General features: G+C 64.1%; 45 protein-coding genes and 1 tRNA gene (2 of these 46 only partly in view). 26 read left to right on the forward strand and 20 right to left on the reverse strand.

The genetic code is table 11. From position 1 onward, the window contains the following. Positions 1-323, reverse strand: partial view of an aldose epimerase gene (locus P3T18_RS25250; protein WP_429302692.1) — the start only. It extends 586 nt beyond the left edge of the window; 323 of the gene's 909 nt are visible here — the first part of the coding sequence; it begins with the start codon at positions 321-323; the stop codon falls past the left edge of the window. Positions 324-459: 136 nt separating this feature from the next. Between P3T18_RS25250 and P3T18_RS25255 the strand changes: the two genes are divergently transcribed. From P3T18_RS25255 to P3T18_RS25265, 3 genes are all read left to right on the forward strand, one after another. Further along, positions 460-624: a hypothetical protein gene (locus P3T18_RS25255; protein ID WP_429302693.1), complete on the forward strand. Its 165-nt coding sequence runs from the start codon at positions 460-462 to the stop codon at positions 622-624. Between the two features lie 273 nt (positions 625-897). Then, entirely contained in the window at positions 898-1,728 is an 831-nt protein-coding gene (locus tag P3T18_RS25260; RefSeq protein ID WP_429302694.1) for an undecaprenyl-diphosphate phosphatase, read from the forward strand. Between the two features lie 310 nt (positions 1,729-2,038). Next, positions 2,039-2,112 (forward strand) — tRNA-Arg (locus P3T18_RS25265). A gap of 109 nt (positions 2,113-2,221) precedes the next feature. Here P3T18_RS25265 and P3T18_RS25270 read toward each other — a convergent pair. After that, the gene (locus P3T18_RS25270; protein ID WP_429302695.1) at positions 2,222-2,605 is read right to left on the reverse strand and encodes a DUF427 domain-containing protein; all 384 of its coding nucleotides are present in this window, start codon (positions 2,603-2,605) and stop codon (positions 2,222-2,224) included. 261 nt (positions 2,606-2,866) lie between these two features. Further along, entirely contained in the window at positions 2,867-4,450 is a 1,584-nt protein-coding gene (locus P3T18_RS25275) for an acid phosphatase (RefSeq protein WP_429302696.1), read from the reverse strand. Positions 4,451-4,805: 355 nt separating this feature from the next. Between P3T18_RS25275 and P3T18_RS25280 the strand changes: the two genes are divergently transcribed. Beyond that, positions 4,806-6,083, forward strand: coding sequence for a cytochrome-c peroxidase (locus P3T18_RS25280; RefSeq protein WP_429302983.1), 1,278 nt, complete (start codon positions 4,806-4,808; stop codon positions 6,081-6,083). Between the two features lie 15 nt (positions 6,084-6,098). On the opposite strand, the gene P3T18_RS25285 is transcribed toward P3T18_RS25280, so the two are convergent. Then, positions 6,099-6,338 carry a hypothetical protein gene (locus P3T18_RS25285; protein WP_429302697.1) on the reverse strand — a complete coding sequence of 80 codons (240 nt, stop codon included), beginning with the start codon at positions 6,336-6,338 and terminating at the stop codon, positions 6,099-6,101. 274 nt (positions 6,339-6,612) lie between these two features. Here P3T18_RS25285 and P3T18_RS25290 point away from each other — a divergent pair, with 274 nt between their 5' ends. Next, positions 6,613-7,002 (forward strand): RT0821/Lpp0805 family surface protein, encoded by a 390-nt coding sequence (locus P3T18_RS25290; RefSeq protein ID WP_429302698.1) that lies wholly within the window; start codon positions 6,613-6,615, stop codon positions 7,000-7,002. An 82-nt stretch (positions 7,003-7,084) separates the two neighbouring features. Next, positions 7,085-7,534 carry an NUDIX hydrolase gene (locus tag P3T18_RS25295; protein WP_429302984.1) on the forward strand — a complete coding sequence of 150 codons (450 nt, stop codon included), beginning with the start codon at positions 7,085-7,087 and terminating at the stop codon, positions 7,532-7,534. A gap of 8 nt (positions 7,535-7,542) precedes the next feature. Here the strand turns inward: P3T18_RS25295 and P3T18_RS25300 are convergent, their stop codons facing one another. Beyond that, positions 7,543-8,448: a transporter substrate-binding domain-containing protein gene (locus P3T18_RS25300; RefSeq protein ID WP_429302699.1), complete on the reverse strand. Its 906-nt coding sequence runs from the start codon at positions 8,446-8,448 to the stop codon at positions 7,543-7,545. A gap of 219 nt (positions 8,449-8,667) precedes the next feature. Continuing rightward, the gene (locus P3T18_RS25305; protein ID WP_429302700.1) at positions 8,668-10,377 is read right to left on the reverse strand and encodes a glutamine--tRNA ligase/YqeY domain fusion protein; all 1,710 of its coding nucleotides are present in this window, start codon (positions 10,375-10,377) and stop codon (positions 8,668-8,670) included. 668 nt (positions 10,378-11,045) lie between these two features. Here P3T18_RS25305 and ggt point away from each other — a divergent pair. Together ggt and P3T18_RS25315 are read left to right on the forward strand one after the other, a co-directional pair. Beyond that, on the forward strand, positions 11,046-12,803 hold the full coding sequence (gene ggt, locus P3T18_RS25310) for a gamma-glutamyltransferase (protein WP_429302701.1): 1,758 nt from the start codon (positions 11,046-11,048) through the stop codon (positions 12,801-12,803). Positions 12,804-12,881: 78 nt separating this feature from the next. Continuing rightward, entirely contained in the window at positions 12,882-13,517 is a 636-nt protein-coding gene (locus P3T18_RS25315) for an RBBP9/YdeN family alpha/beta hydrolase (protein WP_429302702.1), read from the forward strand. On the opposite strand, the gene P3T18_RS25320 is transcribed toward P3T18_RS25315, so the two are convergent. Continuing rightward, positions 13,486-14,706, reverse strand: a complete 1,221-nt coding sequence (locus tag P3T18_RS25320; protein ID WP_429302703.1) for a CaiB/BaiF CoA transferase family protein — start codon at positions 14,704-14,706, stop codon at positions 13,486-13,488. The genes P3T18_RS25315 and P3T18_RS25320 overlap by 32 nt on opposite strands. Before the next feature lie 320 nt (positions 14,707-15,026). Here P3T18_RS25320 and alaS point away from each other — a divergent pair, with 320 nt between their 5' ends. After that, on the forward strand, positions 15,027-17,651 hold the full coding sequence (gene alaS / locus P3T18_RS25325) for an alanine--tRNA ligase (RefSeq protein WP_429302704.1): 2,625 nt from the start codon (positions 15,027-15,029) through the stop codon (positions 17,649-17,651). 183 nt (positions 17,652-17,834) lie between these two features. Here the strand turns inward: alaS and P3T18_RS25330 are convergent, their stop codons facing one another. Then, positions 17,835-18,752, reverse strand: a complete 918-nt coding sequence (locus P3T18_RS25330; RefSeq protein ID WP_429302705.1) for a LysR family transcriptional regulator — start codon at positions 18,750-18,752, stop codon at positions 17,835-17,837. 118 nt (positions 18,753-18,870) lie between these two features. Here P3T18_RS25330 and P3T18_RS25335 point away from each other — a divergent pair, with 118 nt between their 5' ends. From P3T18_RS25335 to P3T18_RS25375, 9 genes are all read left to right on the forward strand, one after another. Beyond that, positions 18,871-20,172 carry a YbfB/YjiJ family MFS transporter gene (locus P3T18_RS25335; RefSeq protein WP_429302706.1) on the forward strand — a complete coding sequence of 434 codons (1,302 nt, stop codon included), beginning with the start codon at positions 18,871-18,873 and terminating at the stop codon, positions 20,170-20,172. A 449-nt stretch (positions 20,173-20,621) separates the two neighbouring features. Further along, entirely contained in the window at positions 20,622-21,653 is a 1,032-nt protein-coding gene (locus tag P3T18_RS25340) for a threonine aldolase family protein (RefSeq protein WP_429302707.1), read from the forward strand. A gap of 124 nt (positions 21,654-21,777) precedes the next feature. After that, positions 21,778-22,308, forward strand: coding sequence for an NUDIX domain-containing protein (locus tag P3T18_RS25345; RefSeq protein ID WP_429302708.1), 531 nt, complete (start codon positions 21,778-21,780; stop codon positions 22,306-22,308). 91 nt (positions 22,309-22,399) lie between these two features. After that, positions 22,400-22,849, forward strand: coding sequence for an acyl-CoA thioesterase (locus P3T18_RS25350; protein WP_429302709.1), 450 nt, complete (start codon positions 22,400-22,402; stop codon positions 22,847-22,849). 4 nt (positions 22,850-22,853) lie between these two features. Continuing rightward, positions 22,854-23,792, forward strand: coding sequence for a branched-chain amino acid ABC transporter permease (locus tag P3T18_RS25355; protein ID WP_429302710.1), 939 nt, complete (start codon positions 22,854-22,856; stop codon positions 23,790-23,792). Then, positions 23,785-25,104, forward strand: a complete 1,320-nt coding sequence (locus tag P3T18_RS25360) for a branched-chain amino acid ABC transporter permease (protein WP_429302985.1) — start codon at positions 23,785-23,787, stop codon at positions 25,102-25,104. The genes P3T18_RS25355 and P3T18_RS25360 overlap by 8 nt, the downstream gene beginning before the upstream one ends. Next, positions 25,101-25,853, forward strand: coding sequence for an ABC transporter ATP-binding protein (locus tag P3T18_RS25365; protein ID WP_429302711.1), 753 nt, complete (start codon positions 25,101-25,103; stop codon positions 25,851-25,853). Before P3T18_RS25360 ends, P3T18_RS25365 begins: the two co-directional genes overlap by 4 nt. Further along, positions 25,850-26,563, forward strand: a complete 714-nt coding sequence (locus tag P3T18_RS25370; protein WP_429302712.1) for an ABC transporter ATP-binding protein — start codon at positions 25,850-25,852, stop codon at positions 26,561-26,563. The genes P3T18_RS25365 and P3T18_RS25370 overlap by 4 nt, the downstream gene beginning before the upstream one ends. A 409-nt stretch (positions 26,564-26,972) precedes the next feature. Further along, positions 26,973-29,381 (forward strand): hypothetical protein, encoded by a 2,409-nt coding sequence (locus P3T18_RS25375; protein WP_429302986.1) that lies wholly within the window; start codon positions 26,973-26,975, stop codon positions 29,379-29,381. A 71-nt stretch (positions 29,382-29,452) separates the two neighbouring features. On the opposite strand, the gene iolB is transcribed toward P3T18_RS25375, so the two are convergent. The 7 genes from iolB to P3T18_RS25410 all read right to left on the reverse strand — a co-directional run bounded on the left by iolB (position 29,453) and on the right by P3T18_RS25410 (position 38,506). After that, positions 29,453-30,253, reverse strand: a complete 801-nt coding sequence (gene iolB / locus P3T18_RS25380; RefSeq protein WP_429302713.1) for a 5-deoxy-glucuronate isomerase — start codon at positions 30,251-30,253, stop codon at positions 29,453-29,455. Next, positions 30,250-31,176, reverse strand: a complete 927-nt coding sequence (gene iolE / locus P3T18_RS25385) for a myo-inosose-2 dehydratase (protein WP_429302714.1) — start codon at positions 31,174-31,176, stop codon at positions 30,250-30,252. The genes iolB and iolE overlap by 4 nt, the downstream gene beginning before the upstream one ends. A 10-nt stretch (positions 31,177-31,186) precedes the next feature. After that, the gene (gene iolD / locus P3T18_RS25390) at positions 31,187-33,175 is read right to left on the reverse strand and encodes a 3D-(3,5/4)-trihydroxycyclohexane-1,2-dione acylhydrolase (decyclizing) (protein ID WP_429302715.1); all 1,989 of its coding nucleotides are present in this window, start codon (positions 33,173-33,175) and stop codon (positions 31,187-31,189) included. Continuing rightward, the gene (locus P3T18_RS25395) at positions 33,172-35,208 is read right to left on the reverse strand and encodes a bifunctional 5-dehydro-2-deoxygluconokinase/5-dehydro-2-deoxyphosphogluconate aldolase (RefSeq protein WP_429302716.1); all 2,037 of its coding nucleotides are present in this window, start codon (positions 35,206-35,208) and stop codon (positions 33,172-33,174) included. The genes iolD and P3T18_RS25395 overlap by 4 nt, the downstream gene beginning before the upstream one ends. Positions 35,209-35,281: 73 nt before the next feature. Next, on the reverse strand, positions 35,282-36,139 hold the full coding sequence (locus P3T18_RS25400; protein ID WP_429302717.1) for an ATP-binding cassette domain-containing protein: 858 nt from the start codon (positions 36,137-36,139) through the stop codon (positions 35,282-35,284). 13 nt (positions 36,140-36,152) lie between these two features. Continuing rightward, positions 36,153-37,319 (reverse strand): ABC transporter permease, encoded by a 1,167-nt coding sequence (locus tag P3T18_RS25405; protein ID WP_429302718.1) that lies wholly within the window; start codon positions 37,317-37,319, stop codon positions 36,153-36,155. 140 nt (positions 37,320-37,459) lie between these two features. Further along, positions 37,460-38,506: a sugar ABC transporter substrate-binding protein gene (locus P3T18_RS25410; protein ID WP_429302719.1), complete on the reverse strand. Its 1,047-nt coding sequence runs from the start codon at positions 38,504-38,506 to the stop codon at positions 37,460-37,462. A 277-nt stretch (positions 38,507-38,783) separates the two neighbouring features. Here P3T18_RS25410 and P3T18_RS25415 point away from each other — a divergent pair, with 277 nt between their 5' ends. The 4 genes from P3T18_RS25415 to P3T18_RS25430 all read left to right on the forward strand — a co-directional run bounded on the left by P3T18_RS25415 (position 38,784) and on the right by P3T18_RS25430 (position 42,754). Then, positions 38,784-39,665, forward strand: a complete 882-nt coding sequence (locus P3T18_RS25415) for a MurR/RpiR family transcriptional regulator (protein WP_429302720.1) — start codon at positions 38,784-38,786, stop codon at positions 39,663-39,665. Continuing rightward, complete coding sequence (gene iolG, locus P3T18_RS25420) at positions 39,658-40,674, forward strand: inositol 2-dehydrogenase (protein WP_429302721.1); 1,017 nt, start codon at positions 39,658-39,660, stop codon at positions 40,672-40,674. Before P3T18_RS25415 ends, iolG begins: the two co-directional genes overlap by 8 nt. Then, on the forward strand, positions 40,674-41,708 hold the full coding sequence (locus tag P3T18_RS25425; protein ID WP_429302722.1) for a Gfo/Idh/MocA family oxidoreductase: 1,035 nt from the start codon (positions 40,674-40,676) through the stop codon (positions 41,706-41,708). Before iolG ends, P3T18_RS25425 begins: the two co-directional genes overlap by 1 nt. 818 nt (positions 41,709-42,526) lie before the next feature. Further along, positions 42,527-42,754: a sulfurtransferase TusA family protein gene (locus P3T18_RS25430; RefSeq protein ID WP_429302987.1), complete on the forward strand. Its 228-nt coding sequence runs from the start codon at positions 42,527-42,529 to the stop codon at positions 42,752-42,754. A 188-nt stretch (positions 42,755-42,942) separates the two neighbouring features. Here the strand turns inward: P3T18_RS25430 and galU are convergent, their stop codons facing one another. Then, positions 42,943-43,824, reverse strand: a complete 882-nt coding sequence (gene galU, locus P3T18_RS25435; RefSeq protein WP_429302723.1) for a UTP--glucose-1-phosphate uridylyltransferase GalU — start codon at positions 43,822-43,824, stop codon at positions 42,943-42,945. 73 nt (positions 43,825-43,897) lie between these two features. Continuing rightward, on the reverse strand, positions 43,898-46,777 hold the full coding sequence (locus P3T18_RS25440) for a valine--tRNA ligase (RefSeq protein ID WP_429302724.1): 2,880 nt from the start codon (positions 46,775-46,777) through the stop codon (positions 43,898-43,900). Between the two features lie 27 nt (positions 46,778-46,804). Here P3T18_RS25440 and P3T18_RS25445 point away from each other — a divergent pair, with 27 nt between their 5' ends. From P3T18_RS25445 to P3T18_RS25455, 3 genes are all read left to right on the forward strand, one after another. Then, positions 46,805-47,086 carry a hypothetical protein gene (locus P3T18_RS25445; RefSeq protein WP_429302725.1) on the forward strand — a complete coding sequence of 94 codons (282 nt, stop codon included), beginning with the start codon at positions 46,805-46,807 and terminating at the stop codon, positions 47,084-47,086. A gap of 521 nt (positions 47,087-47,607) precedes the next feature. Continuing rightward, positions 47,608-49,959: a UvrD-helicase domain-containing protein gene (locus tag P3T18_RS25450; RefSeq protein WP_429302726.1), complete on the forward strand. Its 2,352-nt coding sequence runs from the start codon at positions 47,608-47,610 to the stop codon at positions 49,957-49,959. Positions 49,960-49,961: 2 nt separating this feature from the next. Continuing rightward, positions 49,962-50,759 (forward strand): 5'-methylthioadenosine/adenosylhomocysteine nucleosidase, encoded by a 798-nt coding sequence (locus tag P3T18_RS25455; protein WP_429302727.1) that lies wholly within the window; start codon positions 49,962-49,964, stop codon positions 50,757-50,759. Positions 50,760-50,798: 39 nt separating this feature from the next. Here the strand turns inward: P3T18_RS25455 and P3T18_RS25460 are convergent, their stop codons facing one another. Together P3T18_RS25460 and P3T18_RS25465 are read right to left on the reverse strand one after the other, a co-directional pair. After that, entirely contained in the window at positions 50,799-52,703 is a 1,905-nt protein-coding gene (locus tag P3T18_RS25460) for a propionate--CoA ligase (protein ID WP_429302728.1), read from the reverse strand. 362 nt (positions 52,704-53,065) lie between these two features. Beyond that, the gene (locus P3T18_RS25465) at positions 53,066-54,316 is read right to left on the reverse strand and encodes an MFS transporter (protein ID WP_429302729.1); all 1,251 of its coding nucleotides are present in this window, start codon (positions 54,314-54,316) and stop codon (positions 53,066-53,068) included. A gap of 492 nt (positions 54,317-54,808) precedes the next feature. Here P3T18_RS25465 and P3T18_RS25470 point away from each other — a divergent pair, with 492 nt between their 5' ends. Further along, positions 54,809-56,485 (forward strand): methyl-accepting chemotaxis protein, encoded by a 1,677-nt coding sequence (locus P3T18_RS25470; protein ID WP_429302730.1) that lies wholly within the window; start codon positions 54,809-54,811, stop codon positions 56,483-56,485. Positions 56,486-57,224: 739 nt separating this feature from the next. On the opposite strand, the gene P3T18_RS25475 is transcribed toward P3T18_RS25470, so the two are convergent. Beyond that, on the reverse strand, positions 57,225-57,671 hold the 3' portion of the coding sequence (locus tag P3T18_RS25475) for an efflux RND transporter periplasmic adaptor subunit (RefSeq protein ID WP_429302731.1). 414 nt of this gene lie beyond the right edge of the window; only the last 447 of its 861 coding nucleotides appear in the window; the start codon falls outside the window, past its right edge; it ends in the stop codon at positions 57,225-57,227.

Here is a 57,671-nt window from a genome sequence, read left to right on the forward strand (position 1 = left end):
CCGGCGCCGTGCACGTCGGCGTGAGCTTCGAAAGGCAGATCGCGCGCGAAGCCGTGCATCGGCAATTCACGCACCGTGCCTTCGGCGTCGCGCCAGTAGCCGATCTTGCCGTCGACGCGGTGCCTGCCGAGGAACGGAAACAGCAACGGATTGCCGCCGCGGATGCGCGCCGGCTGGCTCCAGTCCGGATTGTCCGGCCAATGGATGACCTCTTCGCCGTCGATGAGCCACGACAATAGGCGTCCGCCTGCTTGCGGCGCGAAACGGAGCACGGAGGTGTCCTGGGCGATCTCGAGAATGTCCTGTTGCGGTGAAAGCGGCATGGTCGATGGCTGATGGATGACGGTGGAAAATCGGTGCGACCCGCGTCGCGCAAGCGGCGGCGAGGTCACGCGAGAGGACGATTTTGCGCTGCTTTACGCTACGGGGAAACCCTTCTGGGGAAATTGCGGGTGTCGCATGACGGCGATCCTTGCCGATAATGGCCTCGACTGCCCGGTAACTTCGACGACCGGACGAGACGGCTCTGGAGGCTCAATGGATCTCGCAATGGCAATGGGTGTGGCTTTGTTCGGCATGTTTGCGGCGAGCACCGTCTACTTTTTCTACAAGCTGGAGCGCTGAGCGTCAGGTTCGCGCCGTCATGCCGAACGGCTGACGGATTGCGCCATCACTCGACATCGCATAGCGGGCTGCCGGTCAGGCAGCCCGTTTCTTTTTCTGCCGCGTAACACTGGTGTCGAGTTGTGACGCAGTGCATCATTATTTCCCCGAATGCGGCCTAAACGCTTGGCGCTGACATTGCAGCCAGGCATAATCGGTGCGCCTTTTGACGCGCCGTCTTTTCTCGTGCGGCGCGCTGCTCCCCGACATTTTCCTTACATAGAGGGTCGCCGCGTGAACCTGTCGTTTCTGATTTTCCTGAGTGTGCTGCAAGGCGTCACCGAACTGTTTCCGGTGAGTAGCCTCGGCCATACACTGCTCGTGCCGGCCGTGTTCGGCATGCATATCGACAAACACGCGCCGCAATTGCTGCCGTTCCTCGTTGCCTTGCACCTCGGTACGGCGCTCGCGCTCCTGTGGTATTTCCGCAAGCGCTGGTGTGCTCTGGTGCGCGGTTTCTTCGCCTCGTTCGGCGGCCGTCGCAATGACGACGCGCACATGATGTGGGCGCTGATCATCGGCACGATTCCGGCGGGTCTGGTCGGGCTGATTCTGGAGAAGCGCCTCGAGCGACTGTTCCACGATTTGCGCATCGTCGCGATCGCGCTGATCGTCAACGGCGTGCTGTTGTGGTTCGGCGATCGTCTGCAACGCTCGCGCGCGCATCAGGCGCCGGAGAAGCTCACGTTCCGCCAGGCGTTTTTCGTCGGTCTCGCGCAGATCGGCGCGTTGATTCCCGGCTTCTCGCGCAGCGGTCTGACGATGATCGCGGGTAACGCCGCGGGTCTGACGGCAGAGAAGGCCGCCGAGTTTTCGTTCCTGCTCGGCACGCCGATCATTTTCGCGGCGGGCATCCTCGAATTGCCGAAGCTTTTCCACGCGCCCGGCCAACTCGCCGACGCGCTGCTCGGCGGTGTGCTGACCGCAATCGCCGCCTATCTGAGCGTGCGTTTCCTGATGCGTTATTTCGAAGGACGCGGCCGTCTTGCGTCGTTCGGCGTGTACTGCGTGATCGCGGGCATTTTCTTCCTCGGCTGGTTCATGATGCATCCGCAGCCGGTGTGATTGCGCTCGTCGCGAGGCGTTGCACCGCATGGTGGCTCGCGACGCTCAAGTGATCGGTATATAATTCGGGCCCGGCTCAATGCGCCGGGCCCGTTTGTTTTGCGACGTGAGTTGGGCGAGGTGGCCGTGGACGAAATGCTGTCGTGCTCAACGTGTCATTTCCAGCTCACGGTCGCGTCGGTTAGAATTTCAGTGTTTCGTGAACACGGCGGCTGAGTGGCAAAACCAGGGCCGTGGTTCTTCAATACCCTTTAGCGGGTTCTCATTGCGGGTGATGCGCGTCGTGGTTCGTGCATCGCCTCACGTCAATACGGCAGTAGCTCAGCTGGATAGAGCATCGGCCTTCTAAGCCGAGGGTGGGGGGTTCGAGTCCCTCCTGCCGTACTTCAAAACGCCTGCTTCACCTGTCGTGTTCGCATGTGTCCTCGAGTACGCAGCGCACGATGCATCGCAGCCCGAAGCGCTGCGATGCTGGCGCGTCATCAGCTCGTCTTCAACCTGCCGCCGTCACCTCGATCGAATCGACCCGGTCCGGGTAGAACGCCAGATGCTGCGCTATTTCCTTCACCGGCGCATAGGGCGATTCATACGTCCACACCGCGTTCACCGACCGCTCGCCGCCGCCAGGAATGCTGTAGTACGCGCTATCGCCCTTATACGGGCAATACGTCGCGTGATCGGTGCGTTCGAGCAGGGTCATCTCGACGTCGTTGCGCGGGATGTAGTACACCGGCGGATACGACGCTTCACGCAGAACCAGCGCGTTGCGGGTATCGGCAATCACGCGCCCGGCAACCGTGACGACCACGCGGGCATTGCCCGGCTCGACGGTGATCGGATGGTCCGCGCCGGGGACCTTGATGGTTTTTTCAGTCATGCTGTCGTGCTCCTGGTGGGATGGACCAGCTTGCGGACATAGCGTGTCCTGCGTCGAAGCATACGCCGGTGACGAAAACGCGTCGCGCCGGATGTCGCCGTCCTCGCTCCTGGCTCCTTGCACCGCTCATGAGTGTCCGGAACGCGCGTCCAAAGAAAAAGGGCAGCCGAAGCTGCCCCGTCGTCGACTCGCACCGAGTCATCCGTCATTCAGTTCGCCCGGCTGTTGCATGGTGCTCGCCGGGCGCTGCGCCTCGGCTCTTTACTGCCTGATGTTCAGCGCGGCGGTCAGATCGCCCATCGGCTTGCTGCCGTTGCTGACCAGCGCGGCGTCGCGCGCGGCGATGCCCGGCAGTGTCGGCAGCGAGAAGCGATGCGTGATGAAGCGCAGGATCGACGTGGTGTCGTACTGCGTGTGATCGACGAAACCCTTCTTCGCGAACGGCGAAATGATGAGCGCCGGAATACGCGTGCCCGGACCCCAACGGTCGGCCTTCGGCGGCGCGACGTGATCCCAGAAGCCGCCGTTTTCGTCGTACGTCACGACGACGACCATGTTGTTCCACTGCGGGCTCTTCTGCAGATGCGCGATCACGTCGGCGATGTGCTGATCGCCCGATGCGACGTCCGTGTAGCCGGCGTGCTCGTTCAGGTTACCTTGCGGCTTGTAGAACGACACTTGCGGCAAGGTGCCGGCATCGATCGCCTTGATGAACTCGGAACCGGCGAGGCCGCCGTCCAGCAAATGCTGGCTGCGGTTGGCCGTGCCCGGCGCGAGGTCGGCGAAGTAGTTGAACGGCTGGTGGTGCGTCTGGAAATTCGGCGCCGTCAGATTCGCGCCGTAGACGACGTTCGGCGTGCCGTTCTGGATGGCCGCGATCGCCGCGTTCCATGCGCCGCCGTACCAGGCCCACGAGACCTTGGCGTTGTTCAGCAGGTCGCCGATATGCGTCGCCGTTTGCGGCGGCAGCGTGCTCGCGCTGGCCGGATTGGCGAGGTTGGCATCGCCGCCCGTGGCCGGTGCCACGGAACTCGGCTGATACGGCGGCTGCATCGTGTTGACCGCGTAGAAGTCGGGCGTGAGGTTGCCGGAATTCACGTACGCGGGCGGTCCGTCGATGGCCGACGCGGGCGACGCCGCGGTCACTTTCAGCGTGACGCCGTCGCTTTCCAGTGACGTAATCGAGGCGGCCGCCGGGCTCTTGTCGGCGTTCGGATACGTCGGCGTACAGGCGCAAACCAGCCACTGGTGATTCAGGAACGAGCCGCCGAATGCGCCCATGAAGAAGTTGTCGGCGAGCGTGTATTGCTGGGCGATCTTCCACAGCGGCAGCTTGTCGGCGTCGAGCGAGTAGTGGCCCATCACGAGGCCGCCCGAATCGGCCCACGCGGCGAACTTGTCGTTCTTGCCGCCGTTGATCTGCATCTGGTTCTCGTAGAAGCGGTGATACAGATCGCGCGTCGTGGCCGTGATCGGCGTGTTGAAACCCTTGGGATCGTCGATGGCGAACGGGCTGTTCGGCAGATTCACCGTCATCGCTTCCGTCACGACAGGTGTGACACCGGTCTGCGTCAGACCCTTCCATACGCGCGGCAGCGTCGCGAGCGGCGTGCCGTTGCGATCCACCTGTTGCGCGCTGGCCGCCGTCACATTCTGTAAGCCGTTGGCGCCGGGGAAGTTGCCGTAGAGATTGTCGAAGCTGCGGTTTTCCGCGTAAATCACCACGACGTTCTTGATCGACGTGATGTCGGGTTGCGGGGTGACTGTATCGCTGCCACCGCAGGCGTACAGGCTTATCGCTGCTGCGATCGCGATGGGCGTCGCGCAGATCAATTTCTTGTTCATCTTGTGTCTGTTCTCTCTCTCGCGTTGGGGACGGGGCCGCATGCATAACTTACACAGCGAGCCGCCAGTGAAAGTTTCGCAAGGCAATTTGACAGAAAGATGTAATTAATTACGAAATCATTCGATTGCGGTTTTGTCGTCGGCTGAATGTCATTTTGACGACATGTAATTGAAATACGCTCGCTGACTTCACTATCGCAACACTCACATCATTCATATGCGAAGCAGTCTGGCGGGGATTCGGAAAGCGGTACTTCAGATCGAAGCGCGGTACACAGGCGCGGCGGCCTCGACGCGCCGCACGACCGGCGGTGCGTGGCGCACGGCGAGCGTCGGCACGGTGTTGGCGGCGCTGATGGCAGCGGCCACGTTGACGGCGTGCGAGGACAAAGCGCCGTCGGCGGCGCGCGATGCCGGCGTGGCCGGACAGCAGGCGTCGGTGTCTGCGTCGGCCGTGTCCGTGCAACGCGTTGCCGCTCACGAAGCCGGCCAGTCGCGCGCGGAGGTCTACGAGTCGGTGCGGCAGATGACGGCGCTCGGCAAGCAGCTATTCTTCGACGCCTCGCTCTCCGGTTCGGGCAAGCTCGCGTGCGCGTCGTGCCACAGCCCGGATCACGGCTTCACACCGGCGAATTCGCTCTCGGTGCAACTCGGCGGCGACGACATGCACCGTACCGGCATGCGTGCCGCGCCGACGCTCAAGTATTTGCAGTCGGTGCCGGCGTTCGCCGAGCACTATCACGAGTCGGACGACGAAGGCGACGAAAGCATCGACGCAGGCCCGACCGGCGGCCTGACGTGGGACGGACGCGTGAATCGCGGCTCGGACCAGGCGCGCATTCCGTTGTTGTCGTCGTTCGAAATGGGCAGCACGCCCGCGAAGGTCACGGCCGCGGTCAAGGCGGCGCCCTACGCGCAAGATTTCCGCCGGGCATTCGGCGAACATATTCTCGACAACGAAGAGGCCACCTTCAACGCGGTGCTGCAATCTCTGGAAGCCTTCGAGCAGACACCCGAACTCTTCTATCCATACACCAGCAAATACGATGCGTTCCTTGCCGGCAAGGCGCAGTTGACGAAGGCCGAGTTGCACGGGCTGGAGATTTTCAACGACGAGCAGAAGGGTAATTGCGCAAGCTGTCACATCAGCCAGCGCACCAAAGACGGCGCACCGCCGCAGTTCAGCGACTTCGGTCTGATCGCGATCGGCGTGCCGCGCAATCGCGCGCTACGCGTGAACCACGATCCGCATTTTTACGATCTGGGCGGCTGTGGACCCGAGCGCACCGATCTGAAAGGACGCGCCGAGTTTTGCGGCATCTTCCGCACGCCGACACTGCGCAACGTCGCGTTGAAGAAGAGCTTCTTCCACAACGGCATCTATCATTCGCTGGACGAGGTGGTGCGCTTCTATGCCGAGCGCGATACGAATCCGGAAAAGTTCTATCCGGTCGTGAAGGGGAAGGTGCAGAAGTTCGACGATTTGCCGCAAATGTACTGGGCCAATCTGAACACCGATCCGCCGTTCGATCGCAAGCCGGGCGACAAACCCGTATTCGACGAAGCGGAAATCAAGGACGTAGTGGCGTTTCTGAATACGCTCACCGATGGCTACAAGCCGGCGGCGCAGTAACCGGGAGCGGCGCGCTCAGGCGTTCGCGCCGTTGAGAATCTGATAGCAGGCGAACAGCAGCAGGGCGAACGAGACCAGCATGCACGCCACGCCCGCGCGCGTCAGCAGATTCGGCCAGCGCGCGCGCGGCAGCGCGTCCATCTGCACGACGCGTCTGGCCAGACCCGGATCGCGGCCAATGGCGACGGGTACGAGCACGATACACAGCAGCGCGACGGCGGCCGTCAGGATTTCAAGCATTAGGATGACGTTCATGATGAAGGATGCGTGACGCGGTCGGTGCATTGGCACAATGTCGTCAAGCGTAAGCACGCGTCTCTTCGGAACCTATGAGACTTATCCTAAAAACATGACGGGGCCGACGCATGCCCGCCACGCCTTGTGTTGCAGTTGTGTTTAGATCGAGCACGACGCGTGCGCGCGCGAGACAATCTGCGTAGACACCATGCTATGCTTTTGGGGTCCAGATCGTGATCCGGCGCGTGCGCGCGTCTTGACCGACTGCCACACTCTTCGAGGAGAACCCTTCATGTCGATGCGAATCCGTGCCCTGTTTCACCTGGCCGCCGGCGGTGTACTGCTCGCGGGTGCGATCGGCGCGCAAGCGGCGAATCTCGGCTTTCTGAACGACACGCCGATCAGCTACATGAAGCAGCGCGATATCGACTCGGTCAAGAAGGCGGTATTCGCGGCGCTGAACGACAAGAAAGACGGCGAGAGTGCGACCTGGGTCAACGAAGGCACCGGCAACAGCGTGAAGATCGACGCGAATATCACCGTCGCGAGCACGGCGAAAGAGGGCGAGCGCACGTGCCGCGATCTCGGCGTCGTGCTGAATGCAAAAGGCCAGTCCATGAACCTGCGGCCGCAGTTCTGCCGGCAGGGCAACGGCCAATGGCAATTGCAGAAAAAGCATTGAGCATGCGTGCCGGTGGATCGGCGCCCGTCGCATCGCGGCTGGCGTCGAGCGAGCTTATGCGCGGCCATCCAGCGTCCCGATGATGAGCGCTCGGGTGGTCTCGTGCGGTGTCGTGCTGCTCGATCCCGACGGCAGGGTGCTGCTCGCGCATGCCACCGAAACGTCGCACTGGGACATTCCCAAAGGTCACGGGGAAGAGGGCGAGGCACCGCACGTCACGGCGCTGCGCGAGATGGTGGAAGAGACGGGTCTCGCGATCGAGCCAGAGCGTCTGAAAGACCTTGGGCTGTTCGTCTACCGGCGTGACAAGGATCTGCATCTGTTCGGCGCGCGCGCCACGGCTGCCGAACTGGATCTGTCGCAGTGCACCTGCACGTCGATGTTTCCGCGCCGCTCGGACGGCACGATGATCCCCGAAATGGACGCTTATCGCTGGACCGCGCCGGACCAGGTCGAGCGTTTCGCCAGCCGCAGTCTCACGCGGCTATTCCAGACCACGCTGTCGCTGGCCGAATTGCATCGCTCGTTGTAACGGCACGCTTAGTCGAGCGCGTGGTCGTTCGGGTGCGAGAACAGCGCGCGGTTCTGTTCCGACAGCGGGAAGTTCAGATTGATGCCGCGCGGCGGGATCGGCTGCGTAAACCATTGCCGATACATGCGTTCCGCATCGCCTGAAGTCTGACTGTGCGTAATCACGCCGTTCACGAGATTGCGGAACGGCTCGTCCCCTTTGCGGAACATGCAGGCATACACCTCGTAGCCGAGCGGCGTACCGTTCACGACGTAATCGTCCGGACGCGTGTCGGTGGATTTGAAGCCGTACACGATCGGCTCGTCCATCACGAAGGCCACGGCGCGTTCGTCCTTGAGCGCGGTGAATGCTTCCTGATGATCGCGCGCACTGGTAATGCGCATATTCAGATGCTTGTCCGCATTCAGACGGCGCAGCAGCCGCTCGTCCGACGTGCCCGCGGTGGTGACCACCGTCTTGCCGGCCAGATCCTGAAAGTCGCTGATACCGCTGCTTTTGCGCGAAATCATGCGTACTGCGTATTGGAAGAAGCTATTCGAAAACGCCACGACATTCTCACGCTCGGTCGTGTGGGTGGTCGAGCCGCATTCGAGGTCGATCTGGTTGTTCAGCAGCATCGGCGTGCGGTTCGACGAAGTGACCGTCACCTCGTGCACCTTGAGTTGCGGCATGCCGAGTGTCTTGCGGATTTCGTCGACGATTTGCAGCGCAATGGACTGCGAGTAGCCGACTGTTTGCGTGCCGTCGAAATAGGAAAAGGGAATCGACGCCTCGCGCACGCCGAGCGTCACGACGCCGTCGTCGTGGATTTTTTTGAGCGTGCCGGTGAGTTCTTCTGCCTGCGCGGATTGCGCGAGCGAGGCGGCGCAGACCACGCTCAGCGTCAGAAGCGCGAGGCGAGCGCCGCGCTTCATGCGAGTCGCCTTGAAATCATGCCCATGAAGCGTGTGCCTTCGAGAAGCGTGCCTCGGACTCGGCCCGCGGTCGGCTGCAGTTTTCATCGAACCTCCCGGAGCGGCGCGTGCAATCCTGCCGCGCTTTCAGTATAGATGGACCCCGAACGACAAAACGGCGTGCGCTCCTATCGGAACGCACGCCGGATTCAACGCCGCGCTGCCCGTGGCTGCGGCGATTTAAGCCGGCTTGCCCCAGCTGTCGCGCAGGCTGACGATGCGGTTGAACACCGGCTTGCCCGGCTTCGAATCCACACGGTCGGCGACGAAATAGCCGTGGCGTTCGAACTGATAGCGCTGCTCGGCCTGCGCGTCGCGCGCGCCCGGTTCGAGGTAGGCGTTGACCACGCGCTTCGAGTCCGGGTTGAGCGCTTCGAGGAAGTCGCGGCCACCGGCGTCCGGTTGCGCTTCCTTGAACAGGCGGTCGTAGATGCGCACTTCGGCCGGGCAGGCGGCTGCTGCGCTGACCCAGTGAATGTTGCCCTTGACCTTGTAGTTGTTCGCGCCTTCGGTGCCCGACTTGCTGTCCGGGAAGTAGTTGCAGTGGACCGCGACGATGTTGCCGTTCTCGTCCTTGTCCGCACCGATGCATTCGATCACGTAGCCGTAGCGCAGACGCACCTTGTTGCCGGGGAACAGACGGAAGTAGCCCTTCGGCGGCGTCTCGTTGTAGTCCTCGCGCTCGATCCACAGCTCGCGCGAAATCGGGAACTCGCGCACGCCCTGTTCCGGATGATGCGGATGGACCGGCGCGGAGCAGGGCTCGGTCACGCCTTCCGCGAAGTTGTCGATGATCAGCTTGAGCGGGTCGAGCACGGCGGCGATACGCGGCGCCTTCTCGTCCAGATCGTCACGCAGCGCGCCTTCGAACACGCTCATGTCGATCCACGAATCGACCTTGGTGACGCCGATGCGCTCGCAGAACAGCTGGATCGCGGCCGGCGTGAAACCACGGCGACGCACACCGACGATGGTCGGCATGCGCGGGTCGTCCCAGCCGTCCACGTGGCCTTCGTTCACCAGTTGCAGCAGCTTGCGCTTGCTGGTGATGGCGTACGTGAGGTTCAGTCGCGAAAACTCGATTTGCTGCGGCAACGGGCGCGTGAAAATGCCGGCTTCGGCGAGTTCGTTGAGAATCCAGTCGTACAGCGGACGGTGATCTTCGAACTCGAGCGTGCACAGCGAATGCGTGATGTTTTCCAGCGCGTCCGAAATGCAGTGCGTGTAGTCGTACATCGGGTACACGCACCACGTGTCGCCGGTACGGTAGTGATGCGCGAAACGGATGCGGTAGATCACCGGGTCGCGCATGTTGAAGTTCGGCGAAGACATGTCGATCTTCGCGCGCAGCACGTGCTCGCCTTCCTTGAACTCGCCCGCTTTCATGCGGCGGAACAGGTCGAGATTTTCTTCGACCGAACGCTCGCGGAAACGCGACGGCGTGCCGACTTCGGTGGCCGAGCCGCGATTGGCGCGCATTTCTTCCGCCGACTGGCTGTCCACATACGCCTTGCCGCGCTGGATCAGCAGTTCGGCGAATTCGTACAGCTTGCCGTAGTAATCACTTGCGTAGTAGAGCTGTTCCTGGCCGTCTTTTTCCCACTCGAAACCGAGCCAGCGCACGGAGTCGATGATCGAATCGACATATTCGACGCTTTCCTTTTCCGGATTCGTATCGTCGAAACGCAGATGGCACACGCCGCCGTAGCTGCGCGCCACGCCGAAATTCAGGCAGATGCTCTTGGCATGGCCGATGTGCAGATAGCCGTTCGGCTCGGGCGGGAAGCGCGTTTCGACGCGCTGGCCCCACTTGCCGGAGCGGTTGTCGTCGTCGATGATGTTGCGGATGAAATTGGATGCCGCTGGCGCGTCGTTGCGTTCGGTATTCATGCGAGAAGGTGAAAGTCTGTCGGGGGCGCGCAATGCGTCCACTTATCCGACAATTCTACCTGACGTGTTCCTTCGCGGCAGGCGAATGCGGCGTGCAGCCAACGTTCGAGCCGCTCGCGGGCGATTGCGGCGGCTATTGGGCGGTGCCGGCGGCGCTGTAACAGGAGGTAAAACGTTTTGTTCGCGCGGCCGCCGCCGTCTTAGGATGCGAGCGGCCGTGCTGCGGACCCGCGGCGGACCCGCGCGGCAACGATCTGGCGTCTGCGGATTTCGCGTTGTCTGGCGGTTTTGCGCGTATCGGGCGCGGGTTCCGCTTGCGCTGAACGGATGTCTTGCAGCGCATGCCATGACGTGATCGTCTGGTGCTGCATGGATGTCGTCGCGTGAAAGGTCTCGCATCGAAGCCGCGTGTAGAGCCCGCATACTGACGCCGCGCATAAAGCCCTTTCGCGCCCTGTGGTTATACGCCGCGCCGCCCGAATCGGGCACCGGCGCCGCCGTCCTGTATTTTCGCCTCTTTGCCGCTCTATTCATTCGGGCGCGCCGTCCGTCCTTGCCGTTGCGTCGCATGGTCGACGCAGCCGGTCAGGCAGGCGTGTCCCGGCCGTTTTTGCACGCGACCTCGCCGTTCGTGCAACATGGCGTCCTCAGTTCCCGGAGTTTCTCGGATGTTCGACCCGAAACAAGAAGCGCCGCGTGCGCATGTCGCCTCTTTTCCTTTCGCCCGCCTGCTGACGGCCGCGGCAACGGTTGCCGCCGTCTGCGGCAGCGTACTTGCGCCCGTCCCGGCGCTGGCCAAAACCGCGGCGCCCAAGCCCGTGCTGGACGCCTCGGCCGTCGCTACGCCCGACCGCTATAGTGCCGACGCCGCGCAGCAGATCTTCGCCGCCGGCGGTAACGCGGTGGACGCCGCGGTCGCCATCGCCTTCACGCTCGCCGTGACCGACCCGGGCGCGGGCAACATCGGCGGCGGCGGTTTCATGACGCTTTTCGTCGACGGCAAGCCGTACTTCCTCGACTACCGCGAACGCGCGCCGCAACAGGCCACGCGCGAAATGTATCTCGACGACAAGGGCAGCCTCGTCCCGAACATGAGCGTGGTCGGTCATCGCGCGGTGGGTGTGCCGGGCACGGTCGAGGGTATGTGGGAAGCCCAGCAGCGCTTCGGCAAACTGAAGTGGAAGCAGGTGCTGGCGCCCGCCATCCACTACGCGACCGACGGCTTCCAGGTCGAGCCGTGGCTGCAGAAGCAGCACGACGACGCCGCAAAAACCTTCGCCGGCAAGACCAACTTCGACGCGTATTTTTCGAATCTGAAAGCGGGTACCACGTTCCGCCAGCCCGAACTCGCGCAGACACTCTCGCGCATCGCCGGCGACGGCGGCCGCGAATTCTACGAAGGCCGCACCGGCGACCTGATCGCCCAGCAGATGTACGGTCACGGTCTCGTGACGAAGCAGGACCTGATCCAGTACAAGGCCGTCTGGCGTCAGCCGTTGACCGCGGACTGGAACGGTTATCAGATCGTCACCGCGCCGCCGCCGAGTTCGGGCGGCGTCGGGCTGATCCAGATGCTCAAGATGAAAGCCGATCTGAAGCAGGGTTTCGACGGACTCGAACTGAATTCGGCGCCGTACATCCACCTGATCGCACAGATCGAAGACCGCGTGTTCGCGGATCGCCAGCAGTACCTCGGCGACCCCGATTCCTACAAGGTGCCGGTCGCCAGGTTGCTCGACGACGCCTACCTTGCGCAGCGCGCCGACGAGGTCAAGCCCGACGAAGTACCGGGCGCCGCGCCGGTCAAGCCGGGTCTCGGCGACAGCGCGCCGGAAAAAGCGCAGACCACGCATTTCTCGGTAGTGGACAAGTGGGGCAACGCCGTCTCGAACACCTATACGCTGAACGGCACGTTCGGCTCGGGCGTCGTGGCCGACGGCGGCGGCTTTCTGCTGAACGACGCCATGGACGACTTCGTCACCACGCCCGCTACCACCACCGGCGCATCCGGTGCGGTGGCCGACGGTCCCAACACGGTCGCGCCGGGCCGCCGTCCGCTATCCTCGATGACGCCGACGCTTCTGCTCAAGGACAACACGGTCGCGCTGGCGATCGGCACGCCGGGCGGCTCGCGCATTTTCACGTCGATCTTCCAGGTGATGACCGATCTCTACGACTTCAACATGACGCCGACCGACGCGCTCGCCGCCATGCGCTTCCATCATCAGTTGCTGCCGCAGAAGACGATCTACTTCGAGCCGTATCGTCCCGTCGCGGATGAGTTGGCCACGCAGTTGAAGGCCTTGGGCTACACGCTCGAACAGCAGTCGTTCAACGGCGACGTGCAGATGATTCGCGTGGACGGAACGACGCCGGTGCCGGCTGCCGATCCGCGCGGTGTCGGTGTGGCGCGGGTGATGCATTGATACGCGCCGATGCGCTGAGCGGCGAAAGCGCGGAAAATCGGCTGCGGCTGTCATGCGACTAGCCGAACGGGGAAAATCTTGAACACGAAAGTACAAAACACACCACGGGTTCTCGTGCTGCCGGGTTATCAGAATTCCGGCGCGGGGCACTGGCAGACACGCTGGGAAGCACTCGACCCTTCGTTCACGCGGGTGTCGATGCCCGACTGGGACCACCCCGAGCGCGACGCCTGGTGCCGCGCGCTCGACGCCGCCGTGAGCGATGCGACCTCCGGCGGCCGGCCGCCCGTGATCCTGGCCGCGCATAGTCTCGGCTGTCTGACCACGGCGTTCTGGGCGACGCAATACGCGAGCGCCGCGCAACTCGCGAAGGTGGCGGGCGCCTTGCTCGTGGCCGTGCCCGATCCGGCCGAAGCGCATTTTCCTCGGGACGCTCACGGTTTCGCGCCGGTGCCGCTCGCGCGCTTGCCGTTTGCCAGCATCGTGGTGTCGAGCAACGACGATCCCTACGGCGGCGCGCCGTTCTCGCAGTCTTGCGCGAACGGCTGGGGCAGCCGCTGGATCGACATTGGCGCGCGCGGCCACATCAACGCAGACAGCGGCCTCGGCGACTGGGACGAAGGCCGCGGCTGGCTAACTTCGCTGAGTCAGCGGGCTAGACGCGCACGCCAGCCGCGGCGGTTCAGATCACCGACTGATCGCGCAGCGCGGTGATTCGCGCGTCGTCGTAGCCGAGCACGTCGCGCAAGACGCGTTCGGTGTGTTCGCCGAGCGTGGGCGGATGCGCGAGGGCCTGCGGCGGCGTGCCGCTCATGTTGATCGGGTTGCGCACCAGCTTGACCGTGCCGCCCGACGGATGCGGCAGATCGACCTGCATGCCGCGCGCCATCACCTGTTCGTTCTCGAAGACTTCGTCCAGATCGTTGATCGGCCCGCACGGCACGCCCGCGGCTTCGAGCGCGGAAATCCACTGCTGTTTGCCCTGCAGACGCACCATGGCGGCGAGAACCGGCACCAGCACGTCACGGTGCCGCACGCGCGCGGGATTGGTGGCGAAGCGTTCGTCTTCGGCGAGTTCCGGACGGCCGCCGGCTTCGACGAACTTGCGGAACTGGCCGTCGTTACCCACGGCCACGATGATCCAGCCGTCGCTGGTCTGGAAGGTCTGGTACGGCACGATGTTCGGATGTGCGTTGCCCCAGCGCACGGGCGGCTGGCCGCTCGCCAGATAGTTCGAGTTCATGTTGGCGAGCATCGCCACCTGCACGTCGAGCAGGGCCATGTCGATGTACTGGCCTTCCCCGGTGCGGTCGCGGTGGGTGAGGGCCGTCAGCACCGCGACGGTCGAATACATGCCCGTCATCAGATCGGCGATCGCCACGCCTGCCTTTTGCGGGCCGCCGCCGGGCTGGCCGTCGCGCTCGCCGGTGATGCTCATGAAGCCGCCGATACCCTGCACGATGAAGTCGTAGCCGGCGCGCTGCGCATACGGCCCGGTCTGCCCGAAGCCCGTCACGGAGCAGTAGATCAGATCGGGTTTCACTTCTTTCAGCGACGCGTAGTCGAGCCCGTATTTCTTCAGTTGCCCGACCTTGTAGTTCTCAAGCACCACGTCGCTTTGCGCGGCCAGTTCGCGCACGATGCGCTGGCCTTCGGGCGATGCGATGTCGACGGTGACCGAGCGCTTGTTGCGGTTCGCGGCGAGGTAGTACGCGGCCTCGCGCGTGTCGGCGCCCTCGGGCGTTTTCAGGTACGGCGGGCCCCAGTGACGGGTGTCGTCGCCCACTTCGGGGCGTTCGATCTTGATGACGTCCGCACCGAAATCGGCGAGAGTCTGTGCGCACCAGGGTCCGGCGAGTACGCGTGTCAGATCGAGCACGCGGATGTGACTGAGAGCGCCCATATTCCTGATTGTCTCCTGTATGGCGTGAAGCGCGCGGGGCGCCGTGAATGGAAACAATCTTAAGCGATTCCCGCGTGCCGGCCCACCTGGCCAGACGTCATAGGACGAAAGCACCATTCGCGCGACGTCGCGCGCGCCACTGTCGCGGCTTACCGGCCCGCACCTGGCCGGATGGCCGGCATTGCGCAACAGGCGCGGGATGCGACGCCTCGCACGGTCTCCGATCCCGTATAATCAGTCGTTTAAGAAACAAACAGTTGGCGCATCCCCGATGCCGCCGGTAACAGCCAGGGAACTGGCAAACCCGTCCCCCGCACGCTATGAAAGCCGCCGAAATCCGCGAGAAATTCCTCAAGTTCTTCGAATCGAAGGGCCATACGATCGTTCGCTCGTCGAGCCTTGTGCCCGGCAACGACCCGACGCTGCTCTTCACCAATTCGGGAATGGTGCAGTTCAAAGATGTGTTCCTCGGCGCGGAATCGCGTCCGTATTCGCGCGCTACCACCGCGCAGCGCAGCGTGCGCGCCGGTGGCAAGCACAACGATCTGGAAAACGTTGGCTACACCGCGCGTCACCACACGTTCTTCGAAATGCTGGGCAACTTCTCGTTTGGCGACTACTTCAAGCGCGACGCGATCCACTACGCGTGGGAATTGCTCACGGGCGTGTACCAGTTGCCGAAAGACAAGCTGTGGGTCACCGTCTATCACGAAGACGACGAAGCGCACGACATCTGGGCGAAGGAAGTGGGCGTGCCGGTCGAGCGCATCATCCGCATCGGCGACAACAAGGGCGCGCGCTACGCGTCGGACAACTTCTGGCAGATGGCCGACGTCGGTCCGTGCGGCCCGTGCTCGGAAATCTTCTACGACCACGGTCCGGATGTGTGGGGCGGCCCGCCGGGATCGCCCGAAGAAGACGGCGACCGCTACATCGAGATCTGGAATCTCGTGTTCATGCAGTTCAGCCGCGACGCCCAAGGCAACATGACGCCGCTGCCCAAGCAGTGCGTCGACACCGGCATGGGTCTGGAGCGTATCGCCGCCGTGCTGCAGCACGTGCACAGCAACTACGAGATCGACCTGTTCCAGGCGCTCATCCAGGCGGCGGGCCGTGAAACCGGCGTGAGCGATCTCACCAACAATTCGCTGAAGGTGATCGCCGACCACATCCGTGCATGCTCGTTCCTGATCGTCGACGGTGTGATTCCGGGTAACGAAGGCCGCGGCTACGTGCTGCGCCGTATCGTGCGCCGCGCCATCCGTCACGGCTACAAACTGGGCAAGAAGGGTTCGTTCTTCCATCGCATGGTGGCCGATCTGGTCGCGCAGATGGGCGTCGCGTATCCGGAACTGAAAGAAGCGGAACAGCGCGTGACCGACGTGCTGCGTCAGGAAGAAGAGCGTTTCTTCGAGACCATCGAGCACGGCATGTCGATTCTCGAAAGCGCGCTGGCCGATCTCGAAGCAAAGGGCGGCAAGACGCTGGACGGCGAACTCGCATTCAAGCTGCACGACACCTACGGCTTCCCGCTGGACCTCACGGCCGACGTGTGCCGCGAGCGCGAAGTCACGGTAGACGAAGCCGCGTTCGACGAAGCGATGGCCCGTCAGCGCGAGCAGGCTCGTGCGGCCGGCAAGTTCAAGATGGCGCAGGGTCTCGAATACTCGGGCGCGAAAACCACGTTCCACGGTTACGAAGAGATCACCTTCGACGACGCGAAAGTGATCGCGCTGTATGTCGACGGTGCGTCGGTGCAGGAAGTCAAAGATGGTCAGCAGGCGGTGGTCGTGCTCGATCACACGCCGTTCTACGCCGAGTCGGGCGGTCAGGTCGGCGACCAGGGCGTGCTGGCAAACGCAAGCGTGCGTTTTGCGGTGGCCGATACGCTGAAGGTCCAGGCCGACGTGGTCGGTCATCACGGCACCCTGGAGCAGGGCACGCTCAAGGTCGGCGACGTGGTGAAGGCGGAAATCGATACGGTGCGCCGCGCGCGCACGGCTCGCAATCACTCGGCAACCCACCTCATGCACAAGGCGTTGCGTGAAGTGCTCGGCTCGCACGTGCAGCAGAAGGGCTCGCTGGTCGATCCGGACAAGACCCGCTTCGACTTCGCACACAACGCGCCGATGACCGACGAGCAGATCCGTCGCGTCGAAGAAATCGTCAATGCCGAAGTGCTCGCCAACGCGCCTGGCGTGGTGCAGCTCATGTCGTTCGACGACGCGGTGAAGGGCGGCGCGATGGCGCTATTCGGCGAAAAGTACGGCGACGAAGTGCGCGTGCTCGACCTCGGTTTCTCGCGTGAGTTGTGCGGCGGTACGCACGTGCAGCGCACCGGCGACATCGGTCTGTTCAAGATCGTGATGGAAGGCGGCGTGGCGGCGGGCATCCGTCGCGTGGAAGCCATCACCGGCGACAACGCGGTGCGCTTCGTGCAGGACCTCGACGCGCGCATCAACGCGGCTGCGGCCGTGCTGAAGGCGCAGCCCTCGGAACTGACGCAGCGGATCGCGCAGGTGCAGGACCAGGTGAAGTCGCTCGAGAAGGAACTGAGCGCGCTGAAGTCGAAGATGGCGTCGAGCCAGGGCGACGAACTCGCCGGTCAGGCAATCGAAGTGGCCGGCGTGCATGTGCTGGCGGCTACGCTCGAAGGCGCGGACGTCAAGACGCTGCGCGAAACGGTCGACAAGCTGAAGGACAAGCTCAAGAGCGCGGCAATCGTGCTGGCGTCGGTCGAAGGCGGCAAGGTGAGCCTGATCGCCGGCGTGACGGCGGACGCGAGCAAGAAGGTCAAGGCCGGTGAGCTGGTCAACTTCGTCGCCCAGCAGGTGGGTGGCAAGGGCGGCGGCCGTCCGGACATGGCGCAGGCTGGCGGCACGGAACCGGCAAACCTGCCGGCCGCGCTGGCCGGCGTCAAGGGCTGGGTCGAAGCGCAGCTTTAAACCGGTTCCGGCTCCGGACTGATCGGGCCGCGTGGAATGCTTGAAATTCGAGCATTTCACGCGGCCCGAGTCGTTTGTGGGTGGGGCGGTGTTGACAGCGCGGTTACCTGATTCGTCGCTGAGCCGCTACTTTTCCGGCGCCATTAACCCGTCACCCGGTAGCGCAGACGTCGGCGTGCAACTTCAAGCCGCCACCACCGGCGCATCCTCAACCGCCGCCGCGCCCACCGCAATCTCCCCGGCCACCAGCGTTTGCCGCAGCGCATTCAGCGCGGACGAGAAATGCCCGCGTCGCCAGACGAGCAGGGTTTCGATCGGCTCGATATCGGGTAGCGCGTGCACCGCGATATTGTTCGATTCGATCTGCAGATCGAGCACCGAGCGCGGCGCCACGGCCACCCCCGCGCCAGCCGCCACGCAGGCCACGATGGCGTGATACGAGCCCAGTTCCAGCACCCGCGCCGGCCGTACGCCGTGCTCCAGATACCATTTCTCGATGTAGGTCCGGTAGGCGCAGCCACGCTCGAATGCGACCAGCGTGGAGAGCGCGATATCCCGCACTTCGTGGATCGGCCGATGTCCGCGCGGCGTCAGCATCACCAGTTCTTCGCGGAAGACCGGCACGGCTTCGAAAAGATCGTCGAGTGCGGCAGGATCGAGCGGCGTGGCGACGAGCGCGGCATCGACTTCGAATTCGCGCACCCGTTCGATCAGCTTGCCGGTGGTGCCGGTCTCGAGTTCGAGCGCCACGTCCGGCCATTTTTGATGGTAGCGTGCCAGCAAGCCGGGCAGACGTGTCGCCGCGACGCTTTCCATCGTGCCGAGTCGCAGGCGTCCGCTGGGACGGTCTTCGCGCACCGCATGACGCGCTTCGTCGGCGAGGGCGAGCAGGCGCTCGGCGTAGGGCAGCAAGGTTTCGCCCGCCGGCGTCAGGACGAGCCGGCGGCCGTCGCGGATAAACAGTGCCGTACCGAGCTGTTCCTCGAGCTGCTTGATGCGCGTGGTGACGTTCGATTGAACGCGATTGAGCTTTGCGGCGGCGCGCGTGACGCCATTTTCCCGGACGACCGCACGGAAAATGGCCAAAGCGGCGAGATCCAAGATTCTCTCCTGGCGATGGTTGGTATCTGAATTATTCATTTTTCGTGATGCAAGCGTCAAGCTAATATGCTTGAAAGACGCTGGCATGGTGCCGGCTGGCTTTCATGGACCATCGGTTATGAACGATCTCGTCTCGAACGCGCAGGACACGTCGGATGAACGGCACGCGGCCCGCCGCGCGGCCCTGGCCTGCATGGTGACGCTGGCGGTCGCGCTGGGTATCGGCCGCTTCGCGTTCACGCCGCTATTGCCGCTCATGCTGCACGGCGCCGCGCTCGGTCAGCCGCAAATCGACATCCAGCACGGCGGCTGGCTCGCGTCGTTCAACTACGCGGGCTACTTTGTCGGCGCGGTGACCTGTGCGGCGCTGCGCGTCGAACCGGCGCGCATGGTGCGGCTGGGGCTGGTGACCACGGTGCTGCTGACGCTCGCGATGGGCGTCACGAGTCAGTTCTGGGTGTGGGCGCTGGTGCGCTTCATCGCCGGCGCCGTGAGCGCCTGGACGTTTGTGTTCGCGTCGCAATGGGGCTTGCGGCGGCTCGCCGAACTCGGCGCGCACGGTTGGAGCGGCGTGATCTACACGGGGCCGGGAGTCGGCATCGTCGGGACGGGTTTGCTGGTGAGCATGATGGGCGGCTACGGCGCGACGCCCGGCTGGATCGGCTTCGGCCTGATTGCGGCGGTAGCGTCGGCGGTGGTCTGGCCGGTGTTCGGCGCCGGGTCCGGTGCTGCCTTCGGCGCGGGAGCTGCGGCAACGCAAGGCGTCGTCCGCCCGTCGGGCAACCCGCCGGCCGCGGCGCACGCTCCGCGCGTCCCGCATCGGGTCGCCGCCGGAACGCATCGCATCGACGCTTTCTGGCTCGTCCTTCTCTACGGCGTGCCGGGCTTCGGCTACATCATCACCGCGACCTTCCTGCCCGTGATCGCGCGACACGCGCTGCCTGGTTCATCCTGGCCGGATCTGTTCTGGCCGATGTTCGGCGCGGCATTGATCGTCGGCGCCTTGCTGGCGGCGCGCCTGCCGACGCATTGGGACAACCGCATGCTGCTCGCCGGCTGCTACGTGTTGCAGGCGCTCGGCATTGGCCTCGGCATCGTCTGGCCGACGGCGGGCGGCTTTTCACTCGGCAGCGTGTTGATCGGTCTGCCATTCACGGCGATCACGCTGTTCGCGATGCGCGAGGCGCGGCGTCTGCGTGGCGAGGAAGCGGCGGGTCTGATGGGCTATGCGACCGCTGCGTACGGCGTCGGGCAGATCGTCGGACCGCTGGTGGCGGCGCCGATCGCGGAACGGACCGGTTCGTTCTCGTTGGCCTTGGCGCTGGCGGCCGCCGCCTTGATGATCGGCGCGGTAGGGCTCGTCGGCGTGGCGCGTTGGCCGCGCGGCCGTGGACGCATGCCCGACTGCGGTTGCAGTTGAGCCGGTGAACGTAGCCTGGAGCATGAGAGCGCGCATGATCTCGCGGAACAGAGCATGGGCGCGGGCGTAGCAGGGCGGATAGGTGCGCCATGGTGCGTGAGAGCGCGTGACGGCGGCTGAAGGTGGACGCAGCAGGGCGCACAGGTGCACGTATGGAAACGTGCAGCAGAGCGTGTGACGGCGGCTAAGCGTGGACGCAACCGGACGCGAAATTCCGCGTCGGGACGCACTCGACGCGACGCATAGGCGCGCATGAAAATGCACGAGCGCTCACGCAACCGGGTCCAACAGTGATCACGAGAGTACCCGCGGCAGAGCATATGACCGTCGCCGAAAGCCAGGCCGAAACGACGCTCAAAACCGTCGCCAGAACAATTACGGCCCCGTCGTCTTAAAATGAGCGCTTTCTCGCCTTCCCAGCGCGCCTGTCGCCAGGCGCCTCGCCCGCCATGCAACACTTCGCGTCCGACAACTATGCCGGCATCTGTCCCGAGGCGCTGCAAGCGCTGATCGCCGCCAACAATAGCGGTCACGAACCGGCCTACGGCGACGACTCCTGGACCAACCAGGTATGCGACCGTCTGCGCGATCTGTTTCAGACCGATTGCGAAGTGTTCTTCGTGTTCAACGGCACGGCCGCCAACTCGCTGGCGCTGGCCTCGCTGTGTCAGTCGTATCACTCGGTCATCTGTCATGAACTCGCGCATATCGAAACCGACGAGTGCGGCGGTCCCGAGTTCTTCTCGGGCGGCTCGAAGCTGCTGACCGCGCCGGGCGTTGGCGGCAAGCTCACGCCGGACGCCATCGAAGCGGTGGTGACGCGCCGCGCCGACATCCACTATCCCAAGCCCAAGGTCGTCACACTGACGCAGTCGACGGAAGTCGGCACGGTCTACACGGTCGAAGAAATTCGCGCGATCGCGGCGATTGCGAAACGGCGTCATCTGAAAGTGCACATGGACGGCGCGCGCTTCGCCAACGCGGTGGCCGCGCTCGACGTGCATCCGTCGGAAATCACGTGGCGCGCGGGTGTCGACGTGCTGTGCTTCGGCGGCACCAAGAACGGTCTGCCGGTGGGTGAAGCCGTGGTTTTCTTCGACCGCGCGCTCGCCGACGATTTCGCCTACCGTCTGAAGCAGGCGGGACAACTGGCGTCGAAGATGCGCTTCATTTCGGCGCCGTGGCTCGGTCTGCTCGACAACGACGTGTGGCTGCGCAATGCGCGTCACGCGAACGCGATGGCGGCGCTGCTGGAAACACGCTTGCAGGAGATTCCGGGCGTGAGCATCATGTTCCCCAGAGAATCGAACGCGGTCTTCGCGCAGTTGCCGGCGCCGGCCGCGAAAGCCATGCGCGCGCGTGGCTGGAAGTTCTACGAGTTCATCGGCGCGGGCGGCTGCCGGCTGATGTGCGCGTGGGACACGCAGCCGGAAACGGTCGAGCGATTCGCCGCCGATGTGCGCGAACTCTGCGCGTCCTGAGCGTAAATCTGCGAGTGACCTGCGCGTAACGCAAGCACAACCCGAACGCAAGCCGAGCGCGAGCCGCTTCGCGCCATAGCATCACCGCGCATCACCCCATAAAACCCGAGACACGTCCGCCTTCATGACCGATTACCGATTCTGCCCGCGCTGCGCGACCCCGCTGGTCGAGCGCGCCGACGTCGCGCACGAAGGCGGCCGCCTTCGCCAGGCCTGCCCCGATGCGACGTGCGGCTACGTCCACTGGAACAACCCGCTGCCGGTCGTCGCGGCGATCGTGGAATACGACGGCAAGATCCTGCTCGCGCGCAACGCCGCCTGGCCCGAAGGCATGTTCGCCCTGATCACCGGCTTTCTCGAGAACGGCGAGACGCCGGAAGAGGGCATTGCGCGCGAGGTGTTCGAAGAAACCTCGCTGCACAGCGAGACCGTCGAACTGGTCGGCGTGTACGAATTCATGCGCAAGAACGAGCTGATCGTCGCGTATCACGTGAAGGCGTACGGCACGATCGCGCTGTCGCCGGAACTGCTGGAATACCGGCTCGTGGAACCCGCGAAACTGCGTCCGTGGCGAGCGGGCACCGGATACGCCGTGGCCGACTGGATGCAGCGCCGCGGTCTGCCGTTCGAGTTCGTGGAACGACCCGGTCAATAGCCGGCACGATCACCGGCATGCCCGCCGGCGCGATCTTTGCCGCAAACCGCACGCGCCACCGTCCCAACCCAGAACAACGACCCGACCGACGATGAACAAACCCGCTCCCGCCACCCGCGACGCCTACCGCCATGTCCTGTCCATCCCGACCCGCTGGATGGACAACGACGTCTATGGACACGTGAACAATGTCGTCTACTACAGCTACTTCGACACCGTGGTGAACGAGTACCTGATCCGCGCGGGCGTGCTCGACTTCGAGCATGGCGAGACCATCGGCCTCGTGGTCGAGACGCAGTGCAACTACTTCGCGCCGCTGGCTTTTCCCGACCGCGTCGATGCCGGTCTGCGCGTGACGCGTCTCGGCTCGTCGAGCGTGCGCTACGAAGTGGGGCTCTTCAAGGAAGGCGACGAGCGCCCGGCCGCGCAAGGCCATTTCGTGCACGTCTACGTGGACCGCATCACGCGTCGTCCGGTGAGCTTGCCTGCGGCACTTCGCGCGGCGTTGGAGCCGCTCGTCGTCGACGGGCAAGCGGACTAGCCGCGTGCAGTCCTTCGCGGTCAATCTGCTCAACGGGCTCAGTTACGGTCTGCTGCTCTTCATGCTGTCGGCCGGACTGACGCTGATTTTCAGCATGCTGGGCGTGCTGAACTTCGCGCACGCCAGTTTCTACATGCTCGGCGCGTATGTCGGATTGTCGGTGGCGGCACACGCGGGTTTCTGGTGCGCGCTGCTCGTCGCGCCGCTCGTGGTCGGCCTGCTCGGCGCGGCGATGGAGCGCTGGCTGTTGCGGCGCGTGCGGGTGCACGGCCATCTCGCCGAATTGCTGCTGACGTTCGGCGCGGCTTATCTGCTCGGTGAACTGGTCAAGCTCGGCTGGGGCCTGAGCGCGCTGAGCGCGAGCGTGCCGCCCCTGCTCGACGGACCGCTGTTCACGCTGTATGGCGCCAGCTTCGCACGGTATCGCGCGTTCATGATGGCGGTGTCGCTGGCCATGCTGCTGGTGTTGTACGCGGTGCTGCGCGTGTCGAAGGCCGGCTTGATCGTGCGCGCGGCGCTCACGCATGCAAGCGCGGTCGAGGCGCTCGGCCACAACGTACCGCGCGTGTTCACCGGCGTATTCGCGGCCGGCACGGCGCTCGCCGCGCTGGCCGGGGTGATCGGCGCGCCGCTCTTCGTGATCGAACCGGCCATGGCCGAATCGGTCGGCTCGATCGTGTTCGTGGTGGTGGTGATCGGCGGGCTCGGCTCGCTGAGCGGCGCGCTCGTGGCGTCGCTGCTGGTCGGCTGCGTGCAGACGTTCGCGGTGGCGAGCAGCGTTTCGCTCGGCGATCTCGTGTCGCTGTTCGGCGAACCGCTGCCGCCCGCCTGGGACGCGCTGACGCTCGCGCAACTCGCGCCGCTGATTCCCTACGCGCTGCTGGTCGCGATGCTGGCGCTACGGCCACGCGGACTCTTCGGCCGCCGTGACGATCATGCGTGACGCCGGCATCGTGCCGCCAGATCGAACCTCGCGGCCGCTCGTGCGGCTGATCGTACGATCGCTCATGCCGTGGCTCGCGCTCGTGCTGCTGCTCGGCGTACCGCCGACGATCTGGCCGCAAAGCTGGCTGCTCGCCTATCTCGCGCAAACGGCCGCGATGATCGTGTTCGCGCTTTCCTATAACCTGCTGCTCGGCGAAACGGGGCTCCTGTCGTTCGGCCACGCAACCTATGCCGGGCTCGGCGCGCTCGTCGCTGCACAGGTGTTCAACCGCGTCGGCGTGCCGCTCGTGCTGCTGCCGCTGATCGGCGGGATCGGCGGCGCGTTGTGCGCCTTGCCATTCGGCTTCATCTCGACGCGGCGCGCCGGCACCGCCTTCGCGATGATTACTCTCGGCATCGGCGAACTCGTCGCCGCCGCCGCGTGGACCTTGCCCGACTGGTTCGGCGGCGAGGCCGGCGTGGCGATCGACCGAACCAGCGGGCCGCCGCTCGGCAGCTGGAATTTCGGCGCCGGGCGCGAGGCGTACGTGCTGATTGCGGTGTGGTGCGTGCTGGCCACCGCGACGATGTTCGCGCTATCGCGCACGCCGTTCATGCGTCTCGCCAATGCCGTGCGCGACAACCCCACGCGGGCGGCGGCCATCGGTTGCTATCCGCGGCGTATCCGCTATGGCGTGATGGTGATGTCGGCGTTCTTCGCGGGCATCGCGGGGACGTTGGGGCTGATCAACGTCGAACTGGTGTCGACCGAAAGCGTCGGCATGGCGCGCTCGGGCGCCGTGCTGATCGCCACCGTGATCGGCGGCACGGGTGCCTTCTTCGGACCGGTGGCGGGCGCGGTCGTGCTGACGTTCTTCAGCGTCATGCTGGCGAGCGTCACGCGCGCCTGGCCGTTCTATCTCGGGTTGTTCTTCATCGTGGTCGTGGTGGCGTCGCCGGATGGGTTGTCAGGTTTCATGCGGCGGCAGACGGCGCGCATCGCCGCGCACGGCTGGCGTGCCTGCGGCGCACTGTATCTGTGGGGCACGGCCTGCCTGGTCTTATGGACGCTTGCCGTCGTGCTGGCGGTCCAATGGGCCTATGCCGCGCAATTCGGCGCGGACGAAGGCGGCGTGGCCGGCGTGTTCGGCTTCCTAACCGATCCGCTGTCCGCCAAGCATGCTTCGACGTTACGCCTGACGCTCACGGTCTCGTTGCTCGCCGTGTGCGGCGCGTTCGCCGCGCATTTCGCCACGCGTGCGCGTCAGCGTATCGACGGCTTGAGGCGTGACACGCGTCTCACGTGTGTCACGAAAGGAGCCGCGCGATGATCCCGGCGCTCGCGCTCTACGGCGTCGAAAAGCGCTCCGGCGCCACGCGCGTTCTGCACGGCGTCGATCTCGCGATCCAGCCCGGCGAGCGTCACGCACTGATCGGACCGAACGGCGCGGGCAAGTCGACGCTCTTCAATCTGATCGCGGGCGGCGCGCGGCCGAACGCTGGCCGCATCGATCTGTTCGGCGCGGAAATCACGCGCCTCGCGCCGGCCGCGATCGCGCGGCGCGGTCTCGCGCGCAGCTTCCAGACCACCAGCGTCTTCGCGCGTCTGACGGTGCTCGACAACCTGCGCTGTGCGGCGATGCTGGCCGAGCGCGACCGCATGCGCTGGTGGCAGCGTTTCGGCGCCTCGCGCACGGTCGACGCACACGCTGCGCGCGTGCTGGAAGCGGTCGGGCTCGGCGCGCGCCGGGATATCGTGGCCGGCACGCTCAGTTATGCCGAACAGCGCGCACTGGACCTCGGCCTCGCACTTGCGGGCGGCGCTCACACCTTGCTGCTCGACGAACCGACCGCCGGCATGAATCGCGCGGAGGCCGCGCGCGCCGTCGAACTGATTCGCGAGACCACGGCCGGCCGCACACTGCTGATAGTGGAGCACGACATGGATGCGGTGTTCGCCATCGCCGATCGCATTTCGGTGCTGGTGCAAGGGCGCGTGATCGCCACCGGCACACCGGCCGCGATTCGCGCGGACGCGGCGGTGCGCGCCGCGTATCTCGGCGAGGGCTTCCCCGCATGACGGCGCTGCTCGACATTCGCGGGCTCGATGCATGGTACGGCGCGAGCCAGGCGCTGCACGGCGCGACGTTGCAGATCGACGCGGGCGAGGTGCTGGCGCTGGTCGGGCGCAACGGTTCCGGCCGCTCGACGCTGGCGCGCGCCATCATGGGACTCGTGCGCAGCGAAGGCGAATTGCGTCTGAACGGGCAATCGCTCGGCGGCTTGCGTACCTTCGAGATCGCACGTCGCGGCATCGGCTATGTGCCCGAACATCGCGACGTGTTTCCGGCACTCAGCGTGCAGGAGAACCTGCAACTCGGCGTCGCGCCGCGTCCGCGTGGCCACGTGCCGCGCTTTTCCATCGACGACGCCTATGCGCTCTTCCCGATCCTGCGCGAACGCAGAAGCGCGCGGGCCGGCGCGTTGTCCGGCGGCGAGCAGCAGATGTTGACGCTCGCGCGCGCCTTGCTCGGCGATCCCGATCTGCTGGTGATCGACGAACCCGGCGAGGGACTCGCCAGCGCCGTGATGCTGCAGATCATCCAATGTCTGCGAGTGCTGCGCGATCGCGGCGTCGCCATGCTGCTGATCGAACAGCGCCTCGTGATCGCACAGGAACTGGCGAGCCGGGTGGCCGTGATGGGGCACGGCGAGATCGTGTTCGACGACACGCTCGCGGCGTTCATGCAGCGTCCCGACGTGATGCGCGAATGGCTCGGCGTGGGCTGATGTAAAGCGGGCTTCGAGCAGGCGTTTTTGCAGCGCGGCATTCGGGCACGCCGCGCGTTCGCGCTGCAATTCGACCGACCCGCGGGCGGCAACCCTCGCTTCACGCTGAATCCGCGTTTCCGTTGCCGTTTGAATTCCTCACGCACGACGGCCGCTCGTGCCCGGCCCACGCGGCTTTCCGTTGTCCCTTGCGGGCGATTCAAACGCTTGATCGTTTGGTGAGCGTCCTCCAGAAATCTTGTCGGCAGCGCGCTGACAAATACAGACAATCAGGTGAAAGGCGCGCGACGCCGGCCCGATGTTTAAAGCCGACGTATGCGCGACAAAACCGTGCCGTACGCGGCGCGCGTGAAGACGCGCCACGGCTACAGGAGGAGACATCGTGAAAGAGACATACTCATCGGCCGGCATGGTCGCTGCATCGGCGGCGCGAGCGCGAGTCGGCGAATGGCCGCTGCCGCCGGTCCGTGCGCGCGATGCGTCGTGGCGAACCCGCGTCAGTGCCGGCGCGGCGCTCGTGACGGCTGCGCTGTTGATGTCCGCGTGTGCCGACGCCAGTTCGACGACGGCCGAAGCCGGCGCCACCTCCAACGTAGCCGCCAACGCAACCGCCAACGCAAACTCACAGCAGACGAGCACGCCGGTCAGTGTGGCCGCAAGCGCGGCGGACAGCCACGACGCGACCCAGCCCCCGGCTCAGACAAATCTCCCGGCCAACCCAGCCAGCGGCACCACCAGCGCCGCCACCAACATCTCGCGTCCCGCGCTCGAACAGGCCAAGGCCCGCCAACTCGCGGCCGAGCAGAGCGTCGCGGCACGCGTGCCGTCCGCGAGCGGCATGAGCGAGACGCGTAGCCGGCCGCTGACCTTGCGCGACTCCGGCATCGACGGCTCGTTGATGTTCGCGCGCGACGTGGACTTTCGCGTGACCGGCGACATCGGCTTCATGATCCACGACATGGCCGCGACCTTGACGCCCGCGAAGGCCGGTCAGCCGATCGTGTTCGACGATCCGACCAGTGTGACCATCAACGTGCATCGCGGCGAAGTCACGCTCGACAGCGCCAAACTCACGGCGATCTTCAACCGTTATCTGTTCCAGTATCAGGGCTCGCCGCTGCGCAATATGCGCGTGGTGCCGCAGGACGGCGGCACGTTGCGCATCACCGGCGAGATGCATCGCGAGACGTGGGTGCCGATCGTGCTCGGCGGCGCACTCTCGATGCGCAACGCGGACGAACTCGTCTTTCACGCCGATCACATCGAAGTGGCGGGCGTGGGTGCCGACAAGCTGATGCAGGCCGCGCACGTGAGAATGGCCGATCTGCTGAAAGTGGACACGCCGATCGCGCGGCTCGAAGGCGACGACGTCGTCATGCAGGTCGCCAAACTCACGCCGCCGCCCGCGTTGCGCATGAGCATCGCGCAGATCGATACCAGCGCCGAGGGCGTGCGCTTCAAGCTCGACGACCACACCATCCAGCGCATCGACTGGCCCGCGACCATGCCCGCGCGCGGCATGCTGGTGCAGGGCGGCGACGTGAAGTTCATGCGTTCCATGCCGATGAATATCGACATGGCGCTCACGCCGCTCGACGCGCGTGCGCCGTTCGTGCTCGACCTGTATCACTATCGCGAGCAGATGGCGGCCGGCTATTTCACCTTCGACGAAGCGGGTGCGCTCGATGTGCATTTGCCTTCGTACACCACGCTCGCCAGTGCAACGGCGACGGCCAACGAAGCCTCGACGCAAACCGGCAGCGCGAGCGCGCGTTATAACGACGGCTTTCTGCGCGCGCAGCAGGCGTCGCTGGCGCAGGCGCGGCTCGTCTGGCAACGCGTGCCGGCAGCGCAGAACACGCTGCGCGTCGCGGCGGTGGCGCGCGCGATTCCCGTCGGCACACGCGCGGCCTTCGCCGGTCAGAGCATGGCGGCGCCGGGTTCGGCACTCGGCGACGAGCGTCGTTCGGCGGCCGGCGCCTCGCTGATTCACGTGGAAAACGTCGACTTCTACGTGGCGGGACGAATCGGTTTTCACGTGCGTTCGCTGGATGCGCAAATGGTGCCCAAAAAGCCCGGCCAGCCGGTCGATCTCGACGATCCCGATCAATACGATATTCGCATCGTCGGCGGCGAAGTGGTCGAACCCTGGCCCGCGATGGCCGCGCTCTTCAACGACTATCTGCTCGACTATGCGCCGCGTTCGCTGAACGATCTGCAACTCAAGCCGGTCGACGGCGAATTGCAGGTGACCGGCGGTATCAAGCTGTGGAATCACTTTCCCGGCGTGTGGCTGCCCACCACGATGAGCGGCACGATCGTCGCGAAAGACGAGCGGCACCTGGTTTATGCGCCGACCTCGGTCAAGGTGCTCGGCGTGCCGCAGGCGGGACTCCTGCGCGCGCTCGATATCCCGCTCGAATCGCTGACGCCGTTCACGCGCAAAGGCGTGGCGCTCAAGGGCAACGAACTCGTGTTCGATCAGTACACCGTGTTTCCGCCGCCGGTTCTGCAGGGACGTCTCGCGAGCGCCACCGTCACCGACGAAGGACTGGTGCTGAAGTTCAAGCGCGACGGCAGTCTGCCCGCGGCGCGGCCGCCCGTGGGCGCGGCGAAGAGTTTCGTGTGGATCGAATCCGGCGACGTGAAGATGTTCAATTCGCTGGTCACGAATACGCGAACCTTCATCAAGGACAGCTCGAACCCTGGCGTGATGAAGTTCGATCTGTACGGCTATCGCCGGGACGTGTCGAAGGGCACGGTGCGGATGGGCGAAGACGGCGGGCTGGACGTCGATCTGGCGGCCAGAAAGCCATAGTGGGTGGAGGGCGTTTTACTGCATGCGTGACAGGCGAACCAGCGTGCCGCGCATGCAGTACCTGAAAAAGATCAGGCATCCTTGTTGATGATCCACTCGTGCGCCGGATCGTTGCGGAAGTGCCAGACACGTTGCGCGCCGGCCATCACGTTCAGATAGTAGTTGTCGTATCCGTACGGCACGACCACCGGATGATAGCCGCGCGGCACCATCACCACGTCGTGATTCTCCACGGCCATTGATTCGTCGATGTCGCGCGTGTCGGTGTACACGCGCTGGAACGCGAAGCCTTGCGGCGGATCGAGCCGATGGTAGTACGTCTCTTCGAGCGAGCTTTCGTGCGGCACGTTGTCGGTGTCATGCTTGTGCGGCGGATAACTGGACGCATGGCCGCCCGGCGTTCTCACTTCCACCACCAGCAGCGATTCGGCCGGCTCGGTCTGCGGAAGAATGTCGCATACGTAGCGCGTATTCAGGCCTTTGCCGCGTGTCGAGCGCTTCATGGAAGCCGGTTCGATCAGACGCGCGGCATGTTCGCCTTTGGCAGGCGCGCTCGCCACGCCGATCTCCGCATCGCGGCAGGCGCGCACGGTGGCTTTCGTGCCGGGCGGCAGATAGACCGCGTACGGTGCGGCGTCTTCGAATACGCTGTCGCGCGAGCCGAGCGAACTCCACGTGGTGTTCGCGGTTTCGATGTCCACCGCGCCGGTCAGCACCACGATGCACACCTCGCGCGACGGCTCCAGCACATGCACGACTTCCTGCGCGCCCAAACGGTAGGCCGCGAAACCGACGTAGCGCCAGCAGGCGGATTCCGGTGTCACGCGCGCGATCGTCTGGCCCTCGCGCTGCGCCTTGACCAATAAACTCATGCTGCCTCCCGGGCGGTCGTGTCGTGGGTGTCGAGCGGTGCATCCACCAGCGACCGCAAAGTCTGATAACCCTTCTGCGCGTACGCGAAGGACGGCGCCACCACCGGGTCCTGTTCCGCCTCGACCACGAGCCAGCCGCGATAGCCATGCCGCTTCAGACGTTCGATGATGGCGGGGAAATTCACCGCGCCGTCGCCCGGCACGGTGAACGCGCCGTTGAGCACGGCGTCGAGAAAACTCCAGTTGCGATTGCGCGCCAGCTTCATCACCGCCGGACGCACGTCCTTGCAATGCACATGACAAACCCGCGCGATGTGCCGGTCGAGTACGGCGAGCGGATCGCCGCCGGCAAAGGTGATATGCCCGGCGTCGAACAGCAGGCCGACGGCGGCGCTCGTGCGCGCCATGAGCTGGTCGACGTCGGCGGGTGTCTCGACATACGCGCCCATGTGATGATGGTAGGCGAGCCGCACGCCACGGCTTAGCGTGTACTGCGCGAATTCATCGACACGTGCGGCGTAGCCGGCCCATTGCGCCTCGCTGAAAAAACGCGGCCGCTGGTAGAGCGGACGCGGTGCGCCCTGAATGGAGTCGGCCACTTCGCCGTAGACCATCGCGGTTGCGCCGTTCTGCGCCAGCAGATCGAGATGCGGACCCACCGACTCGATTTCCTCGGCCACGCTGCGCCGCGCGAGTTGTCCGGAGTACCAGCCGGACACCAGCGCGAGGTCGTATTGCGCGAGCAGTGTCTTCAACGCCTGCGGCTCGCGCGGAAACTTGTTGCCGAGTTCGAAACCCTGGTAGCCGATCTGACGCCCTTCGGTGAGCGCGACTTCCAGCGGCGTTTCGCCGCCGAGCGAAGGCAGATCGTCGTTCATCCACGAAAGCGGATTGATGCCGATACGTACGTCGAAAGCAGTCATGCGAACGTCCTCATTCATGGTCGGAACGATGTGGGTCATCCGTGCCGTTGGCGTTGGCGTCGGTGGCGGGCAGGGCGCGTGCGGCGAGTTGCGCGTCGTAGTGCAGGCGTGCCTCGCGCACGGTTTCTCGCGTGGACACTTCGGGCACCGCGACTTCCCACCACCAGCCGCCTTCGTCGGTCGTGCGGGCAGGGTCGGTGTCGATACTGATCACATAAGTGCGATCGGCGGCGCGCGCGCGTTGCAAGGCGGCTTCGAGTCCGGCGATATTCGCCACGTGTTCGGCCTGTGCGCCGAGCGCGCGCGCGTGGGCAGCGAAGTCGATCTTCGGCGCGCCGAGCGGGCCCTGCAGGCAGTCGTCCAGCAGATTGTTGAAGGGCGCACCACCGCAGGCCTGCTGCAAACGGTTGATGCAACCATAGCCGCGATTGTCGAGCACCATTACGATCAGCTTCGCGCCGAGCATCACCGAGGTGGCGATCTCGCTGTTCATCATCAGATAGCTGCCGTCGCCGAGCATCACGATCACCTCGCGCGCCGGCCGCGCGAGTTTCGCGCCGAGGCCGCCGGCGATTTCGTAGCCCATGCACGAATAGCCGTATTCGACGTGATACGCGCCCGGTTTGCCGGCGCGCCACAGCTTGTGCAATTCGGCCGGCAAGGTGCCCGCCGCGCACACCACGATGTCGTCCGTCGCGGACCGCGGATTCGAGCGTTGCACGGCGCCGATCACATCGCCCTCGTAGGGCAGCACCGCGTCACGCTGCGGCGCATGCGTGAGCGTGCCGACGGTATCGCGCCAGCTGGCTGCGAGTTTGTGTGCGAGCGCGGTCCATGTGCGCTCCGCGTGCCAGCCTTGCAGCGGCTCGGCCAGCGCGTCGAGCGCAAGACGCGCATCGGCTTCGACGGGCAGCGCGCGATGCTTGAGGCCGTCGAACGGATTGGCGTTGATCGCGATCACATCGGCTTGCGTGAAAAGCGTGTTCGACCCAGTGGTGAAGTCCTGCAAACGTGTGCCGATGGCGAGCACGCAGTCGGCGTCCTGGGCGAGCGCGTTGGCGGCGGTCGAACCGGTCACGCCCAACGCGCCCGCGTTCAACGGATCGTTCCACGCGAGCGAGCCCTTGCCGGCCTGCGTCTCCGCAACGGGAATGCCGTGCGCCGCGGCAAAGCGGTGCAGCGCCTCGCCTGCGCGCGCATACAGCACGCCGCCGCCCGCCACGATCAGCGGACGCTTCGCATGACGCAAGCGCGTGGCGGCCGCTTCGATCTCGTCGACGCTCGGCGCGGGCGAATGAAACGCGACGGTGCGCGATGCGAAGAATTCAGCGGGGAAATCCCAGGCCATCGCCTGCACGTCCTGCGGCAAGGCGAGCGTGACGGGTCCGCACAAGGCGGCGTCGGTCAATACGCGCAGCGCGCGCGGCAACGCATTGAGCAATTGCGCCGGATGGACGATGCGATCGAAGTAACGCGAGACCGGTTTGAAGGCGTCGTTGGCGGAGACGCCGCCGTCGTGGAAATCTTCGACCTGCTGCAACACCGGGTCGGGCGCGCGCGAGATGAACACGTCGCCGGGCAGCAACAGCACCGGCAGCCGGTTCACATGGGCGAGCGCGGCGGCCGTGACGAGGTTGGTCGCGCCGGGTCCGATCGACGTGGTGACCGCCATCATGCGCCGTCGAAAATGCGCCTTGGCATACGCGATCGCGCTGTGCGCCATGGCCTGCTCGTTGTGGGCGCGCAAGGTCGGCAAGACGTCGCGATGCTGGTAGAGCGCTTCGCCCATGCCGGCCACGTTGCCATGTCCGAAGATCGCGAATACGCCGCCGAACAGCGGCTCGACGCCGCTGCCGTCTTCGGTGACGACGTGTTGCGCGGCGAGATAGCGCACCAGCGCCTGCGCGGTGGTGAGACGAACGGTGCCGCTCGCGGGTGCTGCGGCGTGACTGGCGTCGTTGGCGGACGCCGCTTCGTGATGCACGATGCGCTGGTTCATGCCGCCTGCTCCTGGTGAACGCGCTTCGCCGCGCTGCTGTCGTGCGCGCCTGCGCCGGACGTGGCCGCCGTGCCGCGCGCCGCGCGCCACGAGGCGATCAGCGTTTCGAACGTGTGTCTGACGCGCGCGATCAGTTCGTCATTGCCGATTTCGCCCGCCAGCCACGCATGGCTCGGTTCGTGAAAGATCGTGCGTCCCACCGTGAAGCCGCGGCAACTCGCCGACTGCGCGGCGGCGCGAAAGCCGTCGTTCAACTGCTCGACACCCGCCGACAATCCGAGCAGCACCACGCCGCGGCAATACGGATCGCGTTCGGCGATCAGCGCGTCGACCGCCTGCCATTGCCCGGCGCTCATCGGCTCCAGCTTCCACCATTCCGGATAGATGCCGATGTTGTAGAGCCGCTTGAGCGCGCGATACACGATGTCCGGCGCTTGCGGCAATTGGGCATGTTTCGGCGGAATCACTTCGAGCAGCAATTCGTGTCCGCTTGCCTGCGTGGCGTCGTAGAGCGCGCGCAATTGCGCTTCCTGTTCGAGACGCTGTTCGACCGGTTCGTCTGGATGAAACTGCACCAGACATTTGACGATATGTTCCTGCGGCCACGCAATCAGCGAGGTGCCGATCGAGCGGCCGTGATCGAACACCAGCGGCACCGAGCCGGGCAATTCGACCGGCCGGCCGATCCACCAGCCGCGCCCGCTTGCAGCATTCAGTGCATCCTGACCGTAACGGTCGTCGATCAGCACGGCGATACGGCCTTGCAGGTTCAAGGCGTTTTCAGTCTGCGCCACGGCCTCGACGAACAGTCCCTTGAGTTGCGCGATGCGGGCTTCGTCGGCGCCGGTTTGCTGCGCCAGTTCGAAGAACTGGTTGCGATGGTCGAACGCGAAGCCGAGTACTTCGTGCCAGGCCTGACGGGCGGGCGTGACGCGGTGCAGACGCGCGAGCGTCGCGTCGCGGTCGGGGCGGCGCATGCGTCGAGGGTCGGCTTTGGCTTCGCGCAGGAAGTAATCGAGTTCGGCCGGTGTCGGCATGGCGGGCGCGCAGCCATGGCGCGACACCACCAGCGCGCCGCTCGCGTTCGCGGCGCGCGCGCAGTCTTCGAGCGGCGCATCGCGCAGCCAGCCGGACAGAAAACCCGACGCGAACGCATCGCCCGCGCCGAGCACGTTCAGCACCTCCACTTCGACGCCGCCCTGAATCGGCGTGTCGTCGAGCGAGGCGGGCACAGCGCCGTCGATGATCTGGCAACCGAGCGGTCCGCGCTTCACCACGAGCGTGGCGGGCGTCACGGCGCGCACCATGGCGAGCGCTTCGATCAGTTCGGTTTTGCCGCCGGCAATGCGGAATTCTTCCTCGGTGCCGATCACCAGATCGATCAGCGGCAGAATGCGTTGCAGGTGCGCGGTGACGCCTTCGTTCGCGACGAAACGCGTTTCGCCGTCGGCCTTGCCGGTGAGTCCCCACAGCACGGGGCGGTAATCGATGTCGAGAATCGTGCGGACCTGGTTGCGCCGCGCGTAATCGAGCGCGCGGCGGCTCGTGCGGTTCACCTGTTCGGTCGAGAAGTGCGTGCCCGTAATCAGCAGCGCTTTCGACGAAGCGATATACGCCTCGTCGAAATCCGCTTCGTCCACCGCCATGTCCGCGCAGTTCTCGCGATAGAAAATCAGCGGAAACGTGTCGCGGTCTTTCAGGCCGAGCAGCACCAGCGCGGTCAGGCGATCCTGGTCGACGCGCACGTGGCTGACGTCGCAACCTTCCCGTGCGAGCGTTTCGGTGAGAAAGCGGCCCATGTGATCGTTGCCCACGCGCGCCAGCATCGACGCAGCGAGTCCGAGGCGCGCGCAGCCGAACGCGATATTCGCCGACGATCCGCCGAGATACTTTGCGAAGCTCGACACGTCTTCGAGGCGCGCGCCGACCTGTTGCGCGTACAGATCGACCGCGAGGCGGCCGAGACAGACGATGTCGCGGCTGCGGCCGGGCGCGAAGCGGCTCGCCGTGCCTGATGTGCTGGAGTGATCCATGAGGTTTCCTGATTAGCTGGGCGCGGCCGCCGGCGTGTGACTTGCCGGCTGGTCCGCGTCAATCGGTCGGAGATCAGATCGTTGCGCCTTCGAGCTCGCCGATCATCTTCTGCATTTCGGCGCCGCCGGCCATCATGTCGAGCACCTCGTCCTTGCTGATGGTTTCCTTGGTGAAGGTGCCGAGCGATTTGCCGCGATTGAGCAAGGTGAACGAATCGCCGATCGGATACGCGTGATGGACGTTGTGTGTGATGAAGATCACGGAAATGCCCTTGGCGCGCGCCGTGTGAATCAGCTTGAGCACGTTGAAGCTCTGTTTGACGCCGAGCGCGGCAGTCGGCTCGTCGAGGATCAGCACGCGCGCGCCGAAGTGAATTGCCCGCGCGATCGCCAGACATTGCCGTTCGCCGCCGGACATCGTGCCGATCGGCTGATGCGGATCACGCACGTTGATGCCCATTTCGGCGAGCTTGTCGCGCGCGGTGGTGGCGCTCTGGTCGAGATCCATCACGTTGAGAAAACCGAAGAGCTTTTTCTGCGGCTCGCGTCCCATGAAGAAATTGCGTGCGACGGAAAGCAGCGGCACCAACGCGAGATCCTGATAGACGGTGGCGATGCCGAGATCGAGCGCGTCTTTCGGCGACTCGAACAGCACCGGCTTGCCGTCTACCAGATACTGGCCCGAAGAGGGCTGATGCACGCCCGCCAGCGTTTTGATGAGCGTGGACTTACCTGCGCCGTTGTCGCCGAGCAGGCAATGCACTTCGCCGCGCTTCAGACGCAGGGTCACGCCGCTCAGCGCGATCACCTTGCCGAAGTATTTGTTGACGTTTTCGAGCGCGAGTATCACGTCGTCCTGTGCGGCATTGGGGGCATTGGCGACACTAGTAGCGTTCGCAGCGGACGTGGGCGTGGAATTCGTATCGGACATGATGGATTCCTCGTTACGATTGCGCGACGCGGCGGCGCACATAGTGGTTGAACAGCACGGCCAGCAGCAGCATCACGCCGAGAAACACGCGGAACCAGTCGGAGCTGACATTGGTGTACGTGATGCCGATCTGCACGACGCCGAAAATCAGCGCGCCGAAGCAGGCGCCCACCACCGAACCGTAGCCGCCCGTCAGCAGCGTGCCGCCGATCACCGCGGCGATGATGGCTTCGAATTCTTTTTGCAGACCGCGGTCGGCGGCGGCCGAGCCGATGTCGCACACCTGCAGCACGGCGAACAGGCAGGAGCAGAAAGCCGTCAGCACGAAGAGCGAGATCTTTACGCGACGCACCGGCACGCCGACGTTCTTCGCCGCGTTGGCGTCGCCGCCGACAGCGAGAATCCAGTTGCCCGAACGCGTTTTGGCCAGCACGAAGGCGCAGATCGCGGCGAGCGCGAACCACCACAGAATCACTTTGGGAATGCCCGGCACGAGCGCCTGACCGTTGTCGAGCAAGGTGCCGATGCCGTGATGCGCGAGCATGGTGAAGAAATCGTGCAGCGCGACGCCATGAAACAGCGTGTTGGCGAACCAGTCCTGTTGCGCCAGATCGCCCACGCCGGAGACGATGGTGCGGTCCGCGAACATGATGGAGAGGGCGAGGGTCAGGCCGCGCAGAATGAACAGGAACGCCAGCGTGACGATGAACGAAGGCAGCCGCGTGCGCATCACCAGATAGCCGTTGAGCGCGCCGAGCAGCATCGATCCGGCGAACGCGAACAGGATCGCGAGCGAAATGGGCCAGTGAAAATAGACCGAGGGAATCGCGACCATCATGCCCGCGAAGCCGATCATCGAACCGATGGAGAGATCGAACTCGCCGGCGATCATCAGCAGACACGCGCCGACCGACAAGATGCCGAGATAGGCCGACACCTGCGACCAGTTCATCACGCCGTCGAGATTGAACATGCCGGAACTGCCGGCAGCGAAAGCGAACACGAGAAACACCAGCACCGCGCCGGAAATCGCGGCGAATTCGGGGCGGTTCAGCAGATGCCCGAACCAGGATTCCTTGCGCACGCGTTCGTCCGTATCCGCTGGCGACGCGCTGGCGCGTTCCGCTTCGGCCGTGCCAGGTTCGACGTGCTGAGGGAAATGTTTGCCGGCTACACCCATGATGTCTCCTCGATGCCCGGTTGTGTCCGGCTCGCGCGGGAATGCGTTGCGGAACGACAGCCGGTGAAATGCGCGAAGCGGCGAGCGGACCGCCCGCTTACCGGGGCGGGCCCGCCGTGCGCGTGACTAGCTTGAAAGAATCAGCGGTACTGACCTGCGTACTTGATGACCTTGTCGAGATTCTCCTTGGTGATGAAGCCCGGACCCGAGCGGATGTTCTTCGGGCCGTACGACGGTGCCAGGCCGTAAGTCGCGAGGCGGGCCTTGAACTTCGGATTGGCTTCGAGAATCTGGCGGATTTTCGCCGGATCGGTGGTGTGCTCCTTCTTCACGATCGCCAGCACCGCGACCGGGATATAGCCTTGCAGATACGGTTGCTGGTCGATGGCGAACTGGATCGTGCCGTCCTTGATCGCCTTGGCGATGTCGTCGGAGAAGTCGAAAGTGCAGAAATAGATCTTGCCCGCCAGACCCATCTGCGAGACGGCCTTCAGAGTGGCCGAAGCCGGGGTCGGTCCGAGCGTCAGGATCGCGCCGGTGTTCGGATGGTTGCGCAGATAAGCGCTGACTTTCGACTGGATCTCGGTCGGGTCCTGTCCCGAATCGATGGTCGACGATTTGTAGTCCACACCGATTGCTTCGGCGAAGCCGCGGCAACGGTCGAACGACACGGTGTTGGTGGCGAGGTGGTTCACGCACAGGAACGACTTCACGCCGGCGGCCTTGGCCTTTTCGCCCGCCGCCTTGCCCGCCACGTACTCGGGTTGGCCGACGTGCATGATCGCGCCGAGTTGCGCGCTCTGTTCCTCGGTGCCGGAGTTGATCGTGACGAGCGGAATCTTCTTCGCCGTGACTTTGTTGATCGAGCTTTTCAGCACGTCGAAGTCGGCGATCGTGACGATCACGCCGTCGTAGTTGCGTGCGGCCGCCTGTTCGACGAGGCGGGCCATGTCGGCGATGTCACCGTTCGGGGGATTGCGGTAGTCGGTCTCGACGTTGAAGTCTTCGTCGGCCTGTTTGATGGCGTTCTTGATGGTGTTCCACCACGAATCCGAATCCGGCGCGTGGCTGATCAGCACGAAGTGAGCGTCTGCCGCGCGGGCGGCGGATGCCGCGCCGAATCCCGTCGCCAACGTCAATGCCGTCACCAGAATGCTGAGCGTAGCCTTGCCCTTGCAAAGTCTCATTGTCTCCACCTTTCTCGGTCTGTCGTTATTGAAGGGAGCGTCTGGCGGGCGGCTTTTCATCCGCATTCCTGCCGGCGACTACCTGCCGTTGCGCCATCGCTCACGACCAAGATTAGGCCAAGTTCCTGGTGGTTGCAATGAAAATTTCATGACAAATAAAAATGGAAAATACGTTCCATTTGATCGGGGCGCTGCCTATAATCGGCAGCGTCAGGACGCCGTGGCGCGGGCTTCGCGCAGCGCTTGCGCACTGCAATAAAGCAACGAAGAGAGAGCCATGGCGGAAGAGAGCACCGAAGAATTGCCGAGCGTCGACGAATTGATGCAGCGCATCGCGGAGAACTACGAGGCGCTGCCGCGTCAATTGAAGAGCGTCGCCACGTATATCGAGCAAAACCGTTCGAGCGTGATGGTGGACCGCACCAGCGACATCGCGGCGAGTTGCGGCGTGCATCCGTCCGCCGTGGTGCGTTTTGCGCAGCGCTTCGGTTTTTCCGGCTTCAGCGATCTGCAGGCCGTATTTCGCCAGGCTTACACGGGGCAGGGCAGTTCTTCGCCGAGTTATCAGCAGAGGATTCGCAAGCTGATCGACGAGAAGCCGGGCGCATTGTCGGGCGGCTCGGTGGCGCGCGAATTCATTGCGGCGTCGCGCGGGGGACTCGAAGAACTCGAAGCGGGCCTCGACGACAAACAGTTCGACGCCGCCGTGAAAATGCTGCAGCAGGCCGACAACATCTACGTGATCGGGGTACGCCGTTCGTTTCCGGTGGCGAGTTATATCGTCTACGCGTTGCAGCACACGCCCAAACGCGTGCATCTGGTGTCCGGTTTCGGCGGCATGTATCGCGAACAGATTCGCAGCGTGAAGAAAGGCGACGTGGTAATCGCGATCAGCTTCGCGCCGTACGGCAAGGAAACGCAGTATTGCCTGCGCGTCGCGCATCATCACCAGGCGAAAACGCTGGTTATTACGGACAGCCAACTATCACCGCTGTCGCGCTACGCCACCACGCAGTTGTATGTGAAAGAGGGCAGCGCGTTCGCGTTCCGCTCGCTGACCAGCACGATCTGTTTGTGCCAGGCGTTGTTCATCGCGCTTGCGTACAAGCTCGAATTGAACGTGGAAGAGTCCACAGACACTGGAGGATACGATGACTGAAGCGGTGAAAACGATCGACGTTGCAGTGTTCGGCGCGGGTCGCATCGGCAAGATTCATGCGGCGAATCTTGCGCGCCAGCCCGGCGTGCGGCTCAAGTACGTGGTGGACGTAAATCGCGAAGCCGCAGCGGCACTCGCTGCCGAACACGGCGCGCAGGTCGCGGATATCGACACCGCGATGGGCGATGCGTCGGTGGGCGCCACGGTGATCTGTTCGAGCACGGACACGCACGCCGACTTGATCGTGAAATCGGCCGCGCAAAAAAAGCATGTGTTCTGCGAGAAGCCGGTCGATCTGACGCTGGAGCGGGCGCGTGCCTGCGCCGAAGCGGTCGAACGCGCGGGGGTGGTCTGCATGATCGGTTTTCAGCGCCGCTTCGATCCCACGTTTTCTGCGCTGAAGGCGCGCATCGACGCGGGCGAGATCGGCACGCCGGAGATGCTGGTGGTGACGAGCCGCGACCCCGGTGCGCCGCCGGTCGACTACATCAAGCATTCGGGCGGCATCTTCAAGGACATGCTGATTCACGACTTCGACATCTTCCGCTGGATTCTCGACGACGAAGCCGACACGCTGCACGCCACCGGCAGTTGTCTGTCCGACCCGGCCATTGCCGAGGCGGGTGACATCGACAGCACCGCGGTGACCATCCGCACGAAGCGCGGACGTCTTTGCCAGATCAACACGGCGCGGCGCGCTGCTTACGGTTACGACCAGCGTTTCGAAGTGCTCGGCAGCACCGGCATGCTGCAGGCGGGCAATGTGCGTCCCACGGAGGTGACGGCGTACTCGAAAACCGAAGTGTCGAGCGACGTGCCCGAGGCCTTCTTCCTCGAACGTTATCGCGCTGCGTATGCGCTGGAAATCGCGCATTTCTTCGATGCCGTCACGCAAGGCAAGCCGGTGCGGACCACCGTCGCCGACGGTCTGAAGGCGCTCGAACTCGCCGACGCCGCCACGCGTTCGTGGCGCGAGGGACGCGCGATCAAACTCGGCGAGGCATCGTGATGAGCGCGGGGCGTGTGCGGGTGGGCGTGGTCGGGCTCGGACGATTGGGCAAACGCCACGCCGAGAATCTCGCGTATCGCGTGCCGGGCGCGGCGCTGGTGGCGGCGTGCAGTCCGGTGGAAGAGGAGCGTGCGTGGGCGCGCGCCACGCTGCCCGAACCGCGTCTTTACGACGACTACGCCGCGCTGCTGGCCGACCGCGAGGTGGACGCCGTGTGGCTGGTCACGCCGTCGTCGCTGCACGCGCAGCAGATCGTCGATGCGTTGAGGGCGGGCAAGCACGTGTTCTGCGAGAAACCGTTGTCGCTCGATCTGGCCGAGTGCGAGCGTGTGCTGGCGGAGGCCGGGCGTTATCCGCATTTGCAGGCGACCATCGGCTTCATGCGGCGTTTCGATCCGAGCTACCGGGATGCGTATGACAGAGTGACGGCGGGCGCCATCGGCCGGCCGTTTCTGGTGCGTTCGCAAACCACCGACAAGAACGACGAAGACGGTTTCTTCGTGCGTTTCGCGGCCGGATCGGGCGGCATTTTTCTGGACTGTACCGTGCACGACATCGACGTGGCGCGCTGGCTGCTCGGCAAGCCGCGCGCGAAACGCGTGTTTGCCGCGGGCGCGATCGCCTTGCACGACGGCCTGCGCGAATTCGGCGACGTCGACAACGGCGTGGCGATCTGCGAGTTCGAGGACGGCAAGCTCGCGATGTTCTACGCGTCGAGGACACAGGCGCACGGCAACGATACGCACAGCGAAGTGATCGGCACGGCGGGAGCGCTGGCGATCGGGCGCAACCCGCGGGCTAACCGGGTCGAGATCTACGATGCGTCGGGGATCCGGAACGAATGTACGCCGACCTTCTTCGATCGCTTCGAGGACGCGTTTCTGTATGAAGCGCGGGATTTCGTTGACGCGGTGGCGGGGGGCGGTGCGTCGCACGCGCAAGCCGGCGCGACGCTGGCTGATGCGGTTGAGGCTACGCGGATTGGAGTGGCGTTGAGGAGGTCGTTGGGGAGTGGGGAGGCGGTGGTTTTATAGGTTTTGGTTTTTGCCATAACTGGCTGTTTTTTTTGTTTGCCTGGGGCGGTGGTGTTTTTTTGCTTGCCGGCGGCGGTGCTTCTTTTGTTTGCCTGCGGCGGCGGTGTTTCTTATGTTTGTGGTTTATTAGTGTTGCCCCTGTGCGGGGCGGCACTTACTTTCTTTGCCGCGGCAAAGAAAGCTAAGCAAAGAAAGCCGCTCACACCGCTAACCCTAAGCGGGCATCTCTCATAACGACACGGAGTGGCAGCCGATAGGGCCGACCGTGGATCGTCATTGCCAGTGGTACAGCAGTCATCCGTTCCGGCGACGCTGCGCGCGCCGGAGCGGTACTTCACCCAACCACTCACTTCGTTTTTTGCTTTACCAGCCATCGGCTTCGCCTCGGCGAAATGCTCAATGGAAACCTGCGGTTTCCCACGCATACCGCTCGGCGCGCGGAGCGCCGCCGGAACTGATGACGGCCTTGTCACTCACGCGGAGTGCGCGACGCGCCGGACGCTCCGGGGCCACTGCGGTAGAGAAGCGCCACCGATAACGAATAGCATTGGCGGTTCAAAGCGGCTTTCTTTGCTTACCTTTCTTTGCCGCAGCAAAGAAAGTAAGTGCCGCCCCGCACAGGGGCAACACTAATAAACCACAAACAAAAGAAACGCCGCCGCCGTAAAAAAACAAAGAAAAACACCACCGTCACAGGCAAACAAAAAAAAGCCCCCGCCGCAGGCAAAAACCAAACCTACCCCCCTGCGGTAAAATCTCAACAATCCCCTCAAGTCGGCACAAGCCGACGCCCCACCCGAAGGTCATCGTCGATGCAAATTCAGGTTCATAAGGAAGTCGATGCGCGCGGGCTAATGTGTCCGTTGCCCATCCTGCGCGCCAAAAAGGCGCTCGCCGACATGGAAAGCGGCCAGATTCTTAAGGTTTTGGCCACCGATCCCGGCTCGCAACGCGATTTCGCCGCGTTTTCCAAGCAAACCGGCAACGAACTCGTTGAAAGCTCGGTGCATGAAAAGGTGTTCACGTTTCTGATGAAGCGGCGCTAAAAATCTAGCCAACGCCCGCTTCACCCCGACGTGAGTAGCGCCAGCACGCGCGTACCGAACGTGCGCCGAACGTGCACCGAACGCACGGATCAAAACAAAAGGCGCTGTGTCCGCAAATGCGGGACACAGCGCCTTTTTGACTTTCAGCGTCCGGCGGAAACCGCTGAAAACCGCCGGAAACGCCTGTTTTAGCCCACCAGCACCGGCGAGCGGACGCGCAGATATTCTTCGAAATCGGCGGCCACTTCCGGGTGACGCAGCGCGAACTCGACCGTCGCCTTCAGGTAACCGAGTTTGCTGCCGCAATCGAAACGCGTGCCGTGGTACTTGTACGCCAGCACCTGTTCGTCGGCCAGCAGCGACTGGATGGCGTCCGTCAGTTGCAGTTCGCCGCCGGCGCCCGGCTTCAGCGCGCGCAGATGTTCGAAAATTCGCGGCTTGAGCACGTAGCGGCCCACCACGCCGAGGTTCGACGGCGCCACGCTCGGCTCCGGCTTTTCGACGATGCCCGACATCTTGACGATCGAATCTTCCCACTCCTTGCCGTCGACGATACCGTACGACTTGGTGTCCTGCGGCGGAATCTCTTCCACGCCGATCACCGAGCTGTGATAGTGGTCGAACACTTCGATCATCTGCGTCATGACGGGCGGCGTGCCGTACAGCAAGTCGTCCGCGAGAATCACGGCGAACGGGTTGTCGCCCACCAGCTTTTCGGCGCACATCACCGCGTGGCCGAGGCCGAGCGCTTCCGGCTGGCGCACGTAGAAGCAATCGACATGGCTCGGCTTGATGCTGCGCACCAGCTCCAGCAGCTTGTCCTTGCCGCGCGCTTCCAGTTCGGCTTCGATTTCGTAGGATTTGTCGAAATGGTCCTCGATCGCACGCTTGCTGCGCCCCGTCACGAAGATCATTTCGGTGATGCCGGCCGCCATTGCCTCTTCCACCGCGTACTGAATGAGCGGCTTGTCGACGATCGGCAGCATTTCTTTCGGGCTCGCCTTCGTGGCAGGGAGGAACCGGGTGCCAAGACCTGCTACCGGAAATACCGCTTTTGTAACTTTTAGCATGTGATTACCCTGAATCCTCTGAATTAGCTTTTGGTCCCAGTCCGCCCCCGCAAGGGCGGACACGAAGCTTCGATCAGGCTGGCAAGCGGGCCAGTTGGGCTTTCAGCTTGCCAATCGTGCTTTCGAATTCTGCCAGCCTTTTCTGCTCCTGCTCAACGACTGCCGGCGGCGCTTTTGCAACAAAACTTTCATTCTGCAACTTGCCATTGCACTTGACGACTTCCGTGCTGAGCCGCGCAATCTCCTTCGACAACCGCTCGCGCTCGACTGCAACGTCGATCTCCACCTTCAGCACGAGCTTGTCATTTCCTACGATAGCAATTGGCGCGCCATCTGCCTGTGCGTCCAACGTCGCCTCGTCGGCAATGATCTGTACTTCAGACAATCTTGCCAGCGCCTGAGCGTACGGAGCGAACGTACGCAGACGCTCCGCGTTGCCGGTGGCGAGCAACGGCACCTTGACCGCCGGCGAGAGGTTCATTTCGCCACGCAGGTTACGGCACGCGTCGATCACCGCCTTCAGGTCGGCGGCCCACTGCTCGGCCGCTTCGTCGATCTTCGACGGCTCCGCAACGGGGTACGGCTGCACCATGATGGACGCTTCACCCTCGGCTTTGCCTTCGGGGTAGCGGCCGGCCAGCGGCGCAACTTTCTGCCACAACGCTTCGGTGATGAACGGAATCACCGGATGCGCGAGGCGCAATACGGTCTCGAGCACGCGCAACAACGTACGGCGCGTGGCCCGCTGCTGGTTCGGCTGACCCGTCTGGATCTGAACCTTGGCGAGTTCAAGATACCAGTCACAGTATTCGTCCCACACGAACTTGTATAGGGCGTTGGCCACATTGTCGAAGCGATAGTCGGCGAAACCCTTGGCGATTTCCGCTTCCACGCGTTGCAGACGCGAGACGATCCAGAAATCGGCCTGCGAGAAATGCAGGTGACCTTCCGGGCCGCATTCGCCGCACTGTTCCGGCTTGCCGAAGCCGCAATCGTGGCCTTCGCAGTTCATCAGCACGAAACGGGTGGCATTCCACAGCTTGTTGCAGAAATTCCGATAGCCTTCGCAGCGCGCCAGGTCGAAATTCACGTTGCGACCGAGCGTGGCCATCGACGCCATGGTGAAGCGCAGCGCGTCCGTGCCGAACGCCGGGATGCCGTCCGGGAACTCCTTGCGGGTTTTCTTTTCGATCGACGCCGCCTGCTTCGGGTTCATCAGGCCGGTGGTGCGCTTGGCGACCAGCGAGTCGAGGTCGATGCCGTCGACGATATCGATCGGGTCGAGCGTATTGCCCTTGCTCTTCGACATCTTCTGGCCTTCGGCGTCGCGCACCAGACCGTGAACGTAGACCGTGTCGAACGGAACCTTACCGGTGAAGTGCGTAGTCATCATGACCATGCGCGCCACCCAGAAGAAAATGATGTCGAAGCCCGTGACCAGCACCGACGACGGCAGGAAATGCTTCAGTTCCGGCGTTTCCGCGGGCCAGCCGAGCGACGAAAACGGCACGAGCGCGGACGAGAACCACGTGTCGAGCACGTCTTCGTCACGCTTGAGGGCGCCGGTGTAGCCCGCCGCCGCTGCCTTTTCGCGCGCGGCTTCCTCGGTCTTCGCGACGAAGATTTCGCCGTTCTCGCCGTACCACGCCGGAATCTGGTGGCCCCACCAGAGCTGGCGCGAAATACACCAGTCCTGGATGTTTTCGAGCCACTGGTAGTACGTGGTGCTCCAGTTTTCCGGCACGAATTTGATCTCGCCGTTGCGCACCACGTCGAGAGCGGTTTCGGCGATCGACTTGCCCGGATTGAAGGTGCCTTCCGGCGCCGGCTTGCTCATCGCGACGAACCATTGGTCCGTCAGCATCGGCTCGATCACCACGCCGGTACGGTCGCCGCGCGGCACCATCAGCTTGTGCGGCTTGACCGATTCGAGCGCGCCGAGCGCTTCGAGGTCGGCGACGACCTGCTTGCGCGCTTCGAAACGATCCAGGCCGCGGTATTTTTCCGGCGCGTTGTCGTTGATCTTCGCGTCGAGCGTGAGGATCTCGATCATCGGCAGCTTGTGGCGCAGACCGACCTGGTAGTCGTTGAAGTCGTGCGCGGGGGTGACCTTGACCACGCCTGTGCCGAACTCGCGATCGACGTAGTCGTCGGCGATGATCGGAATCTCGCGGTCCGTGAGTGGCAGTTTGATCATCTTGCCGATCAGGTGCGTGTAGCGCTCGTCTTCCGGATGCACCATGGCGGCGGTGTCGCCGAGCATGGTTTCGGGACGCGTGGTGGCCACCGTCAGATGGCCCGAGCCGTCCGCGAGCGGGTACTGGATGTGCCACAGGTGGCCGTTTTCTTCCTCGCTGACCACTTCGAGGTCGGAGACGGCGGTGAGCAGCACCGGGTCCCAGTTGACGAGACGCTTGCCGCGATAGATCAGGCCTTGTTCATACAGACGGACGAAAACGTCGCGCACGGCGGCCGACATCTTGTCGTCCATCGTGAAGTATTCGCGCGACCAGTCGATCGACGCGCCCAGACGGCGCACCTGGTTCGTGATGGTCGAGCCGGATTGCTGCTTCCATTCCCACACGCGTTCGACGAATTTTTCGCGGCCGAGATCGTGGCGCGAGACGCCTTTCGCGTCCAGTTGCCGTTCGACGACGATCTGCGTGGCGATACCCGCGTGGTCGGTGCCCGGCACCCACAGCGTGTTCGCGCCGAGCATGCGGTTGTAGCGGGTCAGGCCGTCCATGATCGTCTGGTTGAACGCATGGCCCATGTGCAGCGTGCCGGTGACATTGGGCGGCGGCAACTGGATCGAGAAGTCGGGCTTGTTTTCGTCGATGATGGGCGCCGCGTAGGCGCGCTTTTCCCATTCCGGGCCCCAGTGGGCTTCGATAGTGTGGGGCTCGAAGCTCTTGGCAAGCGTGGAGGTCGGGTCGCTCGGGGTCTCGCTCATGTGTCGGTCAGCTGGTAAATGCAAGGAATGCTCGATTATAAGCGGCGCAGTGCGATGGGGGATTTTTGGTTTTTTGGGGTTCTCCCCGGCAGGGGGCAGGTTTGTTTTTTTGTTTTGTTTTTTTGGGGGTTCTGTTTGCCGGCGGCGGTGGGTTTCTTTGTTTGCCTGCGCGCGGCGTTCTTTCTTTGCGTTATTGGTTTATTAGTGTTGCCCCTGTGCGGGGCGGCACTTACTTTCTTTGCCGCGGCAAAGAAAGCTAAGCAAAGAAAGCCGCTCACACCGCTAACCCTAAGCGGGCACCTCTCATAACGACACGGAGTGGCAGCCGATAGGGCCGACCGTGGATCGTTTTCCGCAGTGGTACAGCAGTCATCCGTTCCGGCGACGCTACGCGCGCCGGAGCGGTACTTCATTCAACCCACCTCTGCGTTTCGCGATAGCGGGGCCGTCGGCTTTGCCTCGGCGAAAAGCTTAATTGGAAACCTTCGGTTTCCCCAGCATGCCGCTCGGCGCGCGAAGCGCCGCCGGAACTGATGACGGCCTTGTCACTCACGCGGAGTGCGCGACGGCCCGGACGCTCCGGGGCCACCGCCGCAGAGAAGCGCCGCCGATAACGAATAGCATTAGCGGTGTGAGCGGCTTTCTTTGCTTACCTTTCTTTGCCGCGGCAAAGAAAGTAAGTGCCGCCCCGCACAGGGGCAACGCTAATAGACCAATAACGCAAAGAAACACCACCGCCGCAGGCAAACAAAAAGAAGCCGCCGCATGCAAAAAAACCAGTCCTCCTGCACAGCATATAATGACGCACACCCCGCCGTCCCTCCAGAAAAATGCCCGATCTGCTAGCCAATCTGAACCCCGAACAACACGCCGCCGTCACGCTTCCCAATGAACCGGCCATGATTCTTGCCGGTGCGGGCAGCGGCAAAACCCGCGTGCTGATCACGCGGATTGCGTGGCTCATCCAGCAAGGGCTGGCGTCGCCCGCCACGATTCTCGCGGTCACCTTTACGAACAAGGCGGCGCGCGAAATGATGTCGCGCCTCTCGGCGCTGCTGCCCATCGACACGCGCGGCATGTGGATCGGCACCTTCCACGGGCTGTGTAACCGCATGCTGCGCGCGCATCATCGCGACGCGGGCTTGCCGGCCACGTTCCAGATTCTCGATACCGCGGACCAGCTTTCCGCGATCAAGCGTCTGATGAAGGGACTGAACGTCGACGACGAAAAATATCCGGCCAAGAACCTGCAGTACTTCATCAACAACGCGAAGGAGCAGGGACTGCGTCCGAAAGACGTCGATGCGACCGACAACTTCAACCGCAAGTTCGTCGAACTGTACGAAGCCTACGACCAGCAGTGCCAGCGCGAAGGCGTGGTGGATTTCCCCGAACTGCTGCTGCGCTGTTTCGAACTGCTCGCCCACAATCCGCCGCTGCGCGCGCACTATCAGGCGCGCTTCCGGCACATTCTGGTGGACGAGTTTCAGGACACCAACAAGCTGCAATACGCCTGGCTGAAAATGCTGGCCGGCCAGACCAACGCGATTTTCGCGGTCGGCGACGACGACCAGTCGATCTACGCGTTCCGGGGCGCGAACGTCGGCAACATGCGCGACTTCGAACACGAATTCAACGTGCGTCACCTGATCAAGCTGGAGCAGAACTACCGCTCGCACGGCCATATTCTCGACGCGGCCAATCAGCTGATCGCCAACAACTCGCGGCGTCTGGGCAAGAATCTGCGTACCGATGCCGGTCACGGCGAACCGGTCCGGGTGTACGAATCGGCCACCGATACGCAGGAAGCCGGCTGGATCGTCGAGGAAATCAAGGCGCTCATCAGTACCGGCACCTCGCGCAGCGAAATTGCGATCCTGTACCGCAGCAACGCGCAGTCGCGCACGATCGAACACACGCTGGTGAACGCGGGCATTGCGTACCGCGTGTATGGCGGTCTGCGCTTTTTCGAGCGTCAGGAAGTGAAGCACGCGCTCGCCTATCTGCGCCTGATCGACAATCCGAACGACGATACCGCGTTCGCCCGCGTGGTCAATTTCCCGACGCGCGGCATCGGCGCGCGCTCGATCGAGCAACTGGCGGACGCCGCGCGTCTGTACAACTGTTCGATGGCGGCGGCCATTCCGTATGTGGCGGGCAAGGCGGGTTCGAGTCTCTCGGCGTTCGCGAATCTGGTCGGCCGGATGCGCGCCGAGACGCAGCAGATGAGCTTGCCGGAAACGGTCGAATACGTCGTGCGCACGAGCGGTCTGACGGAGTTTTATCAGAACGAGCGCGAGGGTCAGGACCGGCTTGAGAACTTGCAGGAACTGGTGAACGCGGCAGCCGCGTTCGTCAGCGAAGAAGGGTATGGCATGGACACGCCGGCGCGCTCGATTCCGCTGCGGCCGGGCGCGAGCGCCGCGCCCGAACTGGTTGTCGCCACCGACGATCCCAACACCGTGGTGCTCGACGCGCCGGGCGTGGCCGATCCCGCACAAAACCCCGACACGATGACGCCGCTCGCGGGCTTCCTGTCGCACGCATCGCTCGAAGCGGGCGACAACCAGGCGCAGGCCGGTCAGGAAGCGGTGCAGCTGATGACCGTCCACGCGGCGAAGGGTCTGGAGTTCACCGCCGTGTTCATCACGGGTCTCGAAGAGGGGCTGTTCCCGCACGAAAACAGCGCGATGGAATCGGACGGCCTCGAAGAAGAGCGCCGCCTGATGTACGTCGCCATCACGCGGGCCAAGGAGCGGCTTTATCTTTCGTTCGCGCAAAGCCGGATGTTGCACGGCCAGACGCGCTACAACATCCGCTCGCGTTTCTTCGACGAACTGCCGCAGGAAACGCTCAAGTGGCTCACGCCGAAAGTGGAGGCGGGCGCGCGCTGGGGTGGTCGTTCGGATAACGCCGGTTATGGGCGCGACTGGTTCGCGCGGCCGGGTTACACCGGACCGGCGTCGTCCACGCCGGCTTCGTTGCCGGCCTTCGCCAACGAAACCCGCGCGGCCGAAACGGGCTTTCGCGTGGGCCAGCAGGTGTTCCACACCAAGTTCGGTGAAGGCACGATTACCGCGCTGGAAGGCGGCGGCACGGACGCCAAGGCGCAAGTCAAGTTCAAGCGCCACGGCGAGAAGTGGCTCGCGCTGGCGGTCGCCAAACTGCAGCCGGTGGAGTGAGCATGAGCGCAGGTGAAACGGCAACGCCGCTCGGCTCGGCACCTCGTCCGCTCGGCATTCTGGCGGCGCTGCCGCAGGAACTCGGCGACCTGATCGAAGCCATGCGCGCGGAGTCCGGCGTGCGTACCGTCACGCATGGCCGGCGCGATTACCATCACGGCACAGTGCATGGCGCGCCTTGCGTCGTGACACTGGCGCGTGTCGGCAAGGTCGCGGCGGCGGCAACGGTCAGCGCACTGATTCATGCCTTCGACGTCGAAGCCGTGGTGTTCACCGGCGTCGCGGGCGGCGTGGGCGAGCAGGTGCGGGTGGGCGACATCGTCGTTGCGCAAACCTTGATGCAGCACGACCTCGACGCGTCGCCGCTGTTTCCGCGTTTCGAAGTGCCGCTGCTCGGCGTGTCGCGTTTCGATGCGGACGCGTCGCTGGCCGACCAACTCACGGCGGCCTGCGAGCGTTTCGTCACCGAGGAAGGCGCGGCGCTGGCTGCGCGATTCGGCACGCAAACGCCGCACGTGCATCGCGGCCTCATCATCAGCGGCGATCAGTTCGTGGCGAGCGCGGCGGGCGTCATGGCCTTGCGCGCGGCGTTGCCGGACGCGCTGGCAGTCGAGATGGAAGGCGCGGCGATCGCCCAGGTCTGCTACGAATACGGCGTGCCGTGCGCCGTGGTGCGAACCATTTCCGACACCGCGGACGATCACGCGCCGCAGTCCTTCGTCTCGTTTTTGACGGAGATCGCCGGCACGTATTCCAACGCGATACTCACGCGCTTTCTGAACGCGCGGCGGACGGCGTAAGGCGCGAGGCGCACCCCTGCTGCGCCTCTCCCGCCGTCGTCACTCTTTTTCGGAAGCGCTCAGCGCCTCACGCACCTGCTGCAATGCCGAGGGATCTTCGATGGTCGGCAGATCGCCCGGTTCGCGGCCTTCGGCCAATGCTGCGATCGCTCGACGCAGCAGTTTGCCCGAGCGCGTTTTCGGCAGCATCGACACCACATGCACGCGCGCCGGCCGCGCAATCGCGCCGAGCTGACGGTCCACCGTCGCGCTCAATTCGGCTTCGAGTTTCGCGCGCTTTTTGTCCGTGGCGAAAGCCTGAGCGTCGCGCAATACGACGAATGCCATCGCCACCTGACCTTTGAGCGGATCGGTCACGCCGACCACCGCCACCTCCGCGACGGCCGCGTGACTCGACAAGGCTTCCTCGATTTCGCGCGTCCCGAGCCGATGGCCGGCAACGTTGATCACATCGTCGGTGCGGCCGAGGATCGTCACGTAGCCGTCTTCGTCCTGAATGCCCCAATCGAAAGTGGAATACACCTGCTGGTTCGGCACGCTCGACCAGTACGTGCTGACGAAGCGCGAATCGTCGCCCCAGACCGTGGACATGCAGCCGGGCGGCAACGGATAGGTCAGCGTGAGCACGCCTTTTTCGCCGGGCGGGCAGGGCTCGCCGGTGTGCTCGTTGCGCAGACACAGATTGAAGCCCGCGGACGGCACGCCCGGTGAACCGAGCTTGACCGGCAAGGCTTCGACACCGCGCGGGATCGCCAGCATCGGCCAGCCGGTTTCGGTTTGCCAGTAGTTGTCGATCACCGGCTTGCCGAGCGCGTCGGCGATCCACGAGGCGGTGGGTTCGTCGAGTGGCTCGCCGGCGAGAAACAGCGTGCGCAGGCTCGACAGGTCCGCTTTTTTCAGCAGCGCGGGGTCCTGTTTTTTCAGCACGCGCAGCGCGGTTGGCGCGGTGAACATCAGGTTGATCTGGTGCTGCTCGACGAGGCGCCACCAGATGCCGCCGTCGGGCCGGATCGGCGTGCCTTCGTACATCACGGTGGTGAGTCCGGCGATCAGCGGCGCGTAGATGATGTAGCTGTGGCCGACCACCCAGCCGACGTCCGAGGCGGTGAACATGGTGTCGCCCGCGCGTCCCTGGAAGATATGTTCCATCGACGCCGCCAGCGCCACGGCATAGCCGCCCACGTCGCGCTGCACGCCCTTCGGCTTGCCGGTCGTGCCCGAGGTGTACAGCACGTAAGAAGGCTCGTTCGATTCGAGCCATTCGCAGGGCACGTGCGCATTGAAGAACTGCTCGCGCAGCGGCTCGTAGGCGACCAGGTAACTCGCGCTCAGGCGCTCGGGCGCGAGCTGCCGGTCGATCAGCAGCACGTGTGGCGTCTTGTGCGTGGCGCGCGCCAGTGCTTCGTCCACGAGCGGCGTGTAGTCGATCACCTTACCGCCGCGCGCGCCGGCGTCGGCGGTGACGATCAGGACCGGCCTGGCGTCGTCGATACGCGCGGCGAGGTTCGGTGCGGCGAAGCCGCCGAACACCACCGAGTGAATCGCGCCGAGTCGCGCGCACGCGAGCATCGCGAACAGCGCTTCGGGAATCATCGGCAGATAGAGCAGCACCACGTCGCCGCGCTTGACGCCCAGCGAGCGCATGACTGCGGCCATGCGGTTGATTTCCGCGTGCAATTCGGCGTAGGTATAGCGCCGCTCGATGCCGGTTTCCGTCGACACATATACCAGCGCGTTCTGCTGCGCGCGCTCGGCGAGATGCCGGTCGACCGCGTTGTGACACAGATTCGTGCGTCCGCCGACGAACCAGCGCGCGAACGGCGGATTCGAGCGGTCGAGCACGGTCTCGAACGGCGTCTGCCAGTGAATTCGCCGCGCCTCTTCGCGCCAGAAGTCTTCCGGGTTGTCGATCGAACGGCGGTGAAAGTCACGGTAGCGGGTCATCGGCGGCGATCCTTCTGCGGCGTGTGTGGCGTACGTGTGGCGGATGCATGGTGACGCCCGACGTCATACCGACGCCGGGTTGGCGTCAGTATGACGTCGATGCGGCTGCAATGCGGCGGCGGCTTGCGCGGCGCTTCGTCTGCTTCGACGACACGGCGCTCGCACGACACACGGCCGCCTGGAACGACGCGAGCGCGGCACGTGTGTCCGCACAAGCATAGAGCAGGCGCGGCCTCGCGGACAACGCGGGTTCACCATGAGCAGCCGGTTCGACACACACGATCCGCTCGCGCGGGTTCGCGCCCGGCCAACAAAAAAGGCGCCGAAGCGCCTTTTTTGTCTTGCAACGTCGAACGTCGTACTTAAGCTTTCGCGCGCTTGCCTTCGACGTCCGGCAGAAACACCGTGAGGATGCCGATCAGCGGCAGGAACGAGCAGACTTTGTACACGTACGTGATGCTGGTAGCGTCGGCGAGTTGGCCGAGCACCGCCGCGCCGATCCCGCCCATGCCGAACGCGAAGCCGAAGAACAGCCCCGCGACCATGCCGACCTTGCCGGGAATCAACTCCTGCGCATAGACGAGGATGGCCGAGAAGGCGGACGCCAGCACCACGCCGATGACGACCGTCAGCACGCCGGTCCAGAACAGGTTGGCGTAGGGCAGCAGCAGCGTGAACGGCGCGACGCCGAGGATCGACACCCAGATCACGTACTTGCGGCCGATGCGATCGCCGATCGGTCCGCCGATCACCGTGCCCGCGGCCACTGCCGCGAGGAACACGAAAAGATGCACCTGTGCCGCCTGCACCGGCAGATGGAATTTGTCGATCAGATAGAAGGTGAAGTAGCTGTTGATGCTGGCGAGATAGAAGTACTTCGAGAACACCAGCAGGATCAGCACGCCCATCGCAAACATGACCTGGTTGCGCGAGAGCGTGGCGTGGCCGGTCTGCGCGCGCGCCTTTTTCACCAGCGGATGCGCCTTGTACCAGCGGCCGATCTGCGTCAGCACGACGATCGCGACCAGCGCCGCCACTGAGAACCACGCGATGCTGCGCTGTCCGTGCGGAATCACGATCAGTGCCGCAAGCAACGGTCCGAGCGACGAACCGGCGTTGCCGCCCACCTGGAACAGCGACTGCGCGAGACCATGCCGGCCGCCCGACGCCATGCGCGCCACCCGCGACGACTCCGGATGAAACACCGACGAGCCGCAACCGACCAGCGCCGCCGCAACGAGCAGCACGCCGAAGCTCGGCGCAATCGACATCAGCAGCAGACCGGCCAGCGTGAAGCCCATGCCGACGGGCAGCGAGTACGGCTTGGGATGCTTGTCCGTGTAGCTGCCGACGATCGGCTGCAGCAGCGACGCCGTGATCTGGTAAGTCAGCGTGATCAGGCCGATCTGTCCGAACGACAACGAGAAGTTGTCTTTCAGCATGGGATAGATCGCCAGGATCAGCGACTGGATCATGTCGTTGAGCAGGTGCGTGAAGCTGATCGCACCCAGCACGGAGTAGACCGTCCGCTGCACCTTCGGGATCTGTCCCGCCGCCGGAGTGGCTGCGGCCGACGCGCCGGCAAGGGCACCTTTATCGAGGCTCGTTTCCATACGCTTGATGAGGAGAGGAGAAATGTGTCGGGCGAGCGGCGGCGGTTGCTGCCGCGGCAATAAGTCGCGGTATTTCGCGATATCACCCATTTGTCGCAGTTTAATGTGGCTCGCACGAATTGTAAGGACAATGTTTGTCGAGAATCGGACACGGGTGGTGCACCGGAAGCGCCGTTTTTCCGGGAGACCGTCGGCGATGCGCACATCCGTGGTGCGCGTTTCGTCGAGTCGAAGTAGGCGCGGCGGCGGTGCGGCGCAGACCGGACGACTCGTCTGATAAATACGGTTGCCGAATTTTGGCCGTGTATAAAACGGTCGCGGGCGCGCGGCTTACGAGGTTGCGCGCCGAGGACCGGGGCGACACGTGGCGGCCGAACGAGTCACCAGCGAGCAGCATTAAAGATCGCGGACGTTTGTGCCGTAGTCCCGGAGAGATAAGCAGCAATGTCGGAACCGACCTTTCCGGCAGATCAGAACGTGGGGACGAGAAATATGAAAGCAGTTTCGCTGGGTAGACAGACGAGCACGGGCTTTATCGCAGACGGGGACGCGGCCGGCCAGCCGCCGTTGCGCAAACACGACGGCCGCGCGCGCGTCGTGCGCTTGAAGGGCCTGTCCGTCAAGGCGATGCTGCGCCTCGCTTTTGCCGTGCTGCTGATCGGCACGCTGGTGATCGGCGTGTTTTCGCTGACCCAGATCAGCCGCCTGAACGCGTCCGCCCAATCGATCTACGACCAGGGTCACGTGGCGAGCCGCGCAGCCGAGGAAGCGCGCGGTCATATGCTGCGCGCGAGCCGTGCGCAGAAAATGCTGCTGACGGCGACCACTGCCAAGGAGCGCGACGAACTCGGCGCCGACATCGACAAGGGTTTGAGCGGCTTGTCCGCGCAACTCGGCACCTTGCAGCAATACGTCGACACGTCCGACGCTCAGGCCGTCGCCCAGCAGAAGAAATTCGCGGCGGCTGTCGTCGTGTGGAGCGGTCATCTGCGCGATTTCGTGACGCTGGTGAAGGCACAACCGCTCGATCTGTCGCAGATGAACTGGCAGGTCGGTACGCAGGACGTGTCGCTGCTGGTCGAAACCGGCAAGCTCGAAAAGCTCGTCGACGAACTCGTCGCGCAACGCGGCATGGCCGCGAAGGCGACCATCGAAGCGTCGGGTTTCATTTTCCACTCGTCGTTCGTGATGCTGTGCGCCATGACGGTTGCGCTGATCGTGCTGGCGTTCGTGATCAGCGAATGGGTGGTGCGGCGGCTCGCCGGCCAGCTCGGCGGCGAACCGGGCTACGCGAAGGAAATTGCCAGCCGGATTGCCGCAGGCGATCTGTCCAGCGAGATCGCGCTCGGCCGCAAGGACAGGTCGAGCATGCTGTACGCGCTGCACGACATGCAAAGCGGATTGGCGACGACGGTGGCCGACATCGCCTCGAGCGCCGACGCCATCGCCACCGCGTCGAGCCAGATATCGACGGGCAACCTCGACCTGTCGCAGCGCACCGAGGAACAGGCCATGGCGCTCGAGCGCACCGCGAGCAGCATGGAGCAACTGACCTCGACCGTGCGGCAAAACGCCGACAACGCGAAGCAGGCGAGCACGCTCGCCAACAACGCGTCGGAGATTGCGGAGAAGGGTGGCGAAGTGGTGAACCGCGTGGTCGCGACGATGAACGAGATCAACGACAGCGCGCGCAGTATCGGCGACATCATCGGCGTGATCGAAGGCATCGCGTTCCAGACCAACATTCTCGCGCTGAACGCCGCCGTGGAGGCCGCGCGAGCCGGCGAAGAGGGCCGCGGATTCTCGGTCGTCGCAGCCGAAGTGCGCAACCTCGCGCAACGCAGCGCGGGCGCCGCGAAAGAGATCAAGGGTTTGATCAGCGCCTCGGTCGAGCGCGTGAGCAATGGTTCGACGCTGGCGCAGGACGCCGGCCAAACCATGGATCAGGTCGTCAAGGCAGTGAAGCGCGTGACCGACATCATGGGCGAGATTTCGGCTGCATCCTCGGAGCAGAGCGCGGGGATCGAGGAGATCAACCTGGCGGTATCGCAGATGGACTCGGGGACCCAGCAGAACGCAGCGCTGGTGGAGCAGGCGACCGCTGCGGCGCGGTCGCTGGATGATCAGGCGAAGGGGTTGAAGGTGATGGTCGGGAAGTTTGTTTTATAAGGTTTGTTTTTGCCATAACTGGCTGTTTTTTTGTTTGCCTACGCGCGGTGGTGTTTCTTTGTTTGCTTACGGCGGTGGTGTCTCTGTTCTTATTGGTTTATTAGTGTTGCCCCTGTGCGGGGCGGCACTTACTTTCTTTGCCGCGGCAAAGAAAGGTAAGCAAAGAAAGCCGCTCACACCGCTAACCCTAAGCGGGCACCTCTCATAACAAGAGGGAGTGGAGACCGCTAGGGCCGACCGTGGATCGTAATTCGTAGTGGTACAGCAGTCATCCGTTCCGGCGACGCTGCGCGCGCCGGAGCGGTACTTCATTCAAACCATCACTTCGTTTTTTGCTGTGCCAGCCATTGGCTTCGCCTCGGCGAAACGCTCAAAGGAAACCTTTGGTTTCCCTTAATGTGCCGCTCGGCGCGCGGAGCGCCGCCGGAACTGATGACGGCCTTGTCACTCACGCGGAGTGCGCGACGCGCCGGACGCTCCGGGGCCACCGCCGCCGAGAAGCGCCACCGATAACGAATAGCATTAGCGGTGTGAGCGGCTTTCTTTGCTTAGCTTTCTTTGCCGCGGCAAAGAAAGTAAGTGCCGCCCCGCACAGGGGCAACACTAATAAACCACAAACAAAAGAAACACCACCGCCGAGGGCAAACAAAAGAAACCCCACCGCGCGCAGGCAAGCATAAGAAACCACCACCGCCGCAGGCAAACAAAAAAACCGCCGCCGCAGGCAAAAAACCAACCTTCAACTCGGTTGAACCACCACAGTACAAGTAATCCCCGCAGCCAACACCACGCCCTCCGGCACAGAATCAATCCTCACCCGAACGGGTACCCTCTGCGCCAGCCGGACCCAGTTGAAAGTCGGATTCACATCCGCCACCAACTCGCGGCTCTCGGGATTGTCGCGGTCGTAAATGCCGCGCGAAATGCTTTCGACGTGTCCTTGCAGCGTGCCGCCGCTCATCAAACGAATCTCCGCCTTGTCGCCGATCCGGACGTGCGGCAGTTTGGTTTCTTCGAAATAGCCGTACACCCAGAACGAATGGCTATCGACGATCGCCAGTTTGGCAGCGCCGGTCGTGGCGTAGTCGCCGCGGAATACGTTCAGGTTGGTGACGTAGCCATCCACCGGCGCCACCACGCGCGTGCGGGCCAGATTCAGCTTGGCGGCGTCGAGTGCGGCCAGTGC

It is taken from the genome of Paraburkholderia sp. GAS199, from assembly GCF_050436585.1.
GTDB lineage: Bacteria > Pseudomonadota > Gammaproteobacteria > Burkholderiales > Burkholderiaceae > Paraburkholderia.

Bases quoted from the DNA above. Each gene is read 5' to 3' on its own strand.
- P3T18_RS25400 (WP_429302717.1), bottom strand. From the start codon at position 36,139: ATGTCCGATACGAATTCCACGCCCACGTCCGCTGCGAACGCTACTAGT.
- iolG (WP_429302721.1), top strand. From the start codon at position 39,658: ATGACTGAAGCGGTGAAAACGATCGACGTTGCAGTGTTCGGCGCGGGT.
- P3T18_RS25455 (WP_429302727.1), top strand. From the start codon at position 49,962: ATGAGCGCAGGTGAAACGGCAACGCCGCTCGGCTCGGCACCTCGTCCG.
- P3T18_RS25365 (WP_429302711.1), top strand. From the start codon at position 25,101: ATGATCCCGGCGCTCGCGCTCTACGGCGTCGAAAAGCGCTCCGGCGCC.
- P3T18_RS25440 (WP_429302724.1), bottom strand. From the start codon at position 46,777: ATGAGCGAGACCCCGAGCGACCCGACCTCCACGCTTGCCAAGAGCTTC.
- P3T18_RS25335 (WP_429302706.1), top strand. From the start codon at position 18,871: ATGAACGATCTCGTCTCGAACGCGCAGGACACGTCGGATGAACGGCAC.
- P3T18_RS25270 (WP_429302695.1), bottom strand. From the start codon at position 2,605: ATGACTGAAAAAACCATCAAGGTCCCCGGCGCGGACCATCCGATCACC.
- P3T18_RS25280 (WP_429302983.1), top strand. From the start codon at position 4,806: ATGGCAGCGGCCACGTTGACGGCGTGCGAGGACAAAGCGCCGTCGGCG.
- P3T18_RS25300 (WP_429302699.1), bottom strand. From the start codon at position 8,448: ATGAAGCGCGGCGCTCGCCTCGCGCTTCTGACGCTGAGCGTGGTCTGC.
- P3T18_RS25460 (WP_429302728.1), bottom strand. From the start codon at position 52,703: ATGACCCGCTACCGTGACTTTCACCGCCGTTCGATCGACAACCCGGAA.
- ggt (WP_429302701.1), top strand. From the start codon at position 11,046: ATGTTCGACCCGAAACAAGAAGCGCCGCGTGCGCATGTCGCCTCTTTT.
- iolE (WP_429302714.1), bottom strand. From the start codon at position 31,176: ATGACTGCTTTCGACGTACGTATCGGCATCAATCCGCTTTCGTGGATG.
- P3T18_RS25295 (WP_429302984.1), top strand. From the start codon at position 7,085: ATGAGCGCTCGGGTGGTCTCGTGCGGTGTCGTGCTGCTCGATCCCGAC.
- P3T18_RS25470 (WP_429302730.1), top strand. From the start codon at position 54,809: ATGAAAGCAGTTTCGCTGGGTAGACAGACGAGCACGGGCTTTATCGCA.
- P3T18_RS25445 (WP_429302725.1), top strand. From the start codon at position 46,805: ATGCTCGATTATAAGCGGCGCAGTGCGATGGGGGATTTTTGGTTTTTT.
- P3T18_RS25425 (WP_429302722.1), top strand. From the start codon at position 40,674: ATGAGCGCGGGGCGTGTGCGGGTGGGCGTGGTCGGGCTCGGACGATTG.
- P3T18_RS25350 (WP_429302709.1), top strand. From the start codon at position 22,400: ATGAACAAACCCGCTCCCGCCACCCGCGACGCCTACCGCCATGTCCTG.
- P3T18_RS25375 (WP_429302986.1), top strand. From the start codon at position 26,973: ATGGTCGCTGCATCGGCGGCGCGAGCGCGAGTCGGCGAATGGCCGCTG.
- P3T18_RS25370 (WP_429302712.1), top strand. From the start codon at position 25,850: ATGACGGCGCTGCTCGACATTCGCGGGCTCGATGCATGGTACGGCGCG.
- P3T18_RS25345 (WP_429302708.1), top strand. From the start codon at position 21,778: ATGACCGATTACCGATTCTGCCCGCGCTGCGCGACCCCGCTGGTCGAG.
- P3T18_RS25340 (WP_429302707.1), top strand. From the start codon at position 20,622: ATGCAACACTTCGCGTCCGACAACTATGCCGGCATCTGTCCCGAGGCG.
- P3T18_RS25255 (WP_429302693.1), top strand. From the start codon at position 460: ATGACGGCGATCCTTGCCGATAATGGCCTCGACTGCCCGGTAACTTCG.
- P3T18_RS25410 (WP_429302719.1), bottom strand. From the start codon at position 38,506: ATGAGACTTTGCAAGGGCAAGGCTACGCTCAGCATTCTGGTGACGGCA.
- iolD (WP_429302715.1), bottom strand. From the start codon at position 33,175: ATGAACCAGCGCATCGTGCATCACGAAGCGGCGTCCGCCAACGACGCC.
- P3T18_RS25395 (WP_429302716.1), bottom strand. From the start codon at position 35,208: ATGGATCACTCCAGCACATCAGGCACGGCGAGCCGCTTCGCGCCCGGC.
- P3T18_RS25285 (WP_429302697.1), bottom strand. From the start codon at position 6,338: ATGAACGTCATCCTAATGCTTGAAATCCTGACGGCCGCCGTCGCGCTG.
- alaS (WP_429302704.1), top strand. From the start codon at position 15,027: ATGAAAGCCGCCGAAATCCGCGAGAAATTCCTCAAGTTCTTCGAATCG.
- iolB (WP_429302713.1), bottom strand. From the start codon at position 30,253: ATGAGTTTATTGGTCAAGGCGCAGCGCGAGGGCCAGACGATCGCGCGC.
- P3T18_RS25465 (WP_429302729.1), bottom strand. From the start codon at position 54,316: ATGGAAACGAGCCTCGATAAAGGTGCCCTTGCCGGCGCGTCGGCCGCA.
- P3T18_RS25320 (WP_429302703.1), bottom strand. From the start codon at position 14,706: ATGGGCGCTCTCAGTCACATCCGCGTGCTCGATCTGACACGCGTACTC.
- P3T18_RS25360 (WP_429302985.1), top strand. From the start codon at position 23,785: ATGCGTGACGCCGGCATCGTGCCGCCAGATCGAACCTCGCGGCCGCTC.
- P3T18_RS25275 (WP_429302696.1), bottom strand. From the start codon at position 4,450: ATGAACAAGAAATTGATCTGCGCGACGCCCATCGCGATCGCAGCAGCG.
- P3T18_RS25415 (WP_429302720.1), top strand. From the start codon at position 38,784: ATGGCGGAAGAGAGCACCGAAGAATTGCCGAGCGTCGACGAATTGATG.
- P3T18_RS25450 (WP_429302726.1), top strand. From the start codon at position 47,608: ATGCCCGATCTGCTAGCCAATCTGAACCCCGAACAACACGCCGCCGTC.
- P3T18_RS25290 (WP_429302698.1), top strand. From the start codon at position 6,613: ATGTCGATGCGAATCCGTGCCCTGTTTCACCTGGCCGCCGGCGGTGTA.
- galU (WP_429302723.1), bottom strand. From the start codon at position 43,824: ATGCTAAAAGTTACAAAAGCGGTATTTCCGGTAGCAGGTCTTGGCACC.
- P3T18_RS25405 (WP_429302718.1), bottom strand. From the start codon at position 37,319: ATGGGTGTAGCCGGCAAACATTTCCCTCAGCACGTCGAACCTGGCACG.
- P3T18_RS25305 (WP_429302700.1), bottom strand. From the start codon at position 10,377: ATGAATACCGAACGCAACGACGCGCCAGCGGCATCCAATTTCATCCGC.